Origin of the sequence: Pseudomonas sp. TH04 (assembly GCF_016651355.1) — a bacterium.
In the GTDB taxonomy this organism is placed as follows: Bacteria; Pseudomonadota; Gammaproteobacteria; order Pseudomonadales; family Pseudomonadaceae; genus Aquipseudomonas; species Aquipseudomonas fluorescens.
Map to the genome: position 1 here is coordinate 1,953,337 of NZ_JAEKEA010000001.1, position 55,426 is coordinate 2,008,762.

The window sequence follows — 55,426 nt, forward strand, 5'->3', positions numbered from 1 at the left end:
ATCGCCAAAGCCGCCGGGATCAACCCGCGTGAGCTGCGCTATGTGGCCCTCGAAGGCGGCGGTGAGATCGCTACCGCCCTGCTCGGCGGCCATATCCAGGTGGGCAGTACCGACATCTCCGACTCCATGCCGCACATCCTCAGCGGCGACATGCGCCTGCTCGCGGTGTTCGCCGAAGAGCGCCTGGACGAGCCAGAAATGAAGAACATTCCTACCGCCAAAGAGCAAGGCTACGACATCGTCTGGCCGGTCGTCCGCGGCTTCTACCTCGGGCCAAAGGTCAGCGACGCCGACTACGCGTGGTGGAAAGAGGCATTCGACAAGCTGCTGGCCTCCGAGGAATTCGCCAAGCTGCGTGACCAGCGCGAGCTGTTCCCGTTCGCCTTGACCGGCCCGGAGCTGGACACCTACGTGAAGAAACAGGTGGCTGACTACAAAGTGCTGGCCAAAGAGTTCGGCCTGATCCAGTAAACGCCCCTCTTTCGCGCGGCCGCGCCTTCATCAATGGAGGGCGCGGCCCAGGAGTTGCACATGCTCTTACAACGCATTTTCGCCGCGGTGATGCTGCTGGCCTGCGCCGGTCTGGCACTGATGGCCTGGCCGTATCAGGCGGCATTTTCCTACGAGCCGGTCGGGCCTCGCGCCTACCCGCTGCTGATGCTCGGGCTGATGAGCCTGGGCCTGATCTACATGCTGTTTCGCCCACAACCGACCCAACACACCGAGGAAGAACCCGCCCTGGACCGCGACACGCTGGTCAAGATCGGTATCTGCGTCACCTTGTTGATCGTGTTTGCGGCGACCTTCGAGTCCCTGGGTTTCATCCTCAGCAGCATGCTGATCGGCATCCCGATGGCGCGCCTGTATGGCGGCCGTTGGATGCCCAGCCTGGTGATCGTCAGCCTGATGGCCATCGGCCTTTACCTGCTGTTCGATAAAGCCATGGATGTACCGCTGCCCCTCGGCCTGCTCGAAGTTCTGGAGAACTGATATGGATACGTTCAGCTATTTGGGCCAGGGCTTCGGCGTTGCACTGACCCCTTACAACCTGGTGACCGCCCTGTGCGGCACCTTGATCGGCACCGTGGTCGGCCTGCTGCCGGGCCTGGGCCCGATCAACGGCGTGGCCTTGTTGATCCCCATCGCGTTCGCCCTGGGCCTGCCGCCGGAATCGGCGTTGATCCTGCTGGCAGCGGTGTACCTGGGCTGCGAGTACGGCGGGCGTATCAGCTCGATCCTGTTGAACATTCCTGGCGAAGCCTCCACCGTGATGACCACCCTCGACGGCTACCCGATGGCCCGCAAAGGCCTGGCCGGTGTCGCACTGTCGTTGTCGGCATGGAGTTCATTCATCGGCGCGTTCATCGCCACCTGCGGCATGGTGCTGTTTGCCCCATTGCTGGCCAAATGGGCGATTGCCTTCGGCCCGGCGGAATATTTCGTACTGATGGTCTTCGCAATTGTCTGCCTCGGCGGCATGGCCGGTGACAAACCGCTGAAGACCTTTGTTGCGGCGCTGATCGGCCTGTTCCTGTCGGCCGTCGGTATCGACGCCAACAGCGGCGTGTACCGCTTTACCGGCGATAACATCCACCTCACCGACGGCATTCAATTCGTGGTGTTGGTGCTGGGCCTGTTCTCCATCAGCGAGATTCTTTTGCTGCTGGAAAAAACCCACCGTGGCCAGGAAGCGGTGAAAGCCACCGGGCGGATGATGTTCAACCTGAAGGAAGCGTCCTCGGTGTTCGTGGTTAACATCCGCTGCGGCCTGCTGGGTTTCATCATGGGCGTATTGCCAGGTGCCGGTGCAACACTGGCGTCAGCCGTTGCCTACATGACCGAGAAACGCCTGGCGGGTGCCAGCGGCAAATTCGGCCAGGGTGACATGCGCGGCCTCGCCGCTCCGGAAACCGCGATCGGCGCTTCCGCCTGCGGCGCCCTGGTGCCGATGCTGACCCTGGGCGTGCCCGGCTCGGGCACCACGGCAGTGATGATCGGCGCCCTGTCGCTGTACAACATCACCCCCGGTCCACTGCTGTTCCAACAACAGCCGGACATCGTCTGGGGCCTGATCGCTTCGTTGTTTGTCGCCAACATCATGCTGGTGATCCTCAACATCCCGATGATCCGCATCTTCACGCGCATCCTCGCCGTACCGAACTGGGCACTGGTGCCGGTAATCGCCATCATCACCGCGATCGGTGTGTACGCGGTTCACGCCACCACCTTCGACCTGTTCCTGATGGTCGGCATCGGCATCTTCGGTTACATCCTGCGCAAGCTGGACTTCCCGCTGTCGCCGGTCCTGCTGGGCTTTATCCTCGGTGGCCTGATGGAGCAAAACCTGCGCCGTGCACTGTCGATCTCCAACGGTGCGCTGGACATCCTCTGGTCAAGCCCGATCACGTTCGGGGTGTGGGTGCTGACCGTGCTGATGCTGGCCTTCCCGCTGGTGCGTATCTACCGTAAACGTGCCCTGCAGCGTCGTGCCCTGGCCGATGTCTGAGGTCACCTTTAAACACTGGTGGGCAACACCGCTGGTCGGCCTGGCCGGCGGTTACCTGGCCAGCCTCGTCGGCTGGCCTTTGCCGTATATGGTCGGCTCGTTGCTGGCGATCATTGTGGTGCGCTGCCTGACGCCGTGGCAGTTGGCGGAGATTCCCGGCGGGCGCAAATGCGGCCAGTGGGTGGTCGGCATTGGCATCGGCCTGCACTTCACGCCGGTGGTGATCGAGCAGGTGATGAGCCACTTCGGCCTGATTTTCTTCGGCGCACTGATCACCAGCGCGTCGAGCATCGTCGGCGTGTGGTTGATGCGCCGCAGCGGTGAGGACCGCGCCACCGCGTTTTTCTCCAGCATGCCGGGCGGCTCCGGTGAGATGGTCAACCTCGGCGCACGCAACGGCGCGGTGCTCAGCCGGGTCGCGGCGGGGCAGAGTTTGCGTGTGCTGGTGGTGGTGCTGTGTGTGCCGGCGATCTTCAAGTATTTGCTCGAAGGCGGTGCGCCGCAGTTTCATCCGGCGCCCGTGAGCTGGACGTGGCTGGCGCTGCTGTTTCCGCTGGGTGCACTGGTGGCATTGGGGTGGCAGCGTTTGCGCCAACCCAACCCGTGGCTGTTCGGGCCGCTGCTGGTCAGCGCGACTGCCAGTGTTGTCTGGGACTTGCATATCGGCCTGCCCGACGGCGGCAGCCAGATCGGCCAATGGCTGATCGGCAGCGGTTTGGGCTGCCACTTCAACCGTCAGTTCTTTCGTCGAGCACCGTCGTTCATGGCGCGTACGCTGGTAGGTACGGCGTTGACCATGGCGCTGGCGACGTTGGCGGCAGTTGGCTTGAGCGCCATGACGCAACTGGACTTGCGCTCACTGACGCTGGGCATGATGCCGGGCGGCATTGCCGAAATGAGCCTCACCGCCGAGACCCTGCAACTGTCGGTGCCCTTGGTGACGGCGATGCAGGTCATGCGTTTGTTGTTTGTGCTGTTTCTGGCGGAGCCCTTGTTCCGGCACTGGAACCGCCAGCCAGACCACGCTTAAGCCCTGAGACGGCTTAAAATGTGGGAGCGCGCAAGCCCGCTCCCACCGTCGATGGCGATGGCCCTCAACCAGGCGGCAACCGCCACTCGATCGGCGTCTCGCCATTCTGCTCAAGAAACTTGTTGGTCCGGCTGAAATGCCCGCACCCCAGAAACCCGCGATACGCCGAGAGCGGCGACGGATGCACCGACGTCAGCACCAGGTGCTTGGTCGCATCCACCAACTTCTGCTTGCCTTGCGCATGCGCGCCCCATAACAGGAACACCAGGTGTGGCTGGTGCTCACTGACCACTTCGATAATTCGGTCAGTAAAGAACTGCCAGCCTTTACCGGCATGCGCGTTGGCATTGGCACGCTCTACGGTCATGGTGGTGTTGAGCATCAGCACGCCCTGATCCGCCCAGCTTTGCAGGCAACCGTGGTTGGGAATGTCGATGTTCAGGTCGCGCTTGAGCTCTTTGTAAATATTCACCAGGGACGGCGGCGTCGGCACGCCCGGTTGTACCGAAAAACACAGACCATGGGCCTGGCCCGGGCCGTGATACGGGTCTTGGCCGAGGATCACCACCTTGACCTTGTCCAGCGGCGTGGAGTTAAGCGCATTGAAAATCAGCGGGCCCGGCGGGTAAATCTCTTTACCGGCGGCATGCTCCTGGCGCAGGAACTCGCGCAGTTCGGCCATGTAGGGCTTGTCGAACTCATCCCGCAGGGCATGTTTCCAGCTGGGTTCGAGTTTGATGCGGTCGCCTTCGGTCATGGTGTGTTCATCGTGTAAAAAAGAATGGGCGAACCCTAGGAAAGCCGACCCCGCTTGTCAATTGATCTGACACACAACCGGCACTTTCCTTTGAAGCGTTCATACTGAACGTTCACTTTCTCGATTGAGGTCACGATGAACCTGCACTTCGAAGAGCTGACCGGCAGCGACGGTGCCCGCCTCGGCATCGCCAGCCTGGACGCTGAAAAGTCTCTGAATGCGCTGTCCTTGCCCATGATCCTGGCCTTGAGCGATCGCCTGGATGCCTGGGCCAAAGACCCGAACATCGCCTGCGTGCTGCTGCGCGGGAATGGGCCAAAAGCCTTTTGCGCCGGCGGCGAAGTCCGCAGCCTGGCCCAGGCCTGCCGTGAACTGCCCGGCGAAGTGCCCGCCCTGGCCGCGCAGTTTTTCGCCGCCGAATACCGCCTTGACTATCGCCTGCATACCTATCCAAAACCACTGATTTGCTGGGGCCACGGCTATGTATTGGGCGGGGGCATGGGCCTGCTGCAAAGTGCATCGGTGCGTATCGTCACGCCGAGCAGTCGCCTGGCCATGCCCGAGATCAGCATCGGCCTGTACCCGGATGTGGGGGCCAGTTGGTTCCTGTCGCGGCTGCCGGGCAAGCTCGGTTTATTCCTTGGCCTCACCGGTGCGCACATCAATGGTCGTGATGCACTGGACCTGGGCCTGGCCGACCGTTTCCTGCGCGATGACCAGCAAGAAGAGTTGATAGAAGGCCTGTTGCAACTGAACTGGCAGGAACAAACCGCAGTGCAGCTCAACAGCCTGCTCAAGGCGTTGGCCCAGGAGGCCATCAGCCAGCAACCCGAAGCGCAATGGCTACCACGCCGTGCGCAAATCGATGAGTGGCTCGATGTGGGTGATGTGCGCAGTGCGTGGCGAGCCTTGAGCCCGTTGCACGAGCATGCCGACCCGCTCTTCAGCCGCGCCGGCAAGACACTCAGTGAAGGCTGCCCACTGACGGCACATCTGGTGTGGGAACAGATCCAGCGGGCTCGCCACCTGTCTTTGGCCCAAGTGTTCCAGATGGAATACACCCTGAGTCTCAATTGCTGCCGTTACCCGGAGTTCAGCGAAGGCGTGCGCGCGCGTTTGATCGACAAGGACCAGCAGCCCCATTGGCATTGGCCCGATATCAACACCGTCCCGGACGCGGTGGTGCAGGCGCACTTTACCAAGGCGTGGGAAGGCAGGCATCCCCTGGCCGACTTATCAGACTACTGACAGGTGATTACTTCAGCCGCCTGACCGTGAATGAACAATTGTCCGGCTGGCTGTCCTGGCAGATGTAGACGTCCTGATTCAGCGGATCGGTGCTGAGTTGCCAATGCAAAGTGGCCGTGAGTGACATGGTGTCGAGCTTGCCCGGTGTGTCATACCGCAAAGCCATCATCTGGCCGTTGCCCATGCGGTAGACACACTTGTCCAAGTGGCCGTTTTCCCGCTCCTGGCCTTTGCCGGGCGTGAAGAGTGCGCCAATGAAACGATCGGCGAAATCATCGACGTCAACTTTAGGGCTTTGCCACAGTGACTGCCCGCTGGAGGCTTGGAAATAGCCATCCGCGTATTTGACCGATGAGGGATAGGGACAGCCCTGCTCAGCCTTGAGCGGTGTAAGCCCGGCTACCGTCACAAAGACTGCACACGCTAATTGTTTGATCATAAGGCGCTGGTTCCATTGGCCCACTGTTGCCCCGGATACGCACAACGGCGCTCCGCCAGTGAACCGCATCTGAAACACTGACGATAGCTGTTAAAACTGACAGTACCGATAAAAGGCAGCACAAAAAAAAGCGGCGCTGAATGCGCCGCCTCACGTCAAAACCTGCTACCGGTGGCCGCCGCGCCCGCCTCCATGATCGGATCCATGACCTCGACCACCATTGCCCCAGTGACCGCCTCCCCAGCCCTGGTTCGGGTACGGCCGGTAAGCCGGTCTTGGGTAATAACGCGGTGCTGGCTGGTAATAACGCGGCGCCGGCTGGTAGTACCGTGGCGGCGCGTAGTAACTGCGTCCATACGAGTAAGTGGGACCACCGTAATAATAGGCTGGCGCCGGTGCGGTATAGACCTCCGAGCGATAGTAAGTGGCGTCACCATCGTAGTAAGGCACACACGCAGACAGGGTCAGGCCGAATAAAGCACTAAGAAGCAGTCGTCGATACATGGCGGCCTCCTGGACCGCGGGAGAGCACCTCCAGCGACGCTGGAGGGCGGCATTCATCTTTCACTGAATGACGAAACATCTGACATCAAAAACTGAATCTGGTGCGTTTCTGTAACAACTTGGTACATCTGCAGCGTAGCCCGATGCACCCTGCGGTGCCCTATCGGCATAGACGCGCGGTGGTCAAAAAGCTGAATCGATTCAGTCATTTTGTCTGTCATGAAACTTCCTCGATAAACATGATGTCATTGTGATATCGACCATGAGCAAGGAGGCTCTAGCGCGAGCCCTCACTCTATTCTCGTCGGATACACGTCATGAAAATTTCTACCAAGCTCCTGCTTTCGTTCGTTTTGTGTGCGCTTGTCACCCTCGGTGTCGGGATGCTGGGAATAAAAGGTGTCGTTCGGCTCGCCAACGCACTGGAACTAACCTTCTCCAACAACCTGGTGTCTGTCAGCAATACGGCCTCCACGCTCAATGGCCTGGTCGCGCACAACCGTGGTCTGTACCGATTACTCGATGCCAGCAACGGCAACGTCAATCAACAAGACCGCGACCGCGTACGCCAGGACATTGCCAGCGAACTCAAGCGCAGCCAGACCGCGTATGCCACGTACCGCGCCACGCCACTGGAAGATGACGAACGCGTCGCGGGCGACAAGCTCGACCAGATCTGGCCGAACTATGTCAGCAGTTCCGAACGCATTATCTCGATGCTCGACAGCGGCCAGACAGAACAGGCTCGCACGCAGCTCAACACCACCAATAATGAACTGTTCCGCCAGGCCCGCGAGCTGATCCGCGTGATAATCGAGTCCAATAACCGCCAGATCAAAGAAGGCGCAATCGCCGCCGAAGCGCTGCGCGACAGCGCATTGACGTGGATGATCAGCGGCATCGTCCTGGCGTTCATCATTGCAATCACCATCGGCCTGCTGATCACGCGCCTGATCACCCGCCCTATCGCACAAGCGGTCGAAAGCGCTCAACGCATTGCCAAAGGCGACCTGACCCACGCCATCGTCACCGAACGCACTGACGAAGCCGGGCAACTGTTGATGGCGCTGTCCGATATGCAAGGCGGCTTGAAAAGCACCCTGGTGGAAATTGCCAACGCTGCGGACCAGCTCGCGTCGGCCGCCGAAGAACTGAGCGCGGTTACCGACGAAAGCACCCGTGGCCTGACTCGCCAGAATGACGAAATTCAACAGGCTGCCACCGCGGTAAACCAGATGACCACGGCGGTGGACGAAGTGGCGAGCAATGCGGTGTCGACCTCGCAAGCGTCCCGGCAGGCCACCACCGAAGCGGAGGAAGGTCGCCAGCAAGTCGAGCAGGCCGTGTCGGGCATGGAGTCGATGGTGGTCGAGATCAATGATTCGACGCAGTCGGTCGCGGATCTCGCCAACCAGGTGCGAGAGATCGGCAAGGTCATTGATGTCATCCGCAGCATTGCCGACCAGACCAACCTATTGGCCCTCAATGCCGCCATCGAAGCCGCCCGCGCAGGCGAGCAAGGCCGAGGTTTCGCGGTGGTCGCTGACGAGGTGCGGGCATTGGCCCATCGCACCCAAACCTCCACGGTCGACATTGAGAAAATGATTGGTGACGTGCAGCTCGGCGCCGATGATGCCGTGGCCGCCATGAACAAGAGCCTGAGCTGGGCCAATGACACCCAGGCCTTGGCGCAAAACGCCGGGCAAGCCCTGCAGCGGATCACCACCAGCGTGGCGATGATCAACGAGCGTAACCTGGTGATCGCCTCCGCATCGGAGGAACAGGCGCAGGTGGCCCGCGAAGTGGACCGCAACCTGCTCAACATCCAGGACCTGTCGACCCAGACCGCCGCCGGCGCCCACCAGACCAATGCCTCCAGCCAGGACCTGTCCCGTCTGGCTACTTCGTTCAATGTACTGGTCAGCAAGTTCCAGCTGTAATCGCCTCATTAGTGTGCGCCCGCGCACCGACCTGACGCACATCCCTTCGCGCCCAACCCTCGCGGCGCCCTTGCCCGGCTGAAAAGCCGGGCTTGTGCCTCACTTGGCACGACTCTCGCTTTAGCTCCCTCGTGCAGGATTGATTACAGGTTCGCGGCACCACAATTTGCAATGGCTGACTAGGGTTCCGGCTCGCTGATCGCGAGTGGCTGGTCCGAGAGTTGGCGACCTCCAGTTGAGGTTACACGGCGGGATAAAAGCCCGGGAGACAAGCCACCGTTTACGGTGCCGCGTTGCTCCTGCTCGCCCTTGATCAACTGGAAAAACCCCATGCCCTCAATTCGTTTACCCGCCCTGCTCGCCGCGGCCTTTGCCGCCGTGATGAGCGTTCAGACCCAAGCCGCCCCCAAAGACCACTTCAGCGTGTGCTGGACGATTTATGCCGGCTGGATGCCGTGGGAATACGCCGGCAGCCAAGGCATCCTCGACAAGTGGGCCAAGAAGTACGGCATCAAAATCGACATGGTGCAGCTCAATGACTATGTCGAATCCATCAACCAGTACACCGCCGGCCAGTTCGACGGCTGCACCATGACCAACATGGACGCCCTGACCATTCCCGCCGCCGGTGGCGTGGACAGCACCGCGCTGGTGGTCAGTGACTTCTCCAACGGCAACGATGGCGTGGTGATCAAGGGCACCGGCAAGACCGTGGCCGACCTCAAGGGCATGAACGTCAACCTGGTGGAACTCTCGGTGTCCCACTACCTGCTGGCCCGCGCCCTGGAGTCGGCCGACCTCACCGAAAAAGACCTGAAAGTCGTCAACACCTCCGACGCCGATATCGCCGCGGCCTTCAACACCGACCAGGTGCAAGCCGTCACCACCTGGAACCCGATGCTTTCTGAGATCAGGGCTAAACCGGGCGTCACCGAAGTGTTCGACTCCAGCAAAGTGCCCGGCGAAATCATGGACATGATGGTGGTCAACACCCAGACCCTCAAAGACAACCCCAAGCTGGGCAAAGCGTTGACCGGCGCCTGGTTCGAAGTGGTTGCGCTGATGAACGCCAAAAACGCGGCCAGCACCGAAGCGTTGGAGCACATGGCCAAAGCCTCCGGCACCGACCTCAAGGGTTTCCAGTCGCAACTGGACACCACCAAGCTGTTCGCCACCCCCAAGGAAGCGCTGGCCTTCGCCACCAGCGCGCAGTTGCCCGCCACCATGCGCAAGGTCGCCGAGTTCTCGTTTGCGCACGGCCTGCTCGGCGAAGGCGCCAAAGACACCAGCGCCGTGGGCATGCGCTTCGCCAACGGCGTGACCAGCGGCGACACCGCCAACCTCAAGCTGCAGTTCGACCCCAGCTACGTGCAAATGGCCGCCGACGGCACGCTGTAAGAGGAACCGGCCATGCGCCTGATCAACCGCCACCCGGAACGCTCCAGTCGCCTGTTGTTGGTGATGCTGCCGTTCGCCCTGCTGCTGTTCGCCTACTTTGTGGGCTCGGCCGAGCGCCTGGCGGACAACCCCAACGACAAGCTGCTGCCCAGCGCCGTGCAAATGGGCGACGCCCTGCAACGCCTGGCGTTCAGCGCCGACACCCGCACCGGTGAATACGTGCTGTGGCAAGACAGCGCGTCGAGCCTGCGCCGCCTGGCTATCGGCCTGGGGATCAGCGCCCTCGCCGGCCTGTGCCTGGGCATCGCCGCCGGGACGCTGCCGCTGTTTGGCGCGCCGTTGTCGCCTTTGCTCACGGTGCTGTCGATGGTGCCGCCGCTGGCGATCCTGCCCATCCTGTTCATCGTGTTCGGGCTGGGGGAGCTGTCCAAAGTCATGCTGATCGTCATCGGCATCACACCGGCCCTGGCGCGCGACCTGGAACAGCGCGCCCGGGAAATTCCCGTCGAGTTGCTGGTCAAGGCGCAGACCCTCGGCGCCTCCACCTGGACCCTGATGCTGCGTGTGGTGCTCCCGCAACTGCTGCCGCGTCTGCTGATCTCGCTGCGGCTGATGCTCGGCTCGGCGTGGCTGTTCCTGATCGCCGCCGAGGCCATCGCCTCCACTGACGGTTTGGGCTACCGGATTTTCCTAGTGCGCCGCTACCTGGCGATGGACGTGATTCTGCCTTACGTGGTGTGGATCACCCTGCTCGCCTGGCTGATGGACTGGGGCCTCAAAACCCTGACGCGGCGTGCGTTCCCCTGGTACGAAGGAGCGCGGGCATGAGCTTTATCAGCGTCAACAATGTGTGGCAGCGCTATGGTGACCAAGTGGTGCTGGAAGGGCTCAGCCTGCAGGTCGACGAGGGTGAGTTTTGCACGCTGGTCGGTACCTCGGGTTGCGGCAAATCCACCTTCCTGCGCCTGCTGCTGGGCCAGGAAACCGCGAGCAAGGGCCAGATCCTGCTGGATGGCCAGGCGCTCGCTGCCGAGCCGGATGCGAGCCGTGGCGTGGTGTTCCAGCGCTACTCCGTGTTCCCGCATTTGACCGTGCTGGATAACGTCGCCCTCGGCCTTGAGCTACCCCGCTCGCCATTGCTGGGCCGGCTGTTCGGCAGCGCCAAACACCACGCACGTGAACAGGCTGCCGCCCTGCTGCGTAAGGTCGGCCTGGACCACGCGCTGGACAAATACCCGGCGCAGCTCTCCGGCGGCATGCAACAACGCCTGGCCATCGCCCAGGCCCTGATCATGAAACCCCGCGTCTTGCTGCTGGACGAACCCTTCGGCGCCCTCGACCCGGGCATTCGCAAAGACATGCACCAGCTGCTGCTGGCGCTGTGGCGCGAAACCCGGCTGACGGTGTTCATGGTCACCCACGACCTGAGTGAAGGCTTCAGCCTCGGCACGCGCTTGCTGGTGTTCGACAAGGTTCGCGTCGACCCCCACGCCCCCGGCGCCTATGGCGCGCGCATCACCTACGACATCCCTTTGAACAGCGAGCGCCGCAAAGCGCTCGCCGCCGAACTTGGAGCGACTTCCAAATGACCGATTCCACTCAATTGTTTCCCCCGTTCGCCGAAGAGATGCTGCCCGGCGGCGGCCACCGTTCCTTTGTGCTCAAGCGCGGCCAACTGCTGCGCCTCACCGACCTGCGCGGCGGTGCCAACGTCAGCCTGATCCTGCTCAACGCCAACGAAAAAACCGAGCGCCTCAACCTGCCCGACAGCCTCAAGTGCCAACACACCGCCAAGCTCACCAGCGGCCATTGCCTGTACTCGGACATGGGCCGCGTGCTGGCCGCCATCACCGCCGACACCTGCGGCTGGAGTGACAGCATCGGCGGTGTGTTGTGTGCCTGCGAAGTGGCCGAGAAGTACGGCCAGGGCCGCTATCAAGAGCTGCGCAACGGCTTCTTTCGCAACGGCACCGATAACCTGTTGGTGGAATTGGGCAAGTGGGGCCTGGGGCTGTCCGACCTGCTGATGACCCTCAACCTGTTCAGCCGCGTCAACGTCGAGAGCGACGGTGGCTTGCACTTTGTGCCGGGCAATTCCAAGGCCGGCGACTACATCGAGCTCTACGCGCCGATGGACACGCTGGTGGTGCTGACCGCCTTGCAACACCCGATGGACCCCAACCCGAACTACGCCCCACAGCCGCTGAAACTCAGCTGGATGAACGCAGACCCCAGTGTCGCCGAACACTGCCGCACCTCGCGCCCGGAAAACGAGCGCGGCTTTATCAACACCGACCGCCTGTTCGCCTGAGGAGCTGCTATGTCTATCGCACTGAAACACCCGGACGCCGCCGTGTACCGCGCCACGATTCCCGCCGGCGAGCCGTGGCTGATGGAGGTCAAGGCCGGCCAGACGTTGCGCATCCTCGACCTTGAAGGCAACCAGGCTGTCGACACGTTGTTCTACAGCCTTAAAAACCCGCGCGAGCGCTACGACGTGCAACGCACGTTACGTCGGCAAAACAGCGTGTACCTGAGCACCGGCAGCGTGCTGTATTCCAACCTTGGCCAGCCGATGCTGACCCTCGTCGACGACACCTGCGGGCGTCACGACACCCTCGGCGGCGCCTGTGCCCAAGAGAGCAACACCGTGCGCTATGCCCTGGAAAAACGCTACATGCACAGCTGCCGCGATAACTACCTGCGCGCCTGTGCGCACGACGGGCGCCTGGGCAAAAGCGACATCGGGCCGAACATCAATTTCTTCATGAATGTGCCGGTCACGGCCGACGGTGGGCTGACGTTTGAAGACGGCATCTCCGCCCCTGGCAAGTACGTCGACCTGCGCGCGGAGATGGACGTGATCGTGCTGATTTCCAACTGCCCGCAACTGAACAACCCGTGCAACGCCTACAACCCAACCCCTGCGGAGCTACTGGTATGGAACTGAAACTCAAGCGCCTGCGCCGTTGGTTATTTGCCCTGTGCCAGGCCCGCGCCGGGCAGTGCCTGCAAAAACGCTGAAGGTTCCCTGTGGGAGCTGGCTTGCCTGCGATGGAGGTGAATCTTCCAATAAATAAGGGGACAGACACACCGCCATCGCGGGCAAGCCCGTTCCCACAGTTGACCGCTTTCACCACCCGAGATTTGCGCCACGGACGACCCTGGCGCGCACCCCAATTGGCGGGACGGCCCGCAGGGTTTTGCCATGTTCGAAAAACTCTTGATCGCCAACCGTGGCGCCATCGCCTGCCGCATCCTGCGCACCTTGCGCGCGCTGCACGTCAAAGGCATTGCGGTGTACGCCGAAGCCGATGCGGCCAGCCTGCATATCCAGCAGGCCGACGAAGCCTACAGCCTCGGTGAAGGCGCGGCGGCCAGTACCTACCTGGCGATGGAAAAAATCCTCGCCACCGCCAAGGCCTGTGGGGCCCGGGCGATTCATCCCGGCTACGGCTTCCTCTCGGAAAACGCCGCTTTCGCCGAAGCCTGCGAAAACGCGGGTATCGCCTTCGTCGGGCCGACGCCTGAACAGCTGCGCGTATTCGGGCTCAAGCACACCGCACGGGCCTTGGCCAAGCACCATCAGATCCCCTTGCTGGAAGGCACCGAGCTGCTCGACAGCCTTGATGCAGCGCTGACAGCGGCCGACACGGTGGGCTACCCAGTCATGCTCAAAAGCACCGCCGGCGGTGGTGGCATTGGCATGCGCGTGTGCCGCAGCGCAGCCGAGTTGAGCGAGTCCTTCGAGGCCGTCAAGCGCCTGGGGCAGAACAATTTCAGCGACGCCGGTGTGTTCATCGAGAAGTACATCGAGCACGCTCGCCATCTGGAAGTGCAGGTGTTTGGCGACGGCACTGGCGAGGTGATCGCCCTCGGCGTGCGCGACTGCTCCGTGCAACGGCGCAACCAGAAAGTCCTCGAAGAAACCCCCGCACCAAACCTGCCCGACGGCATGGCCGAGGCCTTGTGCGCGGCCGCCATCACCCTGGCCAAAGCCGTGAACTACCGCAGTGCCGGCACCGTGGAATTTATCTTTGACAGCGCCGATGGCCGCTTCTACTTCCTAGAAGTGAACACGCGCCTGCAGGTGGAACACGGCGTGACCGAGCAAGTGTGGGGCGTGGACCTGGTGCGCTGGATGGTGCAACTGGCGGCGGGTGAATTACCACCATTGAGCGGGCTGGTGCGGCAACCCCGTGGCCATGCGATCCAAGCGCGCCTGTATGCGGAAGACCCGGGCAAGGATTTCCAGCCCAGCCCAGGCCTGTTGACCCGCGTGGACTTCCCGACTGCCGAGGGGTTGCGCATCGATACCTGGGTAGAAGCCGGTTGCGAGATTCCAGCGTACTTCGATCCGATGATCGCCAAGCTCATCACCTGGGCGCCGACCCGCGAACAGGCGCGCCTGGATTTGCATCAAGCGTTGAGCGACAGCCAGCTCTACGGCGTGGAAACCAACCGCGACTACCTGCGCCAGATTTTGCTGGCCACGCCTTTCGCCAGCGGTCGGCCGTGGACGCGCTGCCTGGAAGGCCTGGCCTACAGCGCCGACACCGTTGAAGTGCTCAGCGCCGGCACGCAAACCAGTGTGCAGGACTACCCGGGGCGCCTCGGGTACTGGGCCGTCGGCGTGCCACCGTCCGGGCCGATGGACAGCCGTGCGTTGCGTTTGGGTAATCGCCTGCTGGGTAATCGCGACGGCGCCGCAGCGTTGGAAATCACCATGAGTGGGCCGATGGTGCGCTTCAACTGCGCTGCCGTGGTGGCCGTGACGGGCGCCGATATTCCTCTGTTGCTGAACGAGCAAGCAGTGCCGATGAATACCGCGCTGTTGATTGCCCCCGGTTCGGTGTTAAGCCTTGGCAGCATCGCAGGACCCGGCGCGCGCAGTTACCTGTGCCTGCGGGGCGGCCTGCAGGTGCCGGACTATCTGGGCAGTCAAAGCACGTTCACGCTTGGCCAGTTCGGCGGGCATGGCGGGCGGGCGTTGCGCGCGGGTGATGTGCTGCACCTGTTGCCCTTGCAGGACACGCGCGCGGGGCAACGCCTGGTCGCCGAACCCTTGGCGCAAACACGCACGCTGCGCGTGATTTATGGCCCGCACGGTGCGCCGGAATACTTCAAGCCCGAGTACATCGACACCTTCTTCGCCACCCACTGGGAAGTGCATTTCAACTCCAGCCGCACCGGCGTGCGCCTGATCGGGCCGAAGCCTGTGTGGGCACGCACGGACGGCGGCGAAGCGGGGCTGCACCCGTCGAACATCCATGACAATCCCTACGCGATAGGCGCAGTGGATTTTACCGGCGACATGCCGGTGATCCTCGGGCCGGATGGGCCGAGCCTGGGCGGGTTCGTGTGCCCGGTGACGGTGATCGAGGCCGACCTTTGGCAGTTGGGGCAATTGAAGGCGGGAGACAAACTGCGCTTCGAGCCGGTGAACCTTCAGACCGCGCGTGAGCTCGCCTTGAAATGGGATCAATGTGGGAGCTGGCTTGCCTGCGCTAGCAGCTACTCGGTACTTCAGACAGACCCCAGTGATGCCATCGCGGGCAAGCCCGGCTCCCACACTGGCCACCCTCCACTTAACCTCGAGTCGCCTGTGGTGCTGGACATCGGCCAGGCCGACACCCGTCTAGTCGCGCGCCTCGCCGGCGACACCCACCTGCTGCTGGAAATTGGCGCCGCCGAACTCGACCTGGTGCTGCGCTTTCGTGCCCACGCCCTCATGCAGGCGCTTGAAGCCCGCGCCCTGCCCGGCGTGCTCGACCTGACGCCGGGCATCCGCTCGCTGCAAATCCACTACCAGCCCGAACACCTGCCATTGGCCGACCTGCTGCCGCTGATCACCACACACTGGGCCACCGTGTGCGCCACGCCGAACCTGCAAGTGCCCTCGCGCATCGTGCATTTGCCGCTGTCGTGGGACGACCCGGCGTGCCAGCTGGCGATCGAAAAATACATGACCACCGTGCGCAAGGACGCGCCGTGGTGCCCGAGCAACCTGGAGTTCATCCGACGCATCAACGACCTGGCCAACCTCGATGAAGTACGCCACACCGTGTTCGACGCCAGCTACCTGGTGATGGGCCTGGGCGACGTCTACCTCGGCGCGCCGGTGGCGACGCCGCTGGACCCGCGTCATCGTCTGGTGACCACCAAATACAACCCGGCCCGCACCTGGACCGCCGAAAACTCGGTGGGCATCGGCGGCGCCTACCTGTGCGTCTATGGCATGGAAGGCCCGGGCGGCTATCAGTTTGTGGGGCGCACCTTGCAGATGTGGAACCGCTACAGGGAAGTCGCGGCGTTTGACGGCAAGCCGTGGTTATTGCGGTTCTTTGACCAGATCCGGTTCTACCCGGTGAGCAGCGATGAGTTGGTGCAGATCCGTCGGGATTTCCCACTCGGACGCTTTGCATTGAACATCGAACACAGCCAGTTGAACCTGGCGGATTACCAGGACTTTCTGGCGCGGGAGGCCTCAAGTATCGACGCGTTTCGCGAGCACCAGCAGCACGCGTTTAATGCCGAGCGCGAACGCTGGATCGCCAGTGGCCAGGCGCACTACCACAGTGAAGAACCGGCGCTGCCATTGGGCGCTGACTCGCCGCTGCAGGCCAATGAAATCAGTGTCGACAGCCCTATCGCCGGCAACCTCTGGCAAGTCCAGGTGACGGCGGGCGAGCGGGTGCTGGGCGGCGATGTGTTGGTGGTGCTTGAGTCCATGAAAATGGAAATCCCGGTCGTCGCGCCCTGCGCCGGCACCGTGCGCGAGATCCCGGTGCAACCCGGCAGCGGCATCAGTGCCGGGCAACGGGTGATGGTGCTGGAACGTGACTGACTTTTCTTTTTCGACAGGCGGACAAGCCATGAATCTGCAACTGGACAACCTGCGCAATGCCTACCTCAGCGGCGACACCACGCCCCGCGATCTGCTGCTGCAATTGCGCGAAAAAGCGGCGCAGTTGAACCCTGACTATCACCTGTTTATCCACCTGCTCAGCGTGGCGGAACTGGAGCCGTACCTGGCGGCACTGGACGCTCGCGAGCCGTCCGAATTGCCGCTGTTCGGCGTGCCCTTTGCAATCAAGGACAACATCGACCTGGCGGGCATTCCCACCACCGCAGCCTGCCCGGCCTTTGCCTATGTACCGACGCGCAGCGCGACGATTGTCGAGCAACTGATCGCCTTGGGCGCGGTGCCGCTGGGCAAGACCAACCTGGATCAGTTCGCCACCGGGCTCAATGGCAGCCGCTCGCCCTATGGCGCCTGCCCCAACAGCGTGTTGCCGGAGTATCCCGCGGGCGGTTCCAGCGCGGGGTCGTCGTTGGCTGTCGCCCTGGGCGTGGCGAGTTTTGCCCTGGGCACCGACACCGCCGGTTCCGGGCGGGTGCCGGCGGCGCTGAATAACCTGGTGGGGCTCAAGGCGAGCAAAGGGCTGATTTCCACGGCGGGTGTGGTGCCGGCGTGCCGTACGCTGGATTGCGTCACCACCTTTACGCGCACCGCGCGCGAAGCCAGCCAGTTGCTGGGGTTAACCGCCAGGCTGGACCCGCTGGATGCATACAGCCGCCAGAACCCGGCCTGGAATGATGCCTCGGCGTTCGGCACGCCGAAGCCGTTTCGCTTTGGCGTGCCGCGCGAGCAGGACCTGGAATTCTTCGGCTGCGAGCAAGGCCCACTGCTGTTCCAGCAGGCCATCGCGCGCCTGATTGCGCTCGGCGGCGAGCCCGTCACGCTGGACCTGTCGCCCTTCCTCGACGCCGCGCGCCTGCTCTACGAAGGGCCGTGGGTGGCCGAGCGCTACAGCGTCGCGGGTGAATTGATGGTGCGTGATCCAGAAGCGGTGCTGCCGGTGATTCGTGCCGTGTTGGCCAAGGCGCCGGCGGTGACCGGCGTCGACACCTTCCGTGCTCAGTACCGTCTGCAAGCCTTGAAAGCACAATGTGACCGCTTGCTCAACACACTCGATTGCGTGCTGACGCCGACCATTGGTCGCCCGGTCACGCTGGAAGAACTGCGCGCCGAGCCGGTGCTGCGCAATGCCGAACTGGGCTACTACACCAACTTCATGAACTTGCTGGACTACGCGGCCGTCGCCGTGCCCAACGGCTTGATGGAAAACGGGTTGCCCTGGGGCGTGACGCTGTTTGGTCGGGCGTTTACCGATCAATACTTGCTGGCTGTAGCGGATGCGTTGCAACGCCAGCAGGATGCGACACTGGGCGCACCGGCAGGCAGCGCCAGCCATGACGTCACGCGGCTGGTGGTGTGCGGCGCGCACCTGCAAGGGCTGGCGCTGAACCCGCAATTATTACGCCGGGGCGCGCGCTTGCTGGCGTGCACCCACAGCTCAGCGGACTATCAATTGTTCGCCCTGGCCGGCGGGCCACCTTATCGCCCCGGCATGCTGCAGGTGAGCGAGGGTGGCGTGGCGATCGAGGTGGAAGTGTGGGAGCTGCCGAGCAGCGAACTCGGGTCGTTCCTGACCGGCATCCCTGCGCCCTTGGGCATCGGCAAGGTGCAACTGGCGGACGGCCGCTGGGAAAGTGGGTTCATCTGCGAGCCCTACGGTTTGACGGGCGCCGTGGATATCAGCCACTTCGGCGGCTGGCGTGGCTACCTGCGCAGCTTGCAATAGCGCGGCGGCGCTGTATCGTGCTGGGAACCGCACAGCCCTGCCCGATACAGCCTGAACCGACTGATGACCACGCCAACCCTTTGCCCCGCCTGTGGTGCGCGCAACGACTGCGCCCTGGCCGACCCGCGCACTGCCGACCAAGCCTGCTGGTGCTACAGCGTCAGCATTGACCCGGCGGTGCTCGAAGCCCTGCCCGACGAACTGCGCAACACCGCCTGCCTGTGCCCGCGGTGTGCGCAGGTGGAGGCGCAATTGCGTGAGGCGGGTTCAGCGTAATGCGCGTTGATCGTTTCCTCAGCAATTTGCCGCGTTTCAATCGCCAGCAAGTGCGCTTGCTGCTGGTTGAGCGACGGGTGACGGTCGATGGCGTGGCCGTCAGCGATCCGCACCATGACGTGCGCGAATTCAGCCGCGTGTGCGTTGACCATGAGGTTGTGCAGGCCGGCAAACCGGCGCGTTATTTCATGCTGCACAAACCTCAAGGCTGCGTCAGCGCCACCTCGGACCCACAACACGCGACCGTCCTCGACCTGCTGGATGAACCCGACAAGGGCGAACTGCATATTGCCGGCCGCCTGGATTTCAACACCACCGGGCTGATGCTGATCACCAACGACGGCCAGTGGTCACGGCGCCTGACCCAGCCGCAGACCAAACTGCCCAAGGTTTACCGCGTGCAAACCGAGCAGGCCATCGGCCCGGAGTACGCGGTGACGTTTGCGGCGGGTGTGTATTTCGCGTTTGAAGACCTCACCACCCAGCCCGCCGAGCTGGAACTGCTGGGGCCAAGGACAGCGCGACTGAGCATCATCGAAGGCCGCTATCACCAGGTGAAGCGTATGTTCGGGCATTTCGATAACAAGGTGATCGGCCTGCACCGCGAGCGCATGGGCCCTTTGGCGCTGGATGCAGGCCTTGCACCCGGCGAATATCGAGCCCTGACTGACGACGAAATCCAACAGGTCTGATGACCGTTCGGCCGGTGATGGCAAAAAACCCATTTATTGCCTTGCGAGGCGGCGGCTCTGCTGCTTGAATCAAGACGTCAGCCAAATTATGACTGATGAGTCGCCTATAACCTCCAAGAAACACCTTGCCCCGCCCGCGCTTGATCTACGGGCCTCCCAGGCAAACAGCCCGCCATAACAATACCTCTCGGCCAGCCGCCATCGGACCGACATGGGCCCTCCTCTTCCAGGCGTATGCCTACCTGTCACAAAGCTCGTGCAGAGTGTTCTGCGCGCACTACCCGCTTGCCAGGAGTCTTACGACATGAGGCCAGAAATCGCTGTGCTGGATATACAGGGTCAGTATCGGGTTTACACGGAGTTCTATCGCGCGGACGCAGCGGCCAAGACCATTATCCTGGTCAACGGCTCCATGGCCACCACGGCGTCCTTCGCCCAAACCGTGAAAAGCCTGTATCCGCAATTCAACGTGGTTTTGTACGACCAGCCCTACGCCGGCCGCTCCAAAATCCATAATCGTCATGAGAAGATGCTGACGAAGGAAGTCGAAGGCCAGCTGCTGCTGGAACTCATCGACCACTTCGCCGCTGAACACATTCTGTCGTTTTCCTGGGGCGGCGCCGCCACCCTGGTTGCCCTCGCCCATCGGCCACGGCGCGTGGAAAAGGCGGTGATCAGCTCGTTCTCACCGGTGATCAACGCGCCCATGCGCGACTACCTTGAACGCGGCGTCGACTACCTCGGCAACCTCGACCGCGACCGCGTCGGCCACCTGGTCAACAGCACCATCGGCAAACACCTGCCGTCGCTGTTCAAACGCTTCAACTACAAACACGTGAGTAGCCTGGCCGAGCACGAATACGGGCAGATGCACTTCCACATCAGCCACGTGCTCAACAGCGATCGGCTGTGCTACCTCAAGGCGGCCCGGCAGATCGACATTCCAGTGCTGTTTTTGAATGGCGAATGGGATGAATACACCAGCGCTGAAGACGCCAAATTGTTTGGCCAGCATGTGGCCAACAGCAGCTTCAGCACCATCCAGGCGACCGGGCATTTCCTGGACATGGAACACAAGGCGGCATGCCTGGATAGTCGAGAGGCGGTGGTGGGCTTTTTGAAACCGGAGCGGCAGGTGGGTCGATTGCGCTATCACCAGGGGCAGACGCAGCATGCCTTTGCGATCTGAACCGCTCATGTGGGAGCCGGGCTTGCCCGCGATGCAAGCGCCTCGGTGTATCAGTTGCACTCAGGTGACGCCATCGCGGGCAAGCCCGCTCCCACACAAGCTTGCGCGAGTATGAGGTCCGTTCGTCGACTGGCTGGATGAACGCAACCCACACATTTTTCGAAGAAAAACTTCAAATCCCGGCGAACATCTGGTACAAAGTCAGCCGCTCTGAGCGGGTATAGTTTAGTGGCAAAACGAAAGCTTCCCAAGCTTTAGTTGAGGGTTCGATTCCCTCTACCCGCTCCACTCAAACAGTGCACTCACGTCAGGATGGTTCTGACGCGGGATGCGTAAAAAAACCGGTCCCTGGTGACCGGTTTTTTTATGGGCGCGATTTGAGTTACCCGTCATTCGTCCGGTTAAACCTGTACAAATCAATATTTCTGTACAAGTATCAAGTCTGAGCGTTGGCACTTCGCCACGTACGATCCCGGAGCCGGGCAATGACACGTCTACTGGTTTCATTGTTGCTGGTGTTGAGCTTAAGCAGTTGCAGCAGCGTAGGGGTCGACCACTACGCCGACCAGCAGCCGCAGTTGGACCTGCAACGCTTCTTCAGCAAACCCGTCAAGGCGTGGGGGATTTTCCAGAAGCGCTCGGGGGAAGTGGCCAAGCGCTTTGAAGTGAATATCACCAGCCGGCGCGAGGGCGACGCGCTCATTCTTGACGAACGGTTCCTGTACAGCGATGGCACGCGCCAGCAGCGAGTGTGGACGCTAACCCCGGATGGCCCTGGCCGCTGGCGCGGGCGCGCCTGTGATGTGGTCGGCGACGCAATCGGCGAAGTGGCGGGTAACGCACTGCGTTGGCGCTACCGACTCAACCTGCCGGTGGACGGTTCGGTGTACGAAGTCAGCCTGGACGACTGGATGTACTTGATGGACGAGGACACCTTGATCAACCGTTCCAGCATGACCAAGTTCGGCGTCGAATGGGGCCAGATCACGTTGTTTTTCCGTCGCCAATGAACGACCGAGAGTGAGGGTGAATCATGAATATGAAAATGCTGACCGAACTGGCGGTAAAGGGCGAAGTGCGTGAGCTGGAACTGCTGTCGCTGGAAGGGGGTTTCTACATCGCGCGCGTCAAGTTGGATCATGTCGAGATGACGCTGTTGGACGACGACGCCAAGCCGATGCGCATCGGCTCCACCACGCATTTGCGCGACCTGTTGCAACGGGTTCCGCCGTTTCCTTGCGTGCTGGTGCAGCAGTGCGTACACGATGAAATGTGCGGGGCACGGGAAGGGCCAATCGGCGCGTTGCGCATTCCGTTTACGTTGACCGCGTCCCTTTAAGGTGACTTGCGTATTTTGGATCCCCTCCCCCGTGGTATGGGCGGCCTGGGAAGGCAAGCCGGTTGCGGTGCGCGCAAGAACCTACGCGGCGCGGTCCACACGGTCCTGCGCCGCTTCCACCAGCATCAGCCCCAATTCAAGCATTTGCTGAATGGCCAGGGCCAGGTAGCGATGGTGGGCGGGCAGGTCCTCGGTAAATACGGGTGATTCGACAAATATCCTACCTACGCCCATACGTCATTGGCGCATAGCACGCTTATTCGGATCGTTTCCTATCACGCAACAGCCACTCGTCACTGATTGATAGGCATTCGAAAAGTGCGCCGGGATTTTTGAAGCGCGAACTTTACAACCATGCAGCCCGTGCAATTACGTAGGACGGAACTGAGTTTTCCATCCGAAACGAGCCAGTCAACGGTCCACGGCTATCCCCCGCTGCACCACCCACGCCAACGGCAACGTCGCACACAACATCCCCGCCAGCACCAGCACCGCCAGCGGCACACCCAACGCATCGCCTAACCCGCCAAACACCACCGGCGCCAGCGCCCCGCCGCCTATCGTGCCGGTGTAGAACAGCGCAAACGCCTGCTCGCGTTTGCCGGCGCCGGCCAGGTCCGGCAAGGCGCCGTAGAGCACCGAAGACGTGCCGTTCAGCACCAGGCCCAACACCGGCAACATCGCCATCAAGCCACTCAGCGGCAGGTACACGGCGGCGACGATCAGCAGTGCCGTGCCGGTTTCCGTCAGCCATACGGTCTTCATCATGCCGATGCGGGCACCGAGGTAGCCGCAGAACAATTTGCCGAACGCACCGCCAATGAACAGCAGGGTCAAGGCCAGGCCAATACCCGCCGTGCCCGCACCTTTGGCTTGCAGCAGGAACGGCAGGAACGTGAGGAAACCCATGCGCACGGCGCTGTCGAGGGTGCCGGTGAGGATCAGCGCGCGCAGGCCGATGACCGAGCCGGTTCGACTCAAGGGCCTGGCGTTTTTTGTCGCGGCGGATTCGCACACCGGAGCAGGCGCCCACCACCACAGCAGCCCTGCCGCCGCCAGCCCGAGCAACCCCAGCAGGGTCGCGCTGGCACGCCAACTGATGACCGTCAGCAGCAAGCCCACCAGCCCCGGGATCAGGGTTTTGCCGATGTCACCGGAAAAGTTGTATTGCGATAACGCCTGCTTGACCCCACCACCGTCCTCATAAGCATCGGTAATCATCGAAGAGGCCAGCGGGTGTTGGGTACTCGCTCCCAGCCCACCCAATAGCAACGCCAGCAACAACATGCCAAGCCCGGTGGCTTGCCCCACCAATAAGTAAGCGATACCTGCCAACGCGGTGCCGCCCACCAGCAACGGTATACGCCCCCAACGTTTGGCGGCGCGGCTGGCCATGAGTTGGAACACGGCCATCATCCCGGAGTAGGCGCCGCGCAATAGGCCGATTTGAGCGTAGGACAAGGCGAATTGCGCCTGCCAGATCGGCAGCAGCACGTAGATGACGTCGGTGAGGCCATCGTGTACGGCGTGGGCGCTGCAACCGGTAATCAGCGCGCGGCGGCGCGTGGAGGGCGCGCGGGCAGCCACGGCGACGGTGTCGTTCATGGGGTTTGAATCAACGCAGGTGGATGAGGCTTCCAGCCGGTCAGTGCGATCAGCAGGGTCAGCAGTTGGAAACCGATAATCAGTGCCACGCAGCCAGCCCAGCCCCACTGCTCCCAGATCAATGCCGGTGCGATGGCACCGCAACTGCCGCCCAGGTAGTAACACGTGAGGTAAACCCCCACGGCGCCCGCCTTGTTGTCACCGGCGGTGGCGGTGATGAACGCATTGGCAGCGGCCTGGGCGAGGAACACGCCGGTGGAACTGAGCGCCAGGCCGACGACGATGCAGCCCAGCGAAGGCGCCAGGGTCAGCGCCGAGCCACTGACACCGAGCACGGCGGCGATACCCAGCAGCTCGGCGTGGGGCCGGGCTTTGCTGAGGCGGCCCGCGAGGGGGATCACGATCAAGGCCAGTAGAAACACCATGTACAGCGTGCCCAACGCCGCAGGCCCGAGGTTGAACGGCGGCAAGCCAAGGTACAAACCCGCGTAAGTAAAGGCCGCGACTTGGCAGAACAACACGCAAAAACCTACGGCGTAGGCGGCCAACAGCGGTTTGCGGAAAATGCCCGAGGATGACGTGTTAACTCGCTCGGTGCGCGGCCGATTTGAGGGCAGCAGGAATTGGATAAACCCGCCCACCATCAGGCTCAATACGGCCAACCATTCGAAGGCTTCCCGCCAGCCCACGTATTCAGTCATCACCCCCGTGACGAAGCGCCCGGCGAACCCGCCCAACACAGTGCCCGCCACATAAAGGCTGGTGACTTCGGTGACCGTGCCGCCACGCCAACGGTCACCGATGTAGGCCACACTGGTCGCGAACACCACCGGAATCAACAGACCTTGCACGCACCGCCATACCAGCACTTGGGCAAAGCTGTCGGCGTACGCGGTCATCAGTGCGGGCACCGCCAACAACAGCGCGGCCACGCTGATGACGGTGCGTTGCTCGAAGCGCCCGGTCAGCCGGCTGACAAAGGGTGCAGTGACCGCCACGGCCAGGGTGGTGACCGTGATACTCCAGCCCGCGGTCTTGGCGCTGATGTGAAACTGCGCGGCAAAGGTCTGCAGGATGCTCTGGGTGGCATAGAGGTTAAGAAACGCCGCGCAGCCACACAGGAACAGGGCAAGACGGGCACAATGCAGGCGCGGTTTCATGAAACCTCTCGTTTTATTTTGTGAGGTCTTTATAGAATGGCCGACGGGTCTTAAACCAATACCGATTTCGAACCGATCAATACCCAGGGAACAGGATGCTCGACCTACGCAAGCTGCGTTACTTTCTGACGGTCGCCGAAGAATTGCACTTCGGCCGAGCAGCACTTCGCCTGCACCTGGCGCAGCCGCCACTGACGCGGCAGATTTCAGCGCTGGAGGCGGAGTTGGGGTTCAAGCTGTTTGATCGCACCAGCCGCACGGTGACCCTCACGGCTCAGGGCCGTTCGTTCCTGCCCTATGCACGCGGCGTGTTGGAGCAGGTGGCGTTGGCGCAGGTCATCGCCGGCAAACTGGCGGCGGGCACTGCGGGGCAATTGTCGCTGGGGTACGTCAGCTCAATCGCCTTGTCGGATCTGTTCAGCCAAGCGATCCAGAATTTTGCGCAAGGCTTTCCCGAAGTGCAGTTGACCTTGGTGGAGTGCGCGTCCGGCAGCCTCGGCGCGCGCGTGGCTGACGGGCGGCTGGATATCGGGCTAAGTCGCCTATTGCCGCAGAATCAAGAGGTACACGCACAATCGCTCGGTGAGGAACGCTTGGTGGCGGCCGTGTCCAGCGACAGCCCTTTGGCCGGCCAGCCTGATGTCAGTTTGGCGCAGCTCAGTGCATATCCGTTGATTCTGTTTCCGTCGGATTATGGGTCGGGGTTGAACCAGTCCATCGAGCAACTTTACCGGCACCACGGTGTGCCCCTGCGTGCCGGGCCGACCGGACGGCAGATCACCTCGATCATTGCGCTGGTGGCCGCCGGGCAAGGCGTGGCATTGGTGCCGGAATGCACGCAGAGCTTGATGAATAAGGGCGTTACGTATAAGCCGATGGCTGAGGTAGATGCCTGTGCTCAGTTGCTGGTGCTGACCCCTACGGCAAGAAAAAGCGTATTGGCTGATGCGTTTCTCGCGGTCCTTGCGCAGTCTTCACACACCCGGTAACCCTTCGAAAAACCTCGCAGTACGCCGGCTGCACGTGGGCCGTGGTGGACATTGATGTCACCAAGTACCTGGGCAAGGCTCAGAAACTCAACATTACCCTGCCGGGTTATCTGTTGAATCGTATTGATGAATACGTGCTGAATCACCCGGAAGAAAAAAGCCGTTCGGGGTTTCTGGCATCTGCGGCGCTCAAGGTTCTGCAGCAGGAAGGATGATCAGTCACGCCGAGTAACGCCGCTAGCGGCTTTGAATTTGACCGCAAGAAACGTAGTTTGCCGATGAGCGTGTCGCCTTAGGCTTGAACCACACTCACCCAGCAGGAGTCCGCTCATGTCTTACCAATTCACGCGCATGCCCTCCCCCGTCGGCCAGCTCACCCTGGTGGCGCGCGATGGCAAACTCAATGCCATCCTCTGGGAAAAAGAGCGCGCCAACCGCGTGCGCCTGGGTGAGTTGCGCGAGGCTAACGACAGCGCTGTGCTCTTGGCAGCCGAGCAACAATTGAAGGAGTATTTCGCCGGCACCCGCCACCAATTCGAACTGGAACTGGACTTCACCGGCACCGCGTTCCAGAAGCAAGTCTGGCAGGCGCTGCTGACCATCCCCTTTGGCGAAACCCGCAGCTACAGCCAGATCGCCCAGCAGATTGGTAACCCGAAAGCCGTGCGTGCAGTGGGCGCTGCCAACGGGCGCAATCCGATCTCGATCATTGCGCCCTGCCATCGGGTGATAGGCGCCTCAGGCGGGCTGACCGGGTTTGCCGGTGGGCTGGAGGCCAAGCAGTATCTGCTCGCGTTGGAAGGTGCAGGCCAGGCGGAACTGGCGTTCTAAACGCCTGCACGACAAAAACGTACACGTTTGTCCACCCGCTCAAATGTAATAAGAAATTTCAAAGCACCCCTGCGGTCCATACTTTCATCACCCACCTTTTGAGGAAAACGGTCATGAAATTCTCCGCAGTCTCGCAGTCTCTGTCCCGCTGGGCAGGCAGTGCCCGGACGTTCTACGCCGCCGTCGCACTGATTTTCCTGTGGACTCTGAGCGGGCCTTATTTCCACTACAACGACACTTGGCAGCTGATCATCAACACTTCGACCACCATCATTACCTTCCTGATGGTGTTTCTGATCCAGAACACGCAAAACCGCGACAATGACATCCTGCATATCAAGATTGATGAGCTGCTGCGCGTGTCCAAGGATGCACAAAACGCCGTGCTGAGCCTGGATGGCCTGGACCGCAAAGAACTGGAAAAACTGCGCAACGAATACCGCAGCATCGGGGCTACGCGCAGTGTCAGCCTGAACAGCAGTTGCGGTGAAACCGTCGACGATGCAGTCGCGAACAAAACCGATCTGAACCACGCATAAAAAACACGCATAAAAAAACGGCGGTTGGAGAGGATCCAACCGCCGTTGTTCATTTCAAGTCACGGGTTCAACCGTCGCCTTGATGACCTTTACCGTAGGTCGATGCCAACGCGCGGGCCTTCTGCAGACGCTCTTGCAACTTAGGCAGCGTCTCATCTACCAGCGCCTTTATTTCCGGTACATCCGATGCCGCGCCTTCCTGCTTGAACAAGGCGATGGCGTCTTCGTTTTCCTTGACCTGCTGCGCCGTGTAGGCAGCGTCAAAGGAGTCGCCGTCCTTGAGTTCGGGCATCAGGGTTTCGGCTTTGTCAGCGATCTTCTCGCGCGGGGCCACCGGCAAGTCGAGTTTCTTGGCAATCGCTGCCAGGTGCTGGTTGGCCAGGGTGCGCTCGTTGATGACCTCGATGGTGTAATCCTTGATTTCCTGAGACGAGGTTTTGGCGTGGGCCATGCGACTGGTTTCGATATCGGCCATGCCTTTGGCCGAAGCCTGCTCGATGAATTCAGCAGGCGACTGGGCGAAAGCATTGCTGGCGCCGAGGCCCAGCAGCATCGCGAAACTGGCGGTGCGTAACCGGATAGCCATGCGGCTCATGATGGGTTCCTCCAGGGCAAAAATAGGTGCGAGGACAGACACCTCACCCTGAATTCGAATTTTCAGGGCGGCAAAGGTTTAGAAAAAACTTGCCAGTGCGACGAACGGTCGTGGCTGCCTCAGGCCGGTTTGCTGGCAAACAGGCCCGGTAATGCGTGCGCGAGCGCGTTAATGGCAAAGCCGATAAACATCACGCCGCAGAGCTTGGTGATCAGGATTTCATGGCGCTGATACACCGTACGCACGCGTTGCGCCCCGACCACAGCGATCAGAATCGCATAAGCCAGCAGGCCACCGACAAAGCTCAGGAAGATCAAGGACGGCAGCATTGCCCAGGTCAGCAGCTCGGCGCGGCTGGACAGCAATGCCGTGAACGTCGCCACCGCCACCGGGTAGGCCTTGGGGTTGGTCAAGCCAAACAAAATGCCGTGCCAAAACGGATGCCGCGCAGCGCCCTGGGGGGCGTCACTGCTACGCCGTTGCGTGCGAATGGCGCGCCAGCCGAGCCAGAACAAATACAACCCACTGAGCACACCCAACACATCAAATGCACTGCTACCGACTTCCCGTGCGCCAACAATGGCGATCAGCGCCGTACTGCACCACACCACATCCCCGAGCAAATGCCCGCACAGGAACCCTGCCCCGGCGCGACGCCCGCGCGCAGCACCGATGCCGAACACAGCCAGCACCCCCGGGCCCGGCGTAATGCCGTAGATAAAACCCGAAGCGAGGACGGCGAGCAACAAGGATGGGGTCATGGGCGCGACTCTGACAGACGGTTAAGAGGTGCAGGGATTCTGCACGTTCGGGTGCTACCGGTAAAACTGCATGCCTGCATATGGCTTGGCACGACAGGCTTGCAGACGCGAAGCCAAATTGCCGACATGCACCTCAAGCTTGTGCCCATCGGGGTCGAGGAAATAGAACGACGCACCTTCACTGCGGTTGTCGCGCCACTCCTGTACACCGCCGGCTCGCAGGCGCGCCACCAGCGCGTTGAAATCACCGGCATCCGCCGTGAACGCGTAGTGGGTGTAGTCAACTGCGGGTGCCGACACGCGCAACGGATCAAGCGACAAACACACCCACACACCGGGCAACGACAGGTAGGCGCCGTTGTCCCACGTGGCGTCGAGCTGAAGCTGCAACAGCTCATGGTAGAACCTGACGCTGCGGTTCACATCGGTCACGGCAAGGGTCAGGTGGTTGAGGCCTGAGAGCATGTTGGCATTCCTGTCATCGGTGGCTTGCGGACAATACACCCTGTACCTGCGCGATCAACCATTGCAACCCCGAATCCCCACCCCGCCGCGCATGCCACGCCAGCTCAAAGGCAAACGAGGGAATATGAAACGGTGGCGGCACGGCCAACAAATGCTGCTGATCGATGCTGAGCAACCCCCTGGATGAGACGGTCAGGATCAGGTCGGTGCCCTGGATCAACTGCGGCGCCACGCCCCAGTGCGGCAGGCTGATCGCCACATGCCGGCGCTCACGAATGGCCGTCAACGCGCGCTCGATTTCCGGGGTACCACTGCCGCGCATTTCCAGCAGTACATGCGGGCGCGACAGGTAGGTGGGCAGGTCGAGCGTGCCACTTTGCGGCAGGCTGTGGCGGTCCACCAGGCAGGTGTAATGCTCCTCAAACAACGGCGTGGTGCGCAGTTCGGCGGGCATATCGGGGAAGACCCCGGCCGCCAGGTCGATATCGCCATTGAGCACGCCGTCCACCATCCCTTCACGGCTGGCCTGGATGATTTGCAGGTCGATGCCGGGCGCTTCACGGCGTAACGTGCGCACCAAACCAGGCAGAAAAATGGCCGCGCTGTAGTCCGACATCGCCACGCGAAACCTGCGTTTGGCTGACGCCGGGTCAAACCGATTCGGTGCCAACAGGGCCTGCACCTGGGCCAGGGCTTCGGCCAACGGCGTCGCCAACTCCAGGGCACGCGCCGTCGGCACCAGCGTGCCGCCCTGGCGCACCAGCAACGGGTCATTCAATAGGTCTCGCAGGCGGGCCAATGCGTGACTGACCGCCGGCTGGCTCAGGTGCAAACGCTCGGCGGCGCGAGTCACATGTTGCTCGCTGAGCAAGGCATCCAGAATCACAAGCAGGTTGAGGTCAATGCGGCGAAGATCATTCATCAACTGCATGCTCTGCATAAGAATTTGGAATTTAAATTTGCGCGACGAATAGCCTAGAGTCCAGTAAAACCTCTGGGAGAGTCGAAATGACCACGTTGCATTGGGTGGGTTTGTTAGCGCTGGCGGTGATTGCCGGGGCGGTGGTGCCGTTTCAAAGTGCAATCAATGCCAACCTCGGGCGCGGCCTCGGTCACCCCTTATGGGCCACGTTGGCCTCATTGCTGGTGAGCATCATCGTGTTGCTGCCGGTGATACTGGCCCTGCGTTTACCACTGCCGAGCCTGAGCTTTATCAGCCAGGCACCGCTGTGGATGTGGGCCGGTGGCGCATTTGGCGTGTGCTTCATTTCCCTGGCACTGATGCTGCTGCCCAAGCTGGGCGCGTCGGGGTTTATTGCACTGGCCATGGCCGGTCAGATCCTCGCCTCGCTGCTGCTCGATCACTTTGGCCTGTTCGGCCTGGCCGAGCGCCAACTCACAACGCCCCGTGTGCTGGGGGCGTTGCTGTTGATCGGCGGGGTGGCGTTGATTCAGTTCAGCAGCTCGCCCGCGCGGGCATTGGCAACGGCAAGCTGATCATCCCCTGTCCAACGTGCGCAGCTTTTGCGGCAAGCCCCACAGCAGCAGCGCTGCGGCCAACAGTGCGCACACGCCGATCACATACAGCGCCGGGGTGGTGCTGCCGGTGAGGTCCTTGATCCGCCCCACCATCACCGGGCTGACAATGCCGCCGAACTGGCCAAGGGTGTTGATCACCGCAATGCCACCGGCCGCACCGGCACCGGCGCCCGCCAGCAGTTTGGGGGGCAGGGTCCAGAACGTCGGGATCGAGGCGATAATGCCGGCGCCCAACATGCCCAGCGCATGATCAGGAAGGTGGTGTGGTCGGCAAAGATGCCGGCACTGAAAAAGCCAATCGCACCCAGCACCACCAGGCTCTTGTGCAACATCAGCGACGCTCGGCGGCCAAGCGATTGATCTCGGCCTGCTCCACCACCGCGTGCGGCGCGCCATGGCGCACCGCCGCCAACATGGCCTGGCCGACGGTCTCGGTGCTGACCACCCAGCCGGGCTTGGCGCGACGCACAAACGAGAGCACCGGCCCGAGCACGGTATAGAAAGATTGGTACAACGGCGTCTTCGAGCGCACGCCATGCAAGGGCTGGATAACCCCCGGCCGAAACAGGTACACCGCCTTGAACGGCAGGCGCAGCAAGGCGTTTTCAGTCTTGCCTTTGATCCGCGCCCACATCGACTTGCCTGCCTCGGAGCTGTCGGTGCCGGCGCCGGACACGTAGATAAACGTCATTTGCGGGTTTAGCCGCGCCAGGGTACTGGCGGCGACCAGCGTCAGGTCATAGGTGAGGTGGGTGTACCGGGTTTCATTCATGCCCGCCGACGAAACACCAAGGCAAAAAAAGCACGCGTCAAACCCTTGCAGCAAGTTTTCCAGGGGCTGGAAATCCAGCATGTCGCTGTGCAACACCTGATGCAGTTTGTCGTGCTCCTGGGTCAACGGGGTGCGGCCGACGGCGACGACTTCCTGGACGTCAGCCGCCAGCAGGCACTCGCGCAGCACGCCTTGGCCGACCATGCCGGTGGCGCCGAATAGGAGAACTCTCATTGGGTGGGTTCCTTGATGACAAACGATAAGCTGCACGTTAGAGACAAACACACTAGCAGCTTGTAGCTTACCGCTGAAAAAGGATAAGCCCGCCCTTGAAAAATACCACCACCCTCGCCCTCGCCTGCAGCGCCGCCTTCCTCGGTCAAGTCGGTATCAGCAGCTACCTGCCCGCCGTACCGGCGATTGCCCATGCCCTGCCCGCCGCCGAAGACCAGGTCGCATTGGCCCTGGCGGTGTACCTGGTGGGCATGGCATTGCCGATGTTGCTGTGGGGCAGCCTGGGCGAGCGGTTTGGAAGAAAGCCGGTATTGCTTGGTGCACTGGCGGTGTACGCACTGGCGAGTGCGGCGATTCCGTCAGCGTTCAATATCGAGTCGTTCCTGGCGTTACGCCTGGTTCAGGGCCTGGGCGCGGGCGGCGTGTCGGTGATGGCCCGGGTATTGGTGCGTGACAGTTTCAGCGGTGCATTGCTGGCCAAGGGGTTGTCGTGGCTGGGCATGACCTTTGTCATCGCGTTGGGAATCGGGCAATTTGCCGGCTCGGTGTTGCAGGTGGCGTTCGGTTGGGAAGCGATTTTTTATGCGTTGGCAATCGGCGCTGTCGGGTTAATGCTGGTGTTGCAGCGGGTGGTGTTTGCGGCACAGGTAAAAGCCGATTCGTCGGTATCCGCGACGCGCATTTACGCGACGATTGTGCGCCACCCGGCCTTCTTGCACGCCGCGTTGGCCGGCGGGTTGGGCTATGGGGTGATCATCGCGTTCAACACCTGTGCGCCGCTCATTCTGCAGGGCCATTTTGAGTGGAGCCCGTCCCAATATGGCTGGCTGGGTTGGCCGATCAGCGCGGCGTATCTTGCAGGCGCGTTGATGGTCAATCGCTGGGTCGCGCGCACCGGACGGTTGGCGATGATGAGTTGGGGCGTGGCCCTGGTGTTGTCAGGCACGGCCGTGATGCTGCTGGGCAGTGTGTTCAGCGACGGGTTGGCAGTGTTGCTGTGGCTGCCGTATTGCCTGGCGGTTTTTGGGCAGTCGATGAGTTACCCCATCAGCTTGTCGCTGGCCAATGATGAGTCGCCGGTGAGCGGTTCCTATGCCATGGCCTTGAGCGGCTTTATGCATCAATTGATGGCGGCACTGATCGGCGGCGGCGCGAGCCTGCTGGTGAGTCAGCAGGCGTGGCCGATGGCGCTGTTGTGTGTAGCGTTGGCGGGCGGCGCATGTGTGTGCGCCGCCCGCTGCCGGGCCGATCAGAACGCGCTGCGAAATATTTCTTCGATCTGACGTTGATCGGCGCGCCGTGGGTTGGTCAACCCACAGGCGTCCTTCAACGCATTGGTCGCCAGCAGCGGAATATCCTGCAGCTTGGCGCCCAGCTCGCGCAGCCCGGCCGGGATCTCAACATCCAGGGCCAACGTGCGAATGGCCGCGATCGCGGCCTGGGCGCCCTCTTCCGGGGTAATGCCCTTGATATCGGCGCCCAAGGCGCGTGCCACGTCGCTCAAGCGTTTGGCGCAGACGCTGGCGTTGAAGCTTTGCACATGGGGCAGCAACACCGCATTGCACACGCCGTGGGGCAAGTCGTACAGGCCGCCCAGTTGGTGGGCCATGGCGTGCACAAAACCCAGGGACGCATTGTTGAACGCCATCCCGGCCAGGAACTGCGCGTAGGCCATGTTTTCCCGTGCGGCCATGTCGCTGCCATCGCGAACCGCCAGGCGCAGGTTGGCGCTGATCAGCTCGATGGCCTTGATCGCGCAGGCGTCGGTGATCGGGTTGGCGGCGGTGGACACGTAGGCTTCGATGGCGTGGGTCAAGGCGTCCATGCCGGTGGCGGCGGTGAGGCCCTTAGGCATGCCGACCATCAGCGCGGGGTCGTTGACCGACAGCAGTGGCGTGACGTTGCGGTCGACGATGGCCATTTTCACGTGGCGGGTTTCGTCGGTGATGATGCAAAAGCGCGTCATCTCGCTGGCGGTGCCGGCGGTGGTGTTAATGGCCACCAGCGGCAGTTGCGGCTTGCTGGACTGATCGACACCTTCGTAGTCGCCGATATGCCCGCCATTGGTGGCGCACAGCGCGATACCCTTGGCGCAGTCATGGGGCGAACCGCCGCCCAGGGACACCACGAAATCGCAGTGGCTGTGCTGCAACAGCGCCAGGCCTTTTTCGACGTTTTCCACATTGGGGTTGGGCTTGGCACCGTCGTAAATCACCGAGTCGATGTCCTGCATCGCCAGCTTCTCGGCGATCATGCTGGCCACGCCCGCCTTGGCAAGGCCGGCGTCGGTGACAATCAGTGCCTTGCGAAAGCCATAATTGCGGATGGCGATCATGGCTTCGTCGAGACAGTCGATGCCCATGATATTGACGGCGGGGATGAAGAAGGTGCTGCTCATGGCGAATCCTCAGAGGCGTTATAGGTACAGGATCAACCTCACTTGCCTGCGGCATCTTGACCAAGATCAACTCCGGCTCGTGATAAAGTCACCACCCAGCCGATTTCGAGTAGACCCGCCGCAATGAAGGATTTCCAGGATATTGACGCCCACCTTGAAGACTGGAGCGCGCTGCGCAGCAGCGTGGACTTCAATGGGATTCTGATCGGCAACGGCGCCAGCCGGGCCATTTGGGAAGACTTTGCCTACGACTCGCTGTTTGAAAACGCACGCACCGTCGAGGAAAAACCCCTGAGCGCATCCGAGCTGAGTGTGTTTGACGCCCTGCAAACCCGCAGTTTCGAGCAAGCACTGGGCGCATTGAAAACCACCAGCCGGGTCAACAAGGCCCTGGCAGTCAGCTCGGCCGCGCCGCGCAATCGCTACTATGCGATCAAGGAAGCGTTGATCAACACCATCCACGCCGTGCACATTCCGTGGCGCCTGGTGCAGCCGTCGACGCTGGCGACGATCAACGCGGAGCTGGCCCGCTACGCCAGCGTGTTCACCAGTAACTACGACTTGCTCAACTACTGGGCGATCCTGCACACCCCGGGCATTGATGACCTGTTCCGCAGCGCCGACGCCAGCTTCGACCTGCGCAACACGCACACCGACGCCACGCGCATCCTCTACCTGCATGGAGGCCTGCACCTGGTGCGCAACCTCGACGGCACGGCGCGCAAACTGCCGTCCACCGACAGCACCTTGCTCAGCAGCTTTGCGATCAACAACACGATCAAGACCCTGGACGATGTGCCGCTGTTTGTCAGCGAAGGCAACGTGGAAGAGAAGCTCAAGACCATCCGCAGCTCGGACTATCTGTCGTTCTGTTATGAGCAACTGCTCAGCCATGAGGGCGCACTGTGCATCTTCGGCCATGATTTGGGGCCGCAGGATACACACCTGGTGGATGCGCTGCGCCAGGCCAAGCTGACCACCCTGGCGATTTCGGTATCGGGGCGCAGCGACGGGTTTATTCGTCAGCAGAAACGCCGGTATGCGGCGTTGTTTGAGGGCAGCGGTGTGGCGCTGAAGTTTTTTGCGGCGCGCACGCATCCGCTGGGTAATTCGGCGCTCTCGGTGCCGGTCGAGCGCTGATCACCTGAACAAAGCAGCTCCCACATTGATTGCATTTCAACTAGTGATCGCAGTCATTCCTCAGCGCTGTGCACCACCACCAACAACTGCGCCTGCACCTCCCCAACCGAGCGAAGCCGGTGAGGCTTTTGCGCGTTGAAGTGCAGCGCGTCACCCCGCTCCAGAATCACCCGTTCGTTCATGAAATCCACTTCCACCCGGCCTTCATGCACGAACAGAAACTCCTCTCCCACATGCTCCTTGAACGTCTTGTCGGTGAACTCCGCCGGCGGGTAGATGATGAACGGCAGCAGGCTGCGCTCACTGACCTGATGGGCGAGCACCGCATAACCCGGCGCGGTGTCCGGCCGCTCATGGCTGCGCACCAGGCTGTAGCTGTCGAGGCTGACGCTGTCTTCGCTGAACAGTTCTTCGACCTTCACGTTCAAGGCTTTGGCCAGTTTCAGCGCGGCGGCAATCGACGGCGTGTTGAGCCCGCGCTCGACTTTCGACAGGTAACTCTTGGTCATCCCGGACTTTTCGGCCAAGGACTCCAAGGTTACCCCAAGTTTTTTTCTCAATAATTTCAAACGGATAGACATTTTATGCAGTTAATCCATGCAGAAAAGCGAGAGCTGCGCTTGCCAATGACACAATGTGTCATATAGCATCTTTAGTGTCATTTGCATTCACCCAACAGCCTTGCTCGCGCTGGAGACCCGCAAATCCGACGTCCATTGAACCACCCAAAGGACACCGATATGGCCAAGACATTAGCACTCCCCAAAGAGCAACTGGTCAAGCAAGCGCTGATCCAGATGCAAAATTCACTGGCGGATAATACGTGGACCGACCGGCAAAAGCTGGCGCTCACCTGTCGCATCCTGTTCGAACATGGCCACGACTCCGGCCTGGCCGGGCAGATCACCGCGCGAGGCCCCACGCCTGGCACTTATTACACCCAGCCACTGGGCCTGGGGTTTGACGAAATCACCGCCGGCAACCTGTTGCTGGTCAATGAGGACCTGGACGTCCTGGAAGGCCACGGCATCCCCAACCCGGCCAACCGTTTTCACACCTGGGTATACCGTGGGCGGCCGGATGTGAACTGCATCATCCATACGCACCCCACCCATATTGCCGCGCTGTCGATGTTGGAAGTACCGCTGCAGGTGTCGCACATGGACCTTTGCCCGCTGTACGAAGACTGCGCTTTCTTGGAAGCCTGGCCGGGCGTGCCGGTGGGCAATGAAGAAGGGCAAATCATCACCACGGCGCTGGGCGACAAACGCGCGATTTTGCTTTCGCATCACGGCCAACTGGCCACCGGGGCGAGCATCGAAGAAGCCTGCGTGATCGCGCAGTTGATTGAGCGCGCGGCCAAGTTGCAGTTGCTGGCGATGGCCGCGGGCACGATCAAGCCGATCCTGCCGGCGCTGGGCCGCGAGGCCCATGCCTGGATCTCCAAGCCCAAGCGCCACGGCGCCGCGTTCAATTACTACGCCCGGCAGAGCCTGCGCCAACACGCCGACTGCTTGAACTGATTGCCCTTTTTTGACTGGAGACTTCCCATGCCCACACCCGCTATTCACGGCATCATCGGATACACCATCACGCCGTTCAGCGCCGACGGCCAACGCATTGACCTCGACGCCCTGGGCCGCTCCATCGACCGTTTGATCGACAGCGGCGTGCATGCCATCGCGCCCTTGGGCAGTACCGGCGAGGGCGCCTACTTGAGCGACGCCGAGTGGGATGAAGTGAGTGCCTACAGCCTGGCGAAAATCGCCAGGCGCGTACCGACTATCGTCAGTGTGTCCGACCTGACCACCGCCAAGGCCGTGCGTCGCGCCCGTTACGCCGAGGCCAATGGCGCCGATGTGGTGATGGTACTGCCGACCTCGTACTGGAAACTCAGCGAAGCAGAAATCCTCGCCCACTATGCCGCGATTGGCGAGAGCGTCGGCGTGCCGATCATGCTCTATAACAACCCGGCCACCAGCGGCACGGATATGTCGGTGGAGTTGATTCTGCGCATCGTCCAGCACGTCGAAAACGTGAGCATGGTTAAGGAAAGCACTGGGGATATTCAGCGCATGCACCAGTTGCATCGGCACAGTGACGTACCGTTTTACAACGGCTGCAACCCGCTGGCCCTGGAAGCCTTTGCGGCGGGCGCAAAAGGATGGTGCACGGCGGCGCCGAACCTGATCGCGCCGCTCAACCTGGCGTTGTACGAGGCGGTGTTGGCCAATGATCTGAGCAAGGCGCGCGAACTGTTCTACCGCCAGTTGCCGCTGCTGGAATTCATCCTCAAGGGTGGGTTGCCGGCGACGATCAAGGCCGGGTTGCGTTTGACCGGGTTGGACGCGGGTGATCCAAGGTTGCCGGTGTTCCCCTTGGGTGCAGCGGGGGTCGAGCAGCTTAGGACATTACTGCGATAGAGCCGTGGCCTCCTGTGGGAGCTGGCTTGCCTGCGATAGCATCTCCTCGGTTTAGCTGACAAATCGTGGTGCCTGCATCGCAGGCCAGCCAGCTCCCACATTTTGACCGAGTTCATTCATTACACAGCGACAAATGACAATAATTCTCGATATCATTCATGGCTTATCTACGTCGTACTTCGTCAAGAAGGATAGCCATGTCTCGTCCCAAGCCCGATCCGTTGTCGGTCGATGCCTTTCGCAGGTTCTATGCAGATATTCTGTATTTCCTGCGCAAACGCACGGACAACGCCAGCGACGCGGCGGACATGACCCAGGATGTCTTCACCCAGTGGCTGGACTACCGCGACCGCGCCAAGGTCGAGCAGCCACGGGCATTTCTGTTCCAGATGGCGCGCAACCTGCTGCGCGATCACTGGCGTAAACAGAAGGTACGGCACATCGCCTACGCTGACCCGGCCGATCCCCACGCCGAGCCGCTCACCGATGAACAAAACGACCCGATGGCCGCCGCGCAGCGCCTGCAACGCCTGGAACAGTTGAAAGAAGTCCTCGCCGAACTCTCGCCCCGCAGGCGAGAAGCCCTTATGCTGCATCGCTTCGAAGGCCTGAGTCAGGCGCAGATCGCTGAGCGCATGGGCATTTCGACCAGCATGGTCGAAAAGCACATCGCTTTCGCCCTGCTGCATTGCAAGCGACGTCTTCACATTGACCCCGGCACGGAGCAGCCAGAATGAACCGCTTGAGCGACATCGACGCCCTGGACATCGAAGCGAGCGACTCCATCGATGCCCAAGCCGCCAGCTGGTTCGCGCGCAACCGCAATGACCCGGCGCGTGCCGACCGCAAAGCCTTCGCCGCTTGGCAGGCCGAGCCTGCCCATGCCCGCGCCTACGCCGAATTCGAGCAACTGTGGGCCGACCTCGCCCAGTTGCAGCAACTGAACCAACCCGTGCCACTGCCCACGCGCAAACCCTCGTTCTGGCGCCCCGCCCTCGCCACCGCGGCAGCGCTGGTCTGCACAGTGCTGACCAGCCACATCGGCGCGCCTCGTGAGCTCTACCACAGCCAAATCGCCGGGCACGCCAAAGGCATGCGCACGCTCAACCTGCCCGATGGCAGCACGCTGTATGTAAATGCCAACACCCACCTGCGGGTGGATTTCAACGCCCATCAACGCATCCTGCATCTGGACAAGGGCCAGCTGTACATCGAGGTCGCGGCCGACAAGGAACGGCCGTTGTACGTGCAAGCCGGCGCAGCCAACGTGCGGGTGGTCGGCACCGGGTTTGATGTGCGGCGCAGCCAGCAGCAACTGGTGATCAGTGTCGCCCATGGCCAGGTCGCCTTCGAAGCGGACGCCAAAAGCCCCGTCACCGTGCTCGGTGCGCAGCAACGCGCGACTTACAGTTACGCCAAAGGCACTGTTCAACAGCAAACCCTTACCGGCGAAGAAGTCGCCGATTGGCGCAGCGGGCACCTCTCATTTCGCAATCGCGACCTGGCCAGCCTCATTGACGAGTTGAGCCTCTACCGGCCCCAGGCACCGTTACAGGTCAGCAAAGCCGTGGCGCAACTGAAGGTCTCGGGCAATCTGGATGTGAATGACCCGGACGCTCTGCTCAATGCCCTGCCTGCCCTGCTGCCGGTCAAGGCCGTGGCGTCGGCCGACGGCATCTTAAGAATCGAACCGACCCAGTAGGGCTCGCACCCATTTGAGAATATTTTGCATTCGCAGGTGTGGATTTTTTGGCCTGCGCCGTCTTCCTCCCGACTGTGCTTGATACGCACACCTTTTTGGCTAGTTAGCCGCCCCGGGGGATTCCATGTTTCGCGCGCCTTGCCACGCTTTGCACCTGTTTCTTCGACCGTCCGTTATTGCCAGCTGCCTGGCGTTCAGCCTCAGTGCGCAGGCCGAGACATTCACGCTGCAACTGCCCGCCCAGTCGCTGGCCACCTCGCTGAGCCAAGTGGCGCAGCAAGCGAAAATCCAGCTGCTGTTCGATGAAGCGCTGCTCAAGAACGCGCAGGCACCGGCACTCAACGGTGCGTTCACCGCGGAAGTGGCGATTCGCACCCTGCTGAAAAACAGCGAGTTCAGCCTGATCAGAGTCGGCACCACTTACATCGTGCGCCCCGCCGAAGACAAAACCCGCTACAGCGGCGCGATCCAGCTCGACGCCCTCAGCGTGATAGGCACCGGTAACGACGTCGACGCGAGCACCGTCAACCGCTCGACCCTGACCCAGGCCGACATCGACCGCTACCAGTCCAATAACATCCCCAGCCTGTTGCAGACCTTGCCCGGCGTGAGCCAGGGCGGTTCGTTGAAACCCGGCGGCCAGACCATCAACATCCGCGGCTTCGGTGATGCCGAAGACGTACCGCTGACCGTCGACGGCGCCACCAAGAGCGGCTTCGAGCGCTACCAGCAAGGTACCGTGTTTATCGAGCCGGAGTTGATCAAAAGCATCGAGGTCGAAAAAGGCCCCAACTCGCCGTTCACCGGCAACGGCGGGTTTGGCGGCACGGTCAACATGACCACCAAGGACGCGCCGGACCTGCTCCAGGACGGTCGCAACAGCGGCGCCATGCTCAAATATGGCTACTCCAGCAATGACCACGAACAGGTCTACAGCAGTGCCGTGTATGGCCGCACCGACGACGCTCGTTTTGACGCGCTGGCTTACCTGACCCAACGCGACGGCGGTGATATGAAAGTGGCCGGCAAGTTGCCCAACGACAACAACGAGTACCCGGTCAACCCTCAGCGCCTGCCCAACAGCGCCCAGGATGTGGACGGCAAACTGTTCAAGGTCAACGCGCACTTCACCGATGAGCACAGCGTTGGCCTGTCCTACTCGCGGTCCCACAGCAATCGCTGGACACCCTTCTCCGCTGCCAGCTACCCGACGCCGCCGACCCAAGCCAACATCGACCGTTACGGCTACGAAGGTGCGTTGAAGCGCTTTTTAGCCCACCGCGACACCGTCGACACCACCTGGTCGGGCAAGTACGAATACACGCCGCTGGATAACCCGCTGGTGGACCTGACCGTCAAGTATTCGCAGTCCAACACCGACCAGACCGACGAGCGCGACGCCAGCGCGTTTTTCCAACTGGCCAGCGGCGGGCGCAATATGGACACCGCCTACACCGACAAGCACCTCGACATCCGCAACGTCAGCCTGTTCGACAGCGGGCCGTTGCAGCACGCGCTGACCGTCGGCGGGCAGGTTCGCAGGCACAGCCGCGAAACCGAGATGTGGATGCCTGGCGCCACGTACAACACCGCGCGCTATCACTATGGGCATTTCCAGCCGGGCTTCATGCCCCACGGCAAGGTCGATACCCACAGCGTCTTTGTGCAGGATGCGGTGACCGTCGGCGAGGTGACCCTCACTCCCTCCCTGCGCTACGACCACGTGCGTAACCGTGGCGAAGGCAACGATGCGCCGTACTACAACAACCCCGACCCAGCCTTCGGCCACGACTACAGCGACCGCACCTACACCGGCTGGTCACCGCGCCTGGCGCTGTTCTGGAACGTCACCCCGCACCTTGGGCTGTTCGCCAACTGGAGCAAAACCTGGCGCGCACCGGTCATCGACGAACAGTACGAAGTGCAAGGCCTGGGCAGCCGCACGGCCACCAGCGTTGACCTCGACCCCGAGCGCATCACGTCGATCACCGTGGGCAGTGTCGTCAGCTTCGATAACGTGCTTGCCCAGGACGACAACCTGCAAGTGCGCACCACCGTGTTCCACAACAAAGTCGAAGACGAAATTTTCAAAGCCACCGGCGTCGGCTGCCAGAACCAGGCCATCAATGGCGGCACGATTTCCAGCGCCTGCCCAGCGGGGGCAATGCCCAACTACCGCAACATCGGCGGCCTGACCATCAAGGGCTTCGAGCTCGAATCGTTCTACAACTCCACCTACCTGTTCGGCTCGGTGTCGTTCGCCTACGCCAAAGGCGAACACCAGGGCGCCTACACCAACCCGTGGGGCCCGGACGTGCCGGCACGTGACATTCCACCGACCAAATGGGTGCTGGTACTGGGCACCCACATTCCAGCCTGGGATGCTCAGGTGGGCTGGATGGGCCAGTTCATCGGCGCGACCCATCGCTTGCCGAGTGACAAATATTCCGGCGGCCCCGGCAGCAGTTTGGGCGACCTGTTCTACGACCAGTACGGCAACAAGGCCTACAACACCCAAGGCCTGTTCGCCAAATGGAAACCGCAACAGGCTTACCTCAAAGGCACCGAAGTGAATGTCACCGTCGACAACCTGTTCAACAGTAACTTCCGCCCGGCCCTGAGCGGCGACCGTGCCTACACCAAAGGCCGCGATGCGAAGATCAGCATTACGCGGTTCTTCTAATAGACCGGGCTGACGCCCTCGCAGGCAAGCCAGCTCGCACAGCAGCTCTCGGTCCGCCAGGCCGTAGCGGTCCAACCCGGGAGCCGGGCTGACCCGCAACGGCGGCGCGCCTGCCCGCGGTGAGAGTGGAACTGTACGGATCAATCTGCGACCAGCTGTAGGCCCGCGTTTGGCGGGGGTTGTGGCTAGATGGGCGTTCCTTGAAGCCCTCCAGATTCTGGTCCCGACTCATGAGTTCGCGCGAAAACACCGGCATGGCCCTCGGCTTGCTGGGCGTCATCATCTTCAGCCTGACCCTGCCCTTCACGCGCATCGTGGTGCAGGAAATCCACCCGTTGCTCAACGGCCTGGGTCGCGCGTTGTTCGCGGCGGTGCCGGCGGCGGCGCTGTTGCTGTGGCGCCGTGAGCGCTGGCCGACCTGGCGCCAGGTACGCGGGTTGTGCCTGGTCATCGCCGGCGTGATTCTCGGTTTCCCGGTGCTGTCGGCCTGGGCCATGCAAACCTTGCCGGCGTCCCATGGCGCTCTGGTCAACGGCCTGCAACCGCTGTGCGTGGCGCTGTATGCGGCGTGGCTGTCCCATGAGCGGCCGTCGAAAGCCTTCTGGGCCTGCGCGGCGTTGGGCAGTGCGTTGGTGTTGAGTTACGCGTTGATCACCGGCGCCGGCAGTATCCAGGCCGGTGATTTGTTGATGCTCGGCGCAATTGCCGTGGGCGGCCTGGGTTATGCCGAAGGTGGCCGGCTGGCCAAAGAGATGGGTGGCTGGCAGGTGATCTGCTGGGCACTGGTGCTGTCGACGCCGGTGTTGATCGGCCCGGTGTGGTACCTGGCGGCGCAGCACCAAGGCGCAATTTCCATGCGCACCTGGTGGGCGTTTGGCTATGTGTCGCTGTTCTCGCAGTTCCTGGGGTTTTTTGCCTGGTACGCCGGGCTGGCCATGGGCGGCATTGCACGGGTCAGCCAGATTCAGCTGTTACAGATTTTCTTCACCATCGCGTTTTCGGCGTTGTTCTTTGGTGAACATATCGAGCCGATTACCTGGGTGTTTGCCTGCGGGGTGATCGTGACGGTGATGCTCGGGCGCAAGACGGCGGTGCAGGCTGCACCCCTTCCCAAGCCGAACGCTATTTAATGTGAAAGCAGGCCTGTGTAGGAGCTGGCTTGCCTGCGATGCAGGCAACTCGGTCTGTCAGAAAACCGAGGTGATGCCATCGCGGGCAAGCCCGGCTCCCACATTTGATTTGCAGCGTTCTCAGCTCAAATAACCCTCCGCGCGCAGCAAGGTTTCCAGGCAGTGTTCGCTGATCTGGTAGAACGCCTTCAGCGCCTGGATTTTTTCCAGCAACTGCGCGTTGTCGATCGGCTCCGTGCGTTTGACCGCCAGGATCATCTTGTTCTTGTTGGTGTGCTCCAACGAGATGAACTCGAACACCTTGGTCTCATAACCGCAGGCTTCGAGGTACAACGCACGCAGGCTGTCGGTGACCATTTCCGCCTGTTGGCCCAGGTGCAGGCCGTATTGCAGCATCGGCTTGAGCAGCACCGGGCTCTGGATTTGCAGACGAATCTGTTTGTGGCAGCACGGCGAGCACATGATGATCGACGCGCCGGAGCGGATGCCGGTGTGGATCGCGTAATCGGTGGCGATGTCGCAGGCATGCAGGGCGATCATCACGTCCAGTTCGCTCGGCGCGACGCTGCGCACATCCCCGCATTTGAACACCAGCCCCGGGTGTTCCAGGCGCGCAGCGGCGGTGTTGCACAGGGTCACCATGTCTTCGCGCAGCTCGACACCCGTCACTTCGCCCTCGGCCTTGAGGGTGTTGCGCAGGTAATCGTGGATAGCGAAGGTCAGGTAGCCCTTGCCCGAACCAAAGTCGGCAACACGCACCGGCCGGTCCAGTTTCAACGGTGACGAGGTCAGCGCATGGCTGAACACTTCGATGAATTTATTGATCTGCTTCCACTTGCGCGACATCGACGGGATCAGCGCCTGCTTGGCGTCGGTGACGCCCAGGTCCGCGAGGAACGGCCGTGTCAGGTCCAGGAAGCGATTTTTCTCGCGGTTATGCTCTGCGGAGGGCGCCTCACGCAGTTGCTGCGGCTTGCTTTTGAACAGCGAGCTTTTGTTCTTCTTGCTGTACTCCAACTGGGCTTCATCCGTCAGCGACAGCAAGTGCGCGTTCTTGAATGACGCCGGCAACAACGCAGCAATCGCCGCCACGCCGTCCGCCAGCGGGAAGTTCTTGGTGATGTCGCGGGTTTTGTAGCGGTAGACGAAGGACAGGCACGGCTGTTCCTTGACCGTCACGGGCTTGATGATCAGCCGCTGCAACTCGGCTTCCTCACCGACGTACTTGGCCAGCACCAGCTTGATAAAGGCCTGCTGCGCGAGGCTTGCGCTCAGCAGTTCGATGAACTGGGCGTGATGATCCGGCGCAGGGCTGGCAGGTTGAGCGGTGACGGACATGAACAAAAACGCCTCGGGCTGGGAATGCCGGGCATTTTAGGGGGGATAGGCGTTGAGGGCACGGGGTTATTTGATCAACGGTCACTCAGCCGCCGCAAATCAAATGTGAGAGCTGCTTTGTGTGGGAGCTGGCTTGCCTGCGATGCTGGCACCGCGGCCCATCAGGCAAACCGAGGTGAGGCCATCGCGGGCAAGCCCGACGCCCACAGAAAAACGGCTAGCCCTTAGGTTCAGCGGTGTTTGGGTTACTCCAGCACGATCAGCCGGTTGGGCAGTTCATTACGCGTCTGCGTCACCGGCACATGCACCTTGAGCAACTCGCCACAGGCTTCAATGCAGGCGATAAACCCCGCCAGCGTTTGCCCGTGTTTCACCTGCTGGGTAAACGCCTTGACGATGCCATCCCAACTGCTGTTATCCAGGCGTTTGGAAATCCCCTCGTCCACCAGGATTTCCACATACCGCTCCGCCTCGCAGACAAAAATCAGCACGCCGGTGCCGCCCAGCGTGTGGTGCAGGTTCTGCTCCAGAAACTGCCGGCGTGCCAGGTTCGACGCGCGCCAATGGCGTACCGAACGCGGGATCAAGCGGGTGGTGACCTTGGGCAAGCGAAACACCAGGCACAGCACAATAAACGTCGCCCACTGCGCCAACAGCAAGGTGTACATGGTCAGGTAGCCCGACAAGTAATGCACCACGCCAGGCACCACCAACGCAATCAGGCTGGCCCATAGCAGCGGGATGTAAGCGTAATCGTCGGCGCGGGCCGCCAGCACGGTGACCAGTTCGGCGTCGGTGGTTTTTTCAACCCGGGCGATCGCTTCGGCGACTTGGCGCTGCTCGTGTTCAGTCAGTAATGCCATGGTTGTAGTTGCTCTTTTTTAGTTATTGTCATTACCCGCCGCACCTTCATTACCAGCCACCTGAGGCACCGCCGCCGCCGAAACCACCGCCGCCGCCTCGGAAGCCACCGCCGCCGCCACCCCCGCCACCACCGCCGCGGCCACTGCTGCTGAGGATCGCCAGCAGGATAGCGCCAACCGGCAGGCCCAGGCGATTGCACAGCCATAACACGCCGATCAGCAGGATAAACAAGCCGATGGAAAAGCCCGGATTATCCTTGGCGAAATTCGCATCCGCCACATGCGCCGGCACCGCCAGCGGTTCACCGCCCACCACTTGCACCATGGCCGCCACGCCGTCACTGATGCCCTGGCTGTAATTGCCGGCCTTGAACTTGGGCGTAATCACCTGGTTGATGATCACCCATGACTGCGCATCGGTCAGCACACCTTCGAGGCCATAGCCGACCTCGATGCGCAATTTGTGCTCATCACGGGCAACGATCAACAGTGCGCCGTTGTCCTTGCCCTTCTGGCCGATGCCCCACTGGCGACCCAATTGGTAACCGTAGTCCTCAATCGGCACGCCTTGCAGGTCGGGCACGGTGACCACCACAAGCTGGTCGCCGGACGTTTGTTCCAGCGCCTGCAACTGCTGGGTAATCTGCGCGCGCGTTGCCGGGTCGATCATCTGCGCGGCGTCCACCACCCGCCCGGTCAATGCCGGAAAGGTCAGCGCCGCCTGGGCGACACCGACGCACGCCAGCAACCACAGCGCCAAGCCTGTCCGTAATAAACGCATCGACACCTCAGAGAAGCCTTATTTGAACTTCACTTGCGGCGCTTTATCGGCGTCGGCACTGGTCGCTTCAAACGTGGCGCGGATCGGCAGGTCGCTGTACATCACGCTATGCCACAGGCGACCCGGGAAGGTGCGAATCTCGGTGTTGTAGGCCTGCACCGCCTGGATAAAGTCGCGGCGGGCCACGGCGATACGGTTTTCGGTGCCTTCAAGCTGGGATTGCAGCGCCAGGAAGTTCTGGTTCGCCTTCAGGTCCGGGTAACGCTCGGACACCACCATCAAACGGCTGAGGGCACCGCTCAGGCCATCCTGGGCTTGCTGGAATTGCTTGAGTTTTTCCGGGTTGTCGAGGGTGCTGGCGTCCACCTGGATCGACGTGGCCTTGGCCCGCGCCTCAATCACCGCGGTGAGCGTGCCTTGTTCATGGGCGGCGTAGCCCTTGACCACTTCCACCAGGTTAGGGATCAGGTCGGCCCGGCGTTGGTATTGGTTCTGCACCTGGCCCCAGGCGGCTTTGGCCTGTTCGTCCAGGGTGGGAATGGTGTTGATGCCGCAACCGCTCAGCACGCTGCTGATCAGTAGCAGAGCCGCGGCCTTGAAGCCCCAGCGGTAAACGTGTGCTGCTTGCATGATGTTTCTCCTGGCCAAACTGGATGGATTGTGACGACTAACCCTATACACCGCGCGCTTGGGGCATAATCCGCCACCACTGGATTGCGTCGAGCCAATCAGCTAAAAAGATGCCCAGCGCGAATAAGAGTTCACAAGTGTCGTGCATTTACTGCAATAACACTCGAACAACAACATAGGTTCCCCCACATTTTGGCAGAACAGCGCGATTGTGCTGTGCAGTGAGCCGAAAAAGGATATTCATGAAAAAGCTGTGTTTGCTCGGCCTTGTTGCCACTCTGGCCAGTCACCCCGTGTGGGCAGAAACAAAGCCTGCTGCGCTTAAAGACAAGGACGCCTTTGTCAGCGACCTGCTCAAGCAGATGACCCTGGATGAAAAGATCGGCCAATTGCGCCTGATCAGCATAGGCCCTGAAATGCCCCGCGAGCTGATCCGCAAGGAAATCGCCGCCGGCCGCATCGGTGGCACCTTCAACTCGATCACCCGCCCGGAAAACCGTCCGATGCAGGACGCGGCCATGCACAGCCGGTTGAAGATCCCGATGTTCTTCGCCTATGACGTGATCCACGGCCATCGCACCATCTTCCCGATCAGCCTGGCCCTGGCCTCCAGCTGGGACATGGACGCCATCGGCCGCTCCGGGCGCATCGCCGCCCAGGAAGCCGCCGCCGACAGCCTCGACATCACCTTTGCGCCCATGGTCGATATCTCCCGCGACCCGCGCTGGGGCCGTACGTCCGAAGGTTTCGGCGAAGACACCTATCTGGTCTCGCGCATTGCCGAAGTGATGGTCAAGGCCTTCCAGGGCGTAAGCCCCGCGAATGCCGACAGCATCATGGCCAGCGTCAAGCACTTCGCCCTGTACGGCGCGGTGGAAGGCGGTCGCGACTACAACGTGGTCGACATGAGCCCGGTCAAGATGTACCAGGACTACCTGCCGCCCTACCACGCAGCCATCAAGGCCGGTGCCGGCGGTGTGATGGTGGCGTTGAATTCGATCAACGGCGTACCCGCCACGGCCAACACCTGGCTGATGAACGACCTGCTGCGCAAAGACTGGGGCTTCAAAGGCCTGGCCGTCAGTGACCACGGCGCGATCTTCGAGCTGATCAAGCACGGCGTGGCCAAAGACGGGCGTGAAGCCGCCAAGCTGGCGATCAAGGCCGGCATCGACATGAGCATGAACGACTCGCTGTACGGCAAGGAATTACCCGGCCTGCTGAAGTCTGGCGAGATCGAACAAAGCGACATCGACAACGCCGTGCGTGAAGTACTCGGCGCCAAGTACGACATGGGCCTGTTCAAAGACCCGTACCTGCGTATCGGCAAGGCCGAGGATGACCCGGTCGACACCTATGCCGACAGCCGCCTGCACCGCAGCGATGCCCGCGACATCGCACGCCGCAGCCTGGTTTTGCTGAAAAACCAGAACAATACCCTGCCGCTGAAAAAATCCGCGACCATCGCCCTGGTCGGCCCGTTGGCCAAGGCCCCCATCGACATGATGGGCAGCTGGGCCGCTGCCGGTAAGCCGGAACAATCGGTGACCCTGCTCGACGGCATGAACGCCGTGATCGGCGAAAAAGGCAAAGTGATCTACGCCCGTGGTGCCAACATCACTAACGACAAGGCCGTGGTCGACTACCTCAACTTCCTCAACTTCGATGCACCGGAAGTGGTGGATGACACCCGCTCCCCGCAGGCAATGATCGACGAAGCGGTGAACGCCGCGAAAGACGCCGACGTGGTGGTGGCTGCCGTGGGCGAGTCGCGTGGCATGTCCCACGAATCCTCCAGCCGCACCGACCTGAACATCCCGCAGAGCCAGCGCGACCTGATCAAGGCACTCAAAGCCACGGGCAAACCGCTGGTGCTGGTGCTGATGAACGGTCGCCCACTGTCGATTCTGCAAGAGAACCAGCAAGCCGACGCGATCCTGGAAACCTGGTTCGCCGGCACCGAAGGTGGCAACGCGATTGCTGACGTGCTGTTCGGTGATTACAACCCGTCGGGCAAGCTGCCGATCACCTTCCCACGCTCGGTGGGGCAGATTCCGACGTACTACAACCACCTGAGCATCGGCCGGCCGTTCACCCCAGGCAAGCCGGGCAACTACACCTCGCAATACTTCGATGACGTCACCGGGCCCCTGTTCCCGTTTGGTTATGGCCTGAGCTACACCACGTTCAGCCTGGCGGACATGGCACTGTCTTCCACCACCTTGAATAAAACCGGCAAGCTCGACGCCAGCGTCACACTGAAAAACACCGGCAAGGTCGACGGCGAAACCGTGGTGCAGCTGTATATCCAGGACGTGGCCGGCTCGATGATCCGGCCGGTGAAAGAGCTGAAGAACTTCCAGAAGGTCATGCTCAAGGCCGGTGAAGAACGCACGCTGCACTTCACCATCACCGAGGAAGACCTGAAGTTCTATAACACCCAGCTCAAGTTCGCCGCGGAACCGGGCCAGTTCAATGTGCAGATTGGGCTCGACTCCCAGGATGTACAGCAGCAGACGTTCGAGTTGTTGTAACCGTTGCAGCCCCCTCTTTTTAAAGAGGGGGCTTGTTCGCGTCCCCGTCTCGGTCAGTAAAAACCTAAGTTTCACTCCCCCCTAACAGTCGAGTCCTACATCCAGCCCCCTGCTCACTCGCACACCCTGTCCGCCCAATATTAATGTGCAGGTGTGTGAGCCATGTCGCCCACGAAAAACGCCCGAGCGGCAATCAAAAAAGTGCCCGTTCAATGTTCCTTCAAGCAAAACCTGCTGGCCCTTTGTGTACTGGGCTGCCTGTCAGGCAGATCGATTGAGGCGGCGAGCTATGTCGAACAAGGCCGACTGCACGACGCCGCCAGTTGGCGCAGTGAGGAGTTCAAGCGTAACTGGGGGTTGGGCGCGGTCGGCGCGGACTTCGCTTATGCGCGTGGGTTGAATGGCGCCGGGGTGCACATAGGCGTTTACGACGCTGGCGTCGACCTGCGCCATGGCGAGTTTGCCGGGAAGGCAAATGTCGGCGTGCTGATGGCTGACACCGGTTGCATGAGTGGGACCGTGCTGGAGCGAGGCTGCTTCTACAGCGAAGGCGATCGCGCCGCAGTCACCGTTATCGACTCATTGCCACCCGAAGCATTGGCAGGCCTTGAAGAAGCGGTGGCCGATGGCAACCTCACCCGAGAGCAACTGGACGAATATCTCGGATTTGTTGGCACGACTTACGACGCGCATGGCACCCACGTTGCCGGTACCGCACTCGCCAACCGGGATGGCTCCGGGGTTCATGGTGTGGCGTACGCGGCCAACGTGAGTGCCGTGCGTAAGTTCGGTAATACCTATCTGGGCGGTCCGATTGCCATAACAGATGTGTTGAGGCTTCCCCTGCCGACAGCGGCAGCGGTCGACGCCGCCTACGCCCAATTGCACAAGCAGAATGTGCGTGTCGTGAATAACAGTTGGGGGAGCGCATTTTCGCCGGCGAATGCCGCAGAGCTGGACACGGCATTAAGCGAAACGCAAACCCCGGTTTATTCAGAACTCAAGGCCATCGCAGACAACGCTATCAAGTACGGGATCCTGCAAGTGTGGTCAGCGGGCAACCTCAGCACCGCCAACGCGTCGCCTCAAGCAGCGCCAAGCGCCGGGCTGCATCCCAGCCTGCCACGTGCCATTGCAGAACTGGAGCCTTACTGGTTGACCGTCGTCAACTTAACGAAAGAGCTGACCTTGAGCGATTCCTCCAAGCGCTGCGGCTTCAGCAAGGACTGGTGCCTGGCGGCGCCCGGAACGGATATCAACTCGTCCTGGGTCAGCGGTTCGATAGAGACCGAAAACCACTATGGCCCGGACGGTGCAGTCACCGGTTTTACTGTGACCGGCGATAACCCCGAGTTGGGTTATGCGTTGAGTTCCGGCAGCTCCATGGCCGCCCCCCACGTCAGCGGTGGCCTGGCACTGCTGATGGAGCGTTTCCCCTACCTCGACAACCCGCAAATCCGCGACGTGCTGCTCACCACCGCCACCGACCTCGGCGAGCCGGGTGTGGACGACGTCTACGGCTGGGGCCTGATCAACCTCAAAAAAGCCATCGACGGCCCCGGCCAACTGCGGGTCGACACCGCGGTGAACATGGACCGCCCTGCCGGCGGCGCAGTCGTCTGGCAAGGCGGCGCCTGGGACGATTGGCGCAACGATATCAGCGGCCCGGGCCGCCTGGAAAAAACCGGCATCGGCTGGCTGCGCCTGAGCGGTAATAACAGCTTCGCCGGCGCCACGCTCAAGGAAGGCATTCTGGAACTGGACGGCACCAACGCCCTCAAGGGCGACGTCAAGGTCGACGGCGGTGTTCTGCGCCTGAACGGTTCACTGGCCGTCGAAGGCGACTATCAACACGCCGCCGGCTCAACCCTGATGACCGGGCTGGCAGCCCCGGCCGATCCGGCAAAACTGCACGTCAGTCACCAGGCGACCCTCAACGGCGGCTCGCTGTACCTGAGCGCGCAACCCAATAACGACTACCTGGGTCAGCGTTACAACATCCTCCAGGCCCAAGGTGGGTTGAATGGCGAATTCGCCTCGATCGACCGCCGCGAGTTCTCGCCCTTCCTGAGTGTTTCCCAGGTCAAGGAAGGCAACACGTTACAGGTGGAGTTCGGCCGTGGTCAGTCACTGGCGTCGGCAGCAAACACACCCAACCAGCGCGCCGTCGCCAATGCCGCCGACGCTGAAACCCTGCCGTCCGCGTTGCTGCAACGCCTGACAGCGTTGTTTCCCGAGCAGGCACCTTCAGCCCTGGACACGTTGAGCGGTGAGCTGCACGCCAGTACCCAAGCGGCGTTGATCGAGAACAGCCGCGTGCTGCGTCAGGCGGCCCTTGACCGCCAGCGTGGCACGCCAGGCGGCATCGCGCGGCCCGATGAGTTGAAGCAGGGTGCCTGGGTGCAACTGCCTCGCCAGTCCGGCCAACTCGCCGGCGATGGCAACACCGCCCGCACGTCCCACAGCAGCACGGGCCTGCTGGTGGGGTTCGATCACACCCTGGAGCAAGGCACACGACTGGGTGTGGTGGCTGGCAGCAGTCAAACCGAGGTGAAGGCCGGAGCACGCGGCAAGGCGAACGTCGATACCTACCAGGTGGGCCTGCATATTGGCCACAACTGGGACGCTTTTGGCCTCTATGGCGGCATCGCCTATGCGCAGCATGAGATCCAGACCAAACGCCGCGTCAGCTTCCCAGGCCTCGACAATCGCCTGTCCGCCCAGTACGCAAGCCGCACCGTGCAGACGTTTGCCGAGGCTAACTACGCCTTCAACCATGGTGCCTGGAATTGGCAGCCGTACCTGCAAGTGGCCAATGTGCAGCAGCGCAGCGAAGGCTTCAACGAGCGCGGCGGTATTGCCGCACTGAAGGGCAAACGCTCGCAGGAACACGTCAACCTGACCACCGGTGGCGTGCGGTTCAACCTGGACTTGGGCAAGGCGCAAGTCGGCCCGTCATGGTTGAGCCTGCGGGGTGGCCTGGCCTACACCCATGCCAGCGGCGATCTGCAACCCAGCACCCAGGCGGCCTGGGACGGCGGGCGCGTGATGAGCGTCAGCGGCGCGCCACTGGATCGCCTCAGCACCCGGCTGGAACTGGGCGCCACCGCGCGCCTGACACGCGACAGCGCACTGGACCTGAGCTTCAACCGGCAACACGGTGAGCGCACACGCGACCAAAGCCTCACGGCGCAGTATTCACTGCAGTTTTAAGCCGCGTTGGCGGTAACAGGCGGGGGTGAATTACCCCCGCCGATCCAACAGATTCACCACCAACCGATCAATCCATCCCCACAGCCGCTGCTTCACGCGCCGCCATAACGGCCGCGCCTTCCACGCCTCCAGACTCACCGCCTGGCTCTGGGCAAAATCGCGCTCGAAACTGCCCGCCACGGCCAGCGTCAACTCAGGGTCCAGTGCCTCCAGGTTGGCTTCCAGATTGAAGCGCAAGTTCCAATGGTCGAAATTGCACGAACCGATGCTTACCCAATCATCCACCAGCACCATTTTGAGGTGCAAAAAGCACGGCTGGTATTCAAAGATCTGCACACCCGCGCGCAACAAGCGCGGGTAATAACGGTGCCCGGCGTAACGTACGGAGGGGTGATCGGTGCGCGGACCGGTGAGCAGCAAACGCACATCCACACCGCGTCCGGCCGCACGGCGCAACGCACGGCGCACGCCCCAAGTCGGCAGAAAATACGGGGTCGCCAGCCAGACCCGTCGCTGGCTTTTGTTCAATGCGCGAATCAGCGACTGCAAAATATCGCGGTGCTGGCGGGCGTCGGCATAGGCCACGCGGCCAAGACCCGGCCCGGCCGCAGGCACCTTGGGCAGGCGCGGCAAACCAAAGTGGGTGGAGGGCTTCCACGCGCGGCGCGCCACATTGGCGTGCCATTGACGTTCGAACAGGGCTTGCCAGTCCAGCACCAGCGGGCCGCTGATTTGCACCATCACTTCATGCCACTCGGCGGTGTCTTGCCCCGGCGTCCAGAACTCATCCGTGACGCCCGTACCGCCGACCAGCGCGATACTCTGGTCGATCAGCAACAGTTTGCGGTGGTCGCGGTACAGGTTGCGCACCCAACCCCGCCAGCTCAAACGATTGTAAAAGCGCAGCTCCACGCCCGCGTCGGTCAGGCGTTTGCGCAGCCCCAGCGTAAACGCCAGACTGCCGTAATCATCAAACAGGCAACGCACGCCCACGCCGCGTTCGGCGGCCAGCACCAACGCCTGCACCATGGCGTCGGCGCATGCACCGGCTTCCACCAGGTACAACTCCAATTCGACCTGCCGCTCGGCGCGGGCAATGCCCACCAACATCTGCGGGAAGAAATTCGGCCCGTCGACCAGCAACTCGAACCGGTTGGCGCTGCGCCACGGAAACACTGCGCCGCTCATCTCAGCGCGCCGTAAAGATCAGTACCGCACCCACCGGCACCGACAAACTGATCGACTTAAGCCCCGCCGCCTTACGCAACGCCGCCACGCCCGGCGCCAGCTCGAAATCCTCGGCATGCAACACCACCGGCTCCAGGGTTACCACCTGGAAACGCCGGTCATCCAGGCGGGTGGCCAACAACTCGGCGCTGTAGGTCTGGGTCTTGCCATGCAGGGTGACGCTCAGAGGCAGGCGCAATTCCACTTGCGCGCCGGGGGCCAGGTCATTAATCGGTTGCAGGTTGATCTGCGCGCGGATCAACGCTTCAGGGAAGGTTTTGATCTGGAACAGCTCATTGCGCATACGCTCATCGCGCAGCGGGATGCCGCTGTTGATCGACTCGAGCTCCACTTCCACTTGCGCTGCGCCCTGGCTGTCGACTTTGCCGTGCAATACCAAAAAGCGCTGCACTTCAGCGATTTCGGTATTTTTGGTGGTCACGAACGACAGCCGTGAGGATTCGTTATCCAGGTACCAATCGGCGTGGGCAGGCAGGGCTGCACAGGTCAGCAGCGTGAAAGCCAAAGGTTTGGCATTGAACATAAAGACTCATGGGGAAAAAAACCTGGACGAACCTTAAGCGCAATGTCACAAACGGCGCAAATCCAATGTGGGCGCTGGCTTGCCTGCGCCCACATTGGATTTTGGGTATTTCAGGGATTCAAGCGACAGCCTTGGCGCTCACCCAACCACCTTGCCGTGTGCGTACGCCCCAACCCACTCGCCGTGACCTCACTGCGTTCCGGCGTGTCGATGAAGCGGCTGACGGGCACGTACTGCTTCACATAGCCGAGGCAATAGGCCGCCGGATTGTTCTCCACGTACCGGCACGAGCAATACTCCTTGGCCGTGTACGCCGCGATGATGTCAGGGAAGGCTTGCAGGTTGACGCGCTCGTGCCACACCCAGCCCAGCAGGGCGAGTAATAGCAGCAGGAAAACGCTGATAACCGGGTGACGGCGGATCATGGCTGCACCGCCGCCAGCACGCGTTTGAGCAACTCATTGTGGCGGTAGCTGCCATCGCGGTCATCGCCGTAGCGCACGATCACCAGGTGTTCATCCGGCATCACAAACAACGCCTGGCCCCAGTGGCCGAGAGCGGCGAACGTGTCGGCCGGCGCATCGGGCCACGGTCGGCGGGCGCCCTGCACTTCGCGGTTGAGCCACCATTGGCCGCCGGGGACGGCTTCGTCCTGGCCTGGCTGGTATTTGTCGAAGGGTTGGCGGTTGAAAGCGACCCACTCTTTGGGCAGCAATTGCTGCTCACCCCAACGACCGTCGCGCGCCATCAGCAGGCCGACGCGTGCCAGGTCGCGTGCGGTGAGGTAGGCGTAGGACGAGGCGACAAAGGTTTCGTCGGCGTCGGTTTCCCAGGTGGCGTTATGAATGCCCAGCGGCTTGAACAGCGCCTCCCACGGGTAATCCACATAGGCCTTGTGGCCGAGCATGCCTTTGAGGGTGGCGGACAAAATAGCGCTGTCACCGCTGGAATATCGGAAGGCCTGGCCCGGTGCTGCGGCGGCCTCGGTATCGGCGGCGAACTCGGCCATGTCGGCGCGGCCACGGGTGTAGAGCATCGCCACCACCGAGGATTTCAGCGGGGCGTATTCATAGTCTTCCTGCCAGTCCAGGCCCGAGGCCCAGTGCAGCAGGTCGGCCAGGGTCACCTTGGGGTGTTGTTTCATCGGTGGGTAGAAGCGCGCCGCCGGGTCGCTGAGTTTGAAGCGGTGTTCGCCGTAGGCCACGCCGAGCACGGTGGCCATCAGGCTTTTGCTCACCGACCAGGTCAGGTGCGGCGTGTCGGCGGTGGTGGGTGCGGCGTAGCGTTCGTAGATGATCACACCATCGCGGATCACCAGCAGCGCGTCGGTGCGGATGCCCTGGCGGGTGGCGTCGTCACGGGTT

53 protein-coding genes, 1 tRNA gene, 3 pseudogenes and 1 riboswitch (2 of these 58 running past the window's edge) are annotated in these 55,426 nt (G+C 61.8%); of the genes and pseudogenes, 35 read left to right on the forward strand and 22 right to left on the reverse strand.

The annotated features are described in order from the left end of the window. The 4 genes in view from JFT85_RS08735 to JFT85_RS08750 are tightly spaced (at most 60 nt apart) and all read left to right on the forward strand, a layout consistent with a single transcriptional unit that may run on beyond the window. On the forward strand, nt 1-471 hold the 3' portion of the coding sequence (locus JFT85_RS08735) for a Bug family tripartite tricarboxylate transporter substrate binding protein (protein WP_069552934.1). It extends 513 nt beyond the left edge of the window; only the last 471 of its 984 coding nucleotides appear in the window; its start codon lies off the left edge, out of view; its stop codon occupies nt 469-471. A 60-nt stretch (nt 472-531) separates the two neighbouring features. Then, entirely contained in the window at nt 532-990 is a 459-nt protein-coding gene (locus JFT85_RS08740; RefSeq protein ID WP_053254886.1) for a tripartite tricarboxylate transporter TctB family protein, read from the forward strand. A gap of 1 nt (nt 991) precedes the next feature. Next, complete coding sequence (locus JFT85_RS08745) at nt 992-2,506, forward strand: tripartite tricarboxylate transporter permease (protein ID WP_053254885.1); 1,515 nt, start codon at nt 992-994, stop codon at nt 2,504-2,506. Further along, a complete protein-coding gene (locus JFT85_RS08750) occupies nt 2,499-3,536 on the forward strand; it encodes an AbrB family transcriptional regulator (RefSeq protein WP_073637175.1) in 1,038 nt (345 codons plus the stop codon). The genes JFT85_RS08745 and JFT85_RS08750 overlap by 8 nt, the downstream gene beginning before the upstream one ends. Nucleotides 3,537-3,600: 64 nt before the next feature. Here JFT85_RS08750 and ung read toward each other — a convergent pair whose 3' ends face one another. Continuing rightward, a complete protein-coding gene (ung, locus tag JFT85_RS08755) occupies nt 3,601-4,293 on the reverse strand; it encodes a uracil-DNA glycosylase (RefSeq protein ID WP_069552933.1) in 693 nt (230 codons plus the stop codon). 135 nt (nt 4,294-4,428) lie between these two features. Between ung and JFT85_RS08760 the strand changes: the two genes are divergently transcribed. Beyond that, the gene (locus JFT85_RS08760; RefSeq protein WP_053254882.1) at nt 4,429-5,541 is read left to right on the forward strand and encodes an enoyl-CoA hydratase/isomerase family protein; all 1,113 of its coding nucleotides are present in this window, start codon (nt 4,429-4,431) and stop codon (nt 5,539-5,541) included. A gap of 7 nt (nt 5,542-5,548) precedes the next feature. On the opposite strand, the gene JFT85_RS08765 is transcribed toward JFT85_RS08760, so the two are convergent. Together JFT85_RS08765 and JFT85_RS28460 are read right to left on the reverse strand one after the other, a co-directional pair. Continuing rightward, nucleotides 5,549-5,980 (reverse strand): DUF3757 domain-containing protein, encoded by a 432-nt coding sequence (locus tag JFT85_RS08765; protein ID WP_053254881.1) that lies wholly within the window; start codon nt 5,978-5,980, stop codon nt 5,549-5,551. Between the two features lie 165 nt (nt 5,981-6,145). Further along, entirely contained in the window at nt 6,146-6,484 is a 339-nt protein-coding gene (locus JFT85_RS28460; protein ID WP_242486527.1) for a hypothetical protein, read from the reverse strand. A gap of 317 nt (nt 6,485-6,801) precedes the next feature. On the opposite strand from JFT85_RS28460, the pseudogene JFT85_RS28685 reads away from it, so the two are divergent. The 15 genes and pseudogenes from JFT85_RS28685 to JFT85_RS08835 form a co-directional block, all read left to right on the forward strand. Beyond that, nucleotides 6,802-7,566, forward strand: a pseudogene (locus tag JFT85_RS28685) (MCP four helix bundle domain-containing protein); the annotation flags it as partial. Beyond that, the gene (locus tag JFT85_RS28690; protein WP_420376781.1) at nt 7,561-8,424 is read left to right on the forward strand and encodes a methyl-accepting chemotaxis protein; all 864 of its coding nucleotides are present in this window, start codon (nt 7,561-7,563) and stop codon (nt 8,422-8,424) included. The pseudogene JFT85_RS28685 and the gene JFT85_RS28690, both read left to right, overlap by 6 nt. 168 nt (nt 8,425-8,592) lie before the next feature. After that, nucleotides 8,593-8,694: riboswitch (guanidine-I (ykkC/yxkD leader) on the forward strand. Between the two features lie 60 nt (nt 8,695-8,754). Next, the gene (locus tag JFT85_RS08775; RefSeq protein WP_053254878.1) at nt 8,755-9,822 is read left to right on the forward strand and encodes a putative urea ABC transporter substrate-binding protein; all 1,068 of its coding nucleotides are present in this window, start codon (nt 8,755-8,757) and stop codon (nt 9,820-9,822) included. A 12-nt stretch (nt 9,823-9,834) separates the two neighbouring features. Next, entirely contained in the window at nt 9,835-10,650 is an 816-nt protein-coding gene (locus JFT85_RS08780; RefSeq protein ID WP_053254877.1) for an ABC transporter permease, read from the forward strand. Beyond that, nucleotides 10,647-11,411, forward strand: coding sequence for an ABC transporter ATP-binding protein (locus tag JFT85_RS08785; protein ID WP_201229691.1), 765 nt, complete (start codon nt 10,647-10,649; stop codon nt 11,409-11,411). The genes JFT85_RS08780 and JFT85_RS08785 overlap by 4 nt, the downstream gene beginning before the upstream one ends. Continuing rightward, the gene (locus tag JFT85_RS08790; protein ID WP_201229693.1) at nt 11,408-12,133 is read left to right on the forward strand and encodes an urea amidolyase associated protein UAAP1; all 726 of its coding nucleotides are present in this window, start codon (nt 11,408-11,410) and stop codon (nt 12,131-12,133) included. The genes JFT85_RS08785 and JFT85_RS08790 overlap by 4 nt, the downstream gene beginning before the upstream one ends. A gap of 9 nt (nt 12,134-12,142) precedes the next feature. After that, on the forward strand, nt 12,143-12,772 hold the full coding sequence (locus tag JFT85_RS08795) for an urea amidolyase associated protein UAAP2 (protein WP_053254874.1): 630 nt from the start codon (nt 12,143-12,145) through the stop codon (nt 12,770-12,772). A 258-nt stretch (nt 12,773-13,030) separates the two neighbouring features. Further along, nucleotides 13,031-16,669: an urea carboxylase gene (gene uca / locus JFT85_RS08800; RefSeq protein ID WP_201229695.1), complete on the forward strand. Its 3,639-nt coding sequence runs from the start codon at nt 13,031-13,033 to the stop codon at nt 16,667-16,669. Nucleotides 16,670-16,697: 28 nt separating this feature from the next. Next, a complete protein-coding gene (atzF, locus tag JFT85_RS08805) occupies nt 16,698-18,470 on the forward strand; it encodes an allophanate hydrolase (RefSeq protein WP_201229705.1) in 1,773 nt (590 codons plus the stop codon). Between the two features lie 63 nt (nt 18,471-18,533). Beyond that, nucleotides 18,534-18,746: a cysteine-rich CWC family protein gene (locus JFT85_RS08810; RefSeq protein WP_069552654.1), complete on the forward strand. Its 213-nt coding sequence runs from the start codon at nt 18,534-18,536 to the stop codon at nt 18,744-18,746. Then, entirely contained in the window at nt 18,746-19,438 is a 693-nt protein-coding gene (locus JFT85_RS08815; protein WP_073637180.1) for a 16S rRNA pseudouridine(516) synthase, read from the forward strand. The genes JFT85_RS08810 and JFT85_RS08815 overlap by 1 nt, the downstream gene beginning before the upstream one ends. A 304-nt stretch (nt 19,439-19,742) precedes the next feature. Further along, nucleotides 19,743-20,627: an alpha/beta fold hydrolase gene (locus tag JFT85_RS08820; protein ID WP_201229707.1), complete on the forward strand. Its 885-nt coding sequence runs from the start codon at nt 19,743-19,745 to the stop codon at nt 20,625-20,627. A gap of 214 nt (nt 20,628-20,841) precedes the next feature. After that, nucleotides 20,842-20,915 (forward strand) — tRNA-Gly (locus JFT85_RS08825). A gap of 197 nt (nt 20,916-21,112) precedes the next feature. Continuing rightward, entirely contained in the window at nt 21,113-21,637 is a 525-nt protein-coding gene (locus JFT85_RS08830) for a DUF3833 domain-containing protein (protein ID WP_201229709.1), read from the forward strand. 23 nt (nt 21,638-21,660) lie between these two features. Then, a complete protein-coding gene (locus tag JFT85_RS08835) occupies nt 21,661-21,966 on the forward strand; it encodes a DUF6482 family protein (RefSeq protein ID WP_053254867.1) in 306 nt (101 codons plus the stop codon). A gap of 81 nt (nt 21,967-22,047) precedes the next feature. On the opposite strand, the gene JFT85_RS08840 is transcribed toward JFT85_RS08835, so the two are convergent. From JFT85_RS08840 to JFT85_RS08850, 3 genes are all read right to left on the reverse strand, one after another. Then, complete coding sequence (locus JFT85_RS08840) at nt 22,048-22,200, reverse strand: DUF6124 family protein (RefSeq protein ID WP_169875737.1); 153 nt, start codon at nt 22,198-22,200, stop codon at nt 22,048-22,050. Between the two features lie 177 nt (nt 22,201-22,377). After that, nucleotides 22,378-23,571 carry an MFS transporter gene (locus tag JFT85_RS08845; protein ID WP_201229711.1) on the reverse strand — a complete coding sequence of 398 codons (1,194 nt, stop codon included), beginning with the start codon at nt 23,569-23,571 and terminating at the stop codon, nt 22,378-22,380. Continuing rightward, entirely contained in the window at nt 23,568-24,731 is a 1,164-nt protein-coding gene (locus JFT85_RS08850) for an MFS transporter (protein WP_201229713.1), read from the reverse strand. The genes JFT85_RS08845 and JFT85_RS08850 overlap by 4 nt, the downstream gene beginning before the upstream one ends. A gap of 95 nt (nt 24,732-24,826) precedes the next feature. On the opposite strand from JFT85_RS08850, the gene JFT85_RS08855 reads away from it, so the two are divergent. The 4 genes and pseudogenes from JFT85_RS08855 to JFT85_RS08870 all read left to right on the forward strand — a co-directional run bounded on the left by JFT85_RS08855 (nt 24,827) and on the right by JFT85_RS08870 (nt 27,090). Next, nucleotides 24,827-25,720 carry a LysR family transcriptional regulator gene (locus tag JFT85_RS08855; protein ID WP_201229715.1) on the forward strand — a complete coding sequence of 298 codons (894 nt, stop codon included), beginning with the start codon at nt 24,827-24,829 and terminating at the stop codon, nt 25,718-25,720. A gap of 14 nt (nt 25,721-25,734) precedes the next feature. Continuing rightward, nucleotides 25,735-25,935, forward strand: a pseudogene (locus JFT85_RS08860) (type II toxin-antitoxin system HicB family antitoxin); the annotation flags it as partial. Nucleotides 25,936-26,050: 115 nt separating this feature from the next. Continuing rightward, nucleotides 26,051-26,551: a methylated-DNA--[protein]-cysteine S-methyltransferase gene (locus tag JFT85_RS08865; RefSeq protein WP_201229717.1), complete on the forward strand. Its 501-nt coding sequence runs from the start codon at nt 26,051-26,053 to the stop codon at nt 26,549-26,551. Nucleotides 26,552-26,664: 113 nt separating this feature from the next. Next, entirely contained in the window at nt 26,665-27,090 is a 426-nt protein-coding gene (locus tag JFT85_RS08870) for a low affinity iron permease family protein (protein WP_201229719.1), read from the forward strand. A gap of 67 nt (nt 27,091-27,157) precedes the next feature. Here JFT85_RS08870 and JFT85_RS08875 read toward each other — a convergent pair whose 3' ends face one another. The 4 genes from JFT85_RS08875 to JFT85_RS08890 all read right to left on the reverse strand — a co-directional run bounded on the left by JFT85_RS08875 (nt 27,158) and on the right by JFT85_RS08890 (nt 29,842). Further along, the gene (locus tag JFT85_RS08875) at nt 27,158-27,685 is read right to left on the reverse strand and encodes a DUF4142 domain-containing protein (RefSeq protein WP_053254861.1); all 528 of its coding nucleotides are present in this window, start codon (nt 27,683-27,685) and stop codon (nt 27,158-27,160) included. A 119-nt stretch (nt 27,686-27,804) separates the two neighbouring features. After that, on the reverse strand, nt 27,805-28,446 hold the full coding sequence (locus JFT85_RS08880; protein WP_053254860.1) for a LysE family translocator: 642 nt from the start codon (nt 28,444-28,446) through the stop codon (nt 27,805-27,807). 54 nt (nt 28,447-28,500) lie between these two features. After that, nucleotides 28,501-28,911, reverse strand: a complete 411-nt coding sequence (gene fos, locus JFT85_RS08885; protein WP_053254859.1) for a fosfomycin resistance glutathione transferase — start codon at nt 28,909-28,911, stop codon at nt 28,501-28,503. 13 nt (nt 28,912-28,924) lie between these two features. After that, nucleotides 28,925-29,842, reverse strand: a complete 918-nt coding sequence (locus JFT85_RS08890) for a LysR family transcriptional regulator (protein ID WP_375232800.1) — start codon at nt 29,840-29,842, stop codon at nt 28,925-28,927. A 77-nt stretch (nt 29,843-29,919) separates the two neighbouring features. Here JFT85_RS08890 and JFT85_RS08895 point away from each other — a divergent pair, with 77 nt between their 5' ends. Next, nucleotides 29,920-30,408: a DMT family transporter gene (locus JFT85_RS08895; protein ID WP_053254857.1), complete on the forward strand. Its 489-nt coding sequence runs from the start codon at nt 29,920-29,922 to the stop codon at nt 30,406-30,408. On the opposite strand, the pseudogene JFT85_RS08900 reads toward JFT85_RS08895, so the two are convergent. Further along, nucleotides 30,409-30,767: pseudogene (locus tag JFT85_RS08900) on the reverse strand (MFS transporter); the annotation flags it as partial. Nucleotides 30,768-30,781: 14 nt separating this feature from the next. Continuing rightward, a complete protein-coding gene (locus JFT85_RS08905) occupies nt 30,782-31,456 on the reverse strand; it encodes an NAD(P)H-binding protein (RefSeq protein ID WP_053254855.1) in 675 nt (224 codons plus the stop codon). A gap of 95 nt (nt 31,457-31,551) precedes the next feature. Between JFT85_RS08905 and JFT85_RS08910 the strand changes: the two genes are divergently transcribed. Next, nucleotides 31,552-32,739, forward strand: coding sequence for an MFS transporter (locus JFT85_RS08910; protein ID WP_201229721.1), 1,188 nt, complete (start codon nt 31,552-31,554; stop codon nt 32,737-32,739). Here the strand turns inward: JFT85_RS08910 and yiaY are convergent. Next, complete coding sequence (gene yiaY, locus JFT85_RS08915; protein ID WP_069552647.1) at nt 32,706-33,854, reverse strand: L-threonine dehydrogenase; 1,149 nt, start codon at nt 33,852-33,854, stop codon at nt 32,706-32,708. The genes JFT85_RS08910 and yiaY overlap by 34 nt on opposite strands. A 123-nt stretch (nt 33,855-33,977) precedes the next feature. On the opposite strand from yiaY, the gene JFT85_RS08920 reads away from it, so the two are divergent. Then, nucleotides 33,978-34,994, forward strand: a complete 1,017-nt coding sequence (locus JFT85_RS08920; RefSeq protein ID WP_069552646.1) for a DUF4917 family protein — start codon at nt 33,978-33,980, stop codon at nt 34,992-34,994. 53 nt (nt 34,995-35,047) lie between these two features. On the opposite strand, the gene JFT85_RS08925 is transcribed toward JFT85_RS08920, so the two are convergent. After that, complete coding sequence (locus JFT85_RS08925; protein WP_053254851.1) at nt 35,048-35,575, reverse strand: helix-turn-helix domain-containing protein; 528 nt, start codon at nt 35,573-35,575, stop codon at nt 35,048-35,050. Between the two features lie 159 nt (nt 35,576-35,734). Here JFT85_RS08925 and JFT85_RS08930 point away from each other — a divergent pair, with 159 nt between their 5' ends. From JFT85_RS08930 to JFT85_RS08955, 6 genes are all read left to right on the forward strand, one after another. Then, the gene (locus JFT85_RS08930; protein ID WP_053254850.1) at nt 35,735-36,517 is read left to right on the forward strand and encodes an aldolase; all 783 of its coding nucleotides are present in this window, start codon (nt 35,735-35,737) and stop codon (nt 36,515-36,517) included. A 27-nt stretch (nt 36,518-36,544) separates the two neighbouring features. Further along, a complete protein-coding gene (locus JFT85_RS08935) occupies nt 36,545-37,417 on the forward strand; it encodes a dihydrodipicolinate synthase family protein (protein WP_069552644.1) in 873 nt (290 codons plus the stop codon). 197 nt (nt 37,418-37,614) lie between these two features. Next, nucleotides 37,615-38,154, forward strand: coding sequence for an RNA polymerase sigma factor (locus tag JFT85_RS08940; RefSeq protein WP_053254848.1), 540 nt, complete (start codon nt 37,615-37,617; stop codon nt 38,152-38,154). Further along, nucleotides 38,151-39,119 carry a FecR family protein gene (locus tag JFT85_RS08945; protein ID WP_169875756.1) on the forward strand — a complete coding sequence of 323 codons (969 nt, stop codon included), beginning with the start codon at nt 38,151-38,153 and terminating at the stop codon, nt 39,117-39,119. The genes JFT85_RS08940 and JFT85_RS08945 overlap by 4 nt, the downstream gene beginning before the upstream one ends. 124 nt (nt 39,120-39,243) lie before the next feature. After that, nucleotides 39,244-41,802: a TonB-dependent receptor gene (locus tag JFT85_RS08950; RefSeq protein ID WP_169875755.1), complete on the forward strand. Its 2,559-nt coding sequence runs from the start codon at nt 39,244-39,246 to the stop codon at nt 41,800-41,802. 230 nt (nt 41,803-42,032) lie between these two features. Beyond that, nucleotides 42,033-42,932, forward strand: coding sequence for a DMT family transporter (locus JFT85_RS08955; protein WP_053254845.1), 900 nt, complete (start codon nt 42,033-42,035; stop codon nt 42,930-42,932). A 120-nt stretch (nt 42,933-43,052) separates the two neighbouring features. On the opposite strand, the gene JFT85_RS08960 is transcribed toward JFT85_RS08955, so the two are convergent. The 4 genes from JFT85_RS08960 to JFT85_RS08975 all read right to left on the reverse strand — a co-directional run bounded on the left by JFT85_RS08960 (nt 43,053) and on the right by JFT85_RS08975 (nt 46,544). Next, entirely contained in the window at nt 43,053-44,270 is a 1,218-nt protein-coding gene (locus JFT85_RS08960; protein WP_069552641.1) for a class I SAM-dependent methyltransferase, read from the reverse strand. 245 nt (nt 44,271-44,515) lie between these two features. Then, a complete protein-coding gene (locus JFT85_RS08965; RefSeq protein ID WP_053254843.1) occupies nt 44,516-45,133 on the reverse strand; it encodes a TPM domain-containing protein in 618 nt (205 codons plus the stop codon). 49 nt (nt 45,134-45,182) lie between these two features. Further along, entirely contained in the window at nt 45,183-45,914 is a 732-nt protein-coding gene (locus JFT85_RS08970) for a TPM domain-containing protein (protein ID WP_053254842.1), read from the reverse strand. Nucleotides 45,915-45,932: 18 nt separating this feature from the next. After that, the gene (locus JFT85_RS08975; RefSeq protein ID WP_201229722.1) at nt 45,933-46,544 is read right to left on the reverse strand and encodes a LemA family protein; all 612 of its coding nucleotides are present in this window, start codon (nt 46,542-46,544) and stop codon (nt 45,933-45,935) included. 242 nt (nt 46,545-46,786) lie between these two features. Between JFT85_RS08975 and bglX the strand changes: the two genes are divergently transcribed. Further along, nucleotides 46,787-49,078 carry a beta-glucosidase BglX gene (gene bglX, locus JFT85_RS08980; RefSeq protein WP_201229723.1) on the forward strand — a complete coding sequence of 764 codons (2,292 nt, stop codon included), beginning with the start codon at nt 46,787-46,789 and terminating at the stop codon, nt 49,076-49,078. Between the two features lie 162 nt (nt 49,079-49,240). Next, nucleotides 49,241-52,291, forward strand: coding sequence for a S8 family serine peptidase (locus JFT85_RS08985; RefSeq protein ID WP_201229724.1), 3,051 nt, complete (start codon nt 49,241-49,243; stop codon nt 52,289-52,291). Between the two features lie 30 nt (nt 52,292-52,321). Here the strand turns inward: JFT85_RS08985 and JFT85_RS08990 are convergent, their stop codons facing one another. From JFT85_RS08990 to JFT85_RS09005, 4 genes are all read right to left on the reverse strand, one after another. Beyond that, nucleotides 52,322-53,479, reverse strand: a complete 1,158-nt coding sequence (locus JFT85_RS08990; protein ID WP_069552638.1) for a phospholipase D-like domain-containing protein — start codon at nt 53,477-53,479, stop codon at nt 52,322-52,324. 1 nt (nt 53,480) lies between these two features. Then, nucleotides 53,481-54,062, reverse strand: a complete 582-nt coding sequence (locus JFT85_RS08995) for a YceI family protein (RefSeq protein ID WP_069552637.1) — start codon at nt 54,060-54,062, stop codon at nt 53,481-53,483. A gap of 110 nt (nt 54,063-54,172) precedes the next feature. Next, entirely contained in the window at nt 54,173-54,487 is a 315-nt protein-coding gene (locus tag JFT85_RS09000; protein ID WP_053254836.1) for a hypothetical protein, read from the reverse strand. Continuing rightward, on the reverse strand, nt 54,484-55,426 hold the 3' portion of the coding sequence (locus JFT85_RS09005; RefSeq protein WP_053254835.1) for a serine hydrolase domain-containing protein. The gene runs 140 nt beyond the window's last position; only the last 943 of its 1,083 coding nucleotides appear in the window; its start codon lies off the right edge, out of view; the stop codon is at nt 54,484-54,486. Before JFT85_RS09005 ends, JFT85_RS09000 begins: the two co-directional genes overlap by 4 nt.

What these genes read in the sequence shown, in the direction of transcription:
- JFT85_RS08925 (WP_053254851.1), bottom strand. Translation starts at nt 35,575, where the DNA reads ATGTCTATCCGTTTGAAATTATTGAGAAAAAAACTTGGGGTAACCTTG.
- JFT85_RS08890 (WP_375232800.1), bottom strand. Translation starts at nt 29,842, where the DNA reads ATGCAGTTGATGAATGATCTTCGCCGCATTGACCTCAACCTGCTTGTG.
- JFT85_RS08745 (WP_053254885.1), top strand. Translation starts at nt 992, where the DNA reads ATGGATACGTTCAGCTATTTGGGCCAGGGCTTCGGCGTTGCACTGACC.
- JFT85_RS08865 (WP_201229717.1), top strand. Translation starts at nt 26,051, where the DNA reads ATGTCTTACCAATTCACGCGCATGCCCTCCCCCGTCGGCCAGCTCACC.
- JFT85_RS28460 (WP_242486527.1), bottom strand. Translation starts at nt 6,484, where the DNA reads ATGTATCGACGACTGCTTCTTAGTGCTTTATTCGGCCTGACCCTGTCT.
- JFT85_RS08950 (WP_169875755.1), top strand. Translation starts at nt 39,244, where the DNA reads ATGTTTCGCGCGCCTTGCCACGCTTTGCACCTGTTTCTTCGACCGTCC.
- JFT85_RS08775 (WP_053254878.1), top strand. Translation starts at nt 8,755, where the DNA reads ATGCCCTCAATTCGTTTACCCGCCCTGCTCGCCGCGGCCTTTGCCGCC.
- JFT85_RS08920 (WP_069552646.1), top strand. Translation starts at nt 33,978, where the DNA reads ATGAAGGATTTCCAGGATATTGACGCCCACCTTGAAGACTGGAGCGCG.
- JFT85_RS08945 (WP_169875756.1), top strand. Translation starts at nt 38,151, where the DNA reads ATGAACCGCTTGAGCGACATCGACGCCCTGGACATCGAAGCGAGCGAC.
- JFT85_RS08995 (WP_069552637.1), bottom strand. Translation starts at nt 54,062, where the DNA reads ATGTTCAATGCCAAACCTTTGGCTTTCACGCTGCTGACCTGTGCAGCC.
- JFT85_RS08820 (WP_201229707.1), top strand. Translation starts at nt 19,743, where the DNA reads ATGAGGCCAGAAATCGCTGTGCTGGATATACAGGGTCAGTATCGGGTT.
- JFT85_RS08965 (WP_053254843.1), bottom strand. Translation starts at nt 45,133, where the DNA reads ATGGCATTACTGACTGAACACGAGCAGCGCCAAGTCGCCGAAGCGATC.
- JFT85_RS08835 (WP_053254867.1), top strand. Translation starts at nt 21,661, where the DNA reads ATGAATATGAAAATGCTGACCGAACTGGCGGTAAAGGGCGAAGTGCGT.
- uca (WP_201229695.1), top strand. Translation starts at nt 13,031, where the DNA reads ATGTTCGAAAAACTCTTGATCGCCAACCGTGGCGCCATCGCCTGCCGC.
- JFT85_RS08830 (WP_201229709.1), top strand. Translation starts at nt 21,113, where the DNA reads ATGACACGTCTACTGGTTTCATTGTTGCTGGTGTTGAGCTTAAGCAGT.
- JFT85_RS08765 (WP_053254881.1), bottom strand. Translation starts at nt 5,980, where the DNA reads ATGATCAAACAATTAGCGTGTGCAGTCTTTGTGACGGTAGCCGGGCTT.
- JFT85_RS08850 (WP_201229713.1), bottom strand. Translation starts at nt 24,731, where the DNA reads ATGAAACCGCGCCTGCATTGTGCCCGTCTTGCCCTGTTCCTGTGTGGC.
- JFT85_RS08780 (WP_053254877.1), top strand. Translation starts at nt 9,835, where the DNA reads ATGCGCCTGATCAACCGCCACCCGGAACGCTCCAGTCGCCTGTTGTTG.
- JFT85_RS08905 (WP_053254855.1), bottom strand. Translation starts at nt 31,456, where the DNA reads ATGAGAGTTCTCCTATTCGGCGCCACCGGCATGGTCGGCCAAGGCGTG.
- JFT85_RS08855 (WP_201229715.1), top strand. Translation starts at nt 24,827, where the DNA reads ATGCTCGACCTACGCAAGCTGCGTTACTTTCTGACGGTCGCCGAAGAA.
- yiaY (WP_069552647.1), bottom strand. Translation starts at nt 33,854, where the DNA reads ATGAGCAGCACCTTCTTCATCCCCGCCGTCAATATCATGGGCATCGAC.
- JFT85_RS08790 (WP_201229693.1), top strand. Translation starts at nt 11,408, where the DNA reads ATGACCGATTCCACTCAATTGTTTCCCCCGTTCGCCGAAGAGATGCTG.
- JFT85_RS08840 (WP_169875737.1), bottom strand. Translation starts at nt 22,200, where the DNA reads ATGGGCGTAGGTAGGATATTTGTCGAATCACCCGTATTTACCGAGGAC.
- JFT85_RS08845 (WP_201229711.1), bottom strand. Translation starts at nt 23,571, where the DNA reads ATGAACGACACCGTCGCCGTGGCTGCCCGCGCGCCCTCCACGCGCCGC.
- ung (WP_069552933.1), bottom strand. Translation starts at nt 4,293, where the DNA reads ATGACCGAAGGCGACCGCATCAAACTCGAACCCAGCTGGAAACATGCC.
- JFT85_RS08930 (WP_053254850.1), top strand. Translation starts at nt 35,735, where the DNA reads ATGGCCAAGACATTAGCACTCCCCAAAGAGCAACTGGTCAAGCAAGCG.
- JFT85_RS08740 (WP_053254886.1), top strand. Translation starts at nt 532, where the DNA reads ATGCTCTTACAACGCATTTTCGCCGCGGTGATGCTGCTGGCCTGCGCC.
- JFT85_RS08985 (WP_201229724.1), top strand. Translation starts at nt 49,241, where the DNA reads ATGTCGCCCACGAAAAACGCCCGAGCGGCAATCAAAAAAGTGCCCGTT.
- JFT85_RS08810 (WP_069552654.1), top strand. Translation starts at nt 18,534, where the DNA reads ATGACCACGCCAACCCTTTGCCCCGCCTGTGGTGCGCGCAACGACTGC.
- JFT85_RS08815 (WP_073637180.1), top strand. Translation starts at nt 18,746, where the DNA reads ATGCGCGTTGATCGTTTCCTCAGCAATTTGCCGCGTTTCAATCGCCAG.
- JFT85_RS08785 (WP_201229691.1), top strand. Translation starts at nt 10,647, where the DNA reads ATGAGCTTTATCAGCGTCAACAATGTGTGGCAGCGCTATGGTGACCAA.
- JFT85_RS08875 (WP_053254861.1), bottom strand. Translation starts at nt 27,685, where the DNA reads ATGAGCCGCATGGCTATCCGGTTACGCACCGCCAGTTTCGCGATGCTG.
- JFT85_RS08960 (WP_069552641.1), bottom strand. Translation starts at nt 44,270, where the DNA reads ATGTCCGTCACCGCTCAACCTGCCAGCCCTGCGCCGGATCATCACGCC.
- JFT85_RS28690 (WP_420376781.1), top strand. Translation starts at nt 7,561, where the DNA reads ATGCAAGGCGGCTTGAAAAGCACCCTGGTGGAAATTGCCAACGCTGCG.
- JFT85_RS08970 (WP_053254842.1), bottom strand. Translation starts at nt 45,914, where the DNA reads ATGCGTTTATTACGGACAGGCTTGGCGCTGTGGTTGCTGGCGTGCGTC.
- JFT85_RS08750 (WP_073637175.1), top strand. Translation starts at nt 2,499, where the DNA reads ATGTCTGAGGTCACCTTTAAACACTGGTGGGCAACACCGCTGGTCGGC.
- JFT85_RS08955 (WP_053254845.1), top strand. Translation starts at nt 42,033, where the DNA reads ATGAGTTCGCGCGAAAACACCGGCATGGCCCTCGGCTTGCTGGGCGTC.
- JFT85_RS08760 (WP_053254882.1), top strand. Translation starts at nt 4,429, where the DNA reads ATGAACCTGCACTTCGAAGAGCTGACCGGCAGCGACGGTGCCCGCCTC.
- JFT85_RS08975 (WP_201229722.1), bottom strand. Translation starts at nt 46,544, where the DNA reads ATGCAAGCAGCACACGTTTACCGCTGGGGCTTCAAGGCCGCGGCTCTG.
- JFT85_RS08935 (WP_069552644.1), top strand. Translation starts at nt 36,545, where the DNA reads ATGCCCACACCCGCTATTCACGGCATCATCGGATACACCATCACGCCG.
- bglX (WP_201229723.1), top strand. Translation starts at nt 46,787, where the DNA reads ATGAAAAAGCTGTGTTTGCTCGGCCTTGTTGCCACTCTGGCCAGTCAC.
- JFT85_RS08795 (WP_053254874.1), top strand. Translation starts at nt 12,143, where the DNA reads ATGTCTATCGCACTGAAACACCCGGACGCCGCCGTGTACCGCGCCACG.
- JFT85_RS08895 (WP_053254857.1), top strand. Translation starts at nt 29,920, where the DNA reads ATGACCACGTTGCATTGGGTGGGTTTGTTAGCGCTGGCGGTGATTGCC.
- JFT85_RS08940 (WP_053254848.1), top strand. Translation starts at nt 37,615, where the DNA reads ATGTCTCGTCCCAAGCCCGATCCGTTGTCGGTCGATGCCTTTCGCAGG.
- atzF (WP_201229705.1), top strand. Translation starts at nt 16,698, where the DNA reads ATGAATCTGCAACTGGACAACCTGCGCAATGCCTACCTCAGCGGCGAC.
- JFT85_RS09000 (WP_053254836.1), bottom strand. Translation starts at nt 54,487, where the DNA reads ATGATCCGCCGTCACCCGGTTATCAGCGTTTTCCTGCTGCTATTACTC.
- JFT85_RS08880 (WP_053254860.1), bottom strand. Translation starts at nt 28,446, where the DNA reads ATGACCCCATCCTTGTTGCTCGCCGTCCTCGCTTCGGGTTTTATCTAC.
- fos (WP_053254859.1), bottom strand. Translation starts at nt 28,911, where the DNA reads ATGCTCTCAGGCCTCAACCACCTGACCCTTGCCGTGACCGATGTGAAC.
- JFT85_RS08990 (WP_069552638.1), bottom strand. Translation starts at nt 53,479, where the DNA reads ATGAGCGGCGCAGTGTTTCCGTGGCGCAGCGCCAACCGGTTCGAGTTG.
- JFT85_RS08870 (WP_201229719.1), top strand. Translation starts at nt 26,665, where the DNA reads ATGAAATTCTCCGCAGTCTCGCAGTCTCTGTCCCGCTGGGCAGGCAGT.